Source organism: Thalassospira profundimaris, assembly GCF_003326755.1.
GTDB classification, from domain to species: domain Bacteria; phylum Pseudomonadota; class Alphaproteobacteria; order Rhodospirillales; family Thalassospiraceae; genus Thalassospira; species Thalassospira profundimaris_B.
The window spans coordinates 1-50,338 of sequence record NZ_JPWH01000031.1 but is presented as its reverse complement, the minus strand read 5'-3'; the positions used below and the strand labels follow the sequence as shown (position 1 = coordinate 50,338).

At 53.6% G+C, this 50,338-nt stretch carries 44 protein-coding genes and 1 pseudogene; 9 read left to right on the top strand and 36 right to left on the bottom strand.

The annotated features are described in order from the left end of the window. Positions 1-210: 210 nt before the first annotated feature. From TH25_RS22340 to TH25_RS22330, 3 genes are all read right to left on the bottom strand, one after another. Complete coding sequence (locus TH25_RS22340) at positions 211-867, bottom strand: HNH endonuclease (protein WP_181847783.1); 657 nt, start codon at positions 865-867, stop codon at positions 211-213. After that, positions 860-2,029, bottom strand: a complete 1,170-nt coding sequence (locus TH25_RS22335; protein WP_114090471.1) for an AAA family ATPase — start codon at positions 2,027-2,029, stop codon at positions 860-862. The genes TH25_RS22340 and TH25_RS22335 overlap by 8 nt, the downstream gene beginning before the upstream one ends. Positions 2,030-2,099: 70 nt before the next feature. Then, the gene (locus TH25_RS22330; RefSeq protein ID WP_114090470.1) at positions 2,100-4,733 is read right to left on the bottom strand and encodes an AAA family ATPase; all 2,634 of its coding nucleotides are present in this window, start codon (positions 4,731-4,733) and stop codon (positions 2,100-2,102) included. Between the two features lie 750 nt (positions 4,734-5,483). Between TH25_RS22330 and TH25_RS22320 the strand changes: the two are divergent. Further along, a pseudogene (locus TH25_RS22320) lies at positions 5,484-5,705 on the top strand (integrase core domain-containing protein); the annotation flags it as partial. Then, on the top strand, positions 5,706-6,002 hold the full coding sequence (locus tag TH25_RS22315; RefSeq protein WP_309471294.1) for a type II toxin-antitoxin system RelE/ParE family toxin: 297 nt from the start codon (positions 5,706-5,708) through the stop codon (positions 6,000-6,002). Between the two features lie 34 nt (positions 6,003-6,036). Here TH25_RS22315 and traI read toward each other — a convergent pair whose 3' ends face one another. The 14 genes from traI to TH25_RS22245 all read right to left on the bottom strand — a co-directional run bounded on the left by traI (position 6,037) and on the right by TH25_RS22245 (position 24,361). Further along, positions 6,037-9,204, bottom strand: coding sequence for a TraI/MobA(P) family conjugative relaxase (traI, locus tag TH25_RS22310; protein ID WP_114090468.1), 3,168 nt, complete (start codon positions 9,202-9,204; stop codon positions 6,037-6,039). After that, positions 9,201-9,560, bottom strand: a complete 360-nt coding sequence (locus TH25_RS22305; RefSeq protein ID WP_114090467.1) for a ribbon-helix-helix protein, CopG family — start codon at positions 9,558-9,560, stop codon at positions 9,201-9,203. The genes traI and TH25_RS22305 overlap by 4 nt, the downstream gene beginning before the upstream one ends. 79 nt (positions 9,561-9,639) lie before the next feature. Next, positions 9,640-12,705 (bottom strand): zincin-like metallopeptidase domain-containing protein, encoded by a 3,066-nt coding sequence (locus TH25_RS25160; RefSeq protein ID WP_181847781.1) that lies wholly within the window; start codon positions 12,703-12,705, stop codon positions 9,640-9,642. Next, positions 12,702-13,064: a hypothetical protein gene (locus tag TH25_RS25155; RefSeq protein ID WP_181847779.1), complete on the bottom strand. Its 363-nt coding sequence runs from the start codon at positions 13,062-13,064 to the stop codon at positions 12,702-12,704. Before TH25_RS25155 ends, TH25_RS25160 begins: the two co-directional genes overlap by 4 nt. Further along, a complete protein-coding gene (locus TH25_RS22290; protein WP_114090466.1) occupies positions 13,057-14,943 on the bottom strand; it encodes a type IV secretory system conjugative DNA transfer family protein in 1,887 nt (628 codons plus the stop codon). The genes TH25_RS25155 and TH25_RS22290 overlap by 8 nt, the downstream gene beginning before the upstream one ends. A gap of 5 nt (positions 14,944-14,948) precedes the next feature. Further along, entirely contained in the window at positions 14,949-15,317 is a 369-nt protein-coding gene (locus tag TH25_RS22285) for a hypothetical protein (protein WP_114090465.1), read from the bottom strand. After that, entirely contained in the window at positions 15,314-16,321 is a 1,008-nt protein-coding gene (locus tag TH25_RS22280) for an ATPase, T2SS/T4P/T4SS family (protein ID WP_114090464.1), read from the bottom strand. The genes TH25_RS22285 and TH25_RS22280 overlap by 4 nt, the downstream gene beginning before the upstream one ends. Then, positions 16,321-18,564 carry a DUF2059 domain-containing protein gene (locus TH25_RS22275; protein ID WP_114090463.1) on the bottom strand — a complete coding sequence of 748 codons (2,244 nt, stop codon included), beginning with the start codon at positions 18,562-18,564 and terminating at the stop codon, positions 16,321-16,323. The genes TH25_RS22280 and TH25_RS22275 overlap by 1 nt, the downstream gene beginning before the upstream one ends. 3 nt (positions 18,565-18,567) lie before the next feature. Continuing rightward, entirely contained in the window at positions 18,568-20,292 is a 1,725-nt protein-coding gene (locus tag TH25_RS25555; RefSeq protein ID WP_258549275.1) for a TraB/TrbI/VirB10 family type IV secretion system protein, read from the bottom strand. Next, positions 20,292-21,941 carry a TrbG/VirB9 family P-type conjugative transfer protein gene (locus tag TH25_RS22265; protein ID WP_114090462.1) on the bottom strand — a complete coding sequence of 550 codons (1,650 nt, stop codon included), beginning with the start codon at positions 21,939-21,941 and terminating at the stop codon, positions 20,292-20,294. The genes TH25_RS25555 and TH25_RS22265 overlap by 1 nt, the downstream gene beginning before the upstream one ends. A gap of 5 nt (positions 21,942-21,946) precedes the next feature. Further along, positions 21,947-22,684 carry a VirB8/TrbF family protein gene (locus TH25_RS22260; protein ID WP_114090461.1) on the bottom strand — a complete coding sequence of 246 codons (738 nt, stop codon included), beginning with the start codon at positions 22,682-22,684 and terminating at the stop codon, positions 21,947-21,949. Next, the gene (locus TH25_RS22255) at positions 22,672-22,854 is read right to left on the bottom strand and encodes a hypothetical protein (RefSeq protein WP_114090460.1); all 183 of its coding nucleotides are present in this window, start codon (positions 22,852-22,854) and stop codon (positions 22,672-22,674) included. Before TH25_RS22255 ends, TH25_RS22260 begins: the two co-directional genes overlap by 13 nt. Further along, positions 22,851-23,225, bottom strand: coding sequence for a hypothetical protein (locus tag TH25_RS22250; protein ID WP_114090459.1), 375 nt, complete (start codon positions 23,223-23,225; stop codon positions 22,851-22,853). The genes TH25_RS22255 and TH25_RS22250 overlap by 4 nt, the downstream gene beginning before the upstream one ends. Then, a complete protein-coding gene (locus TH25_RS22245; RefSeq protein WP_258549274.1) occupies positions 23,222-24,361 on the bottom strand; it encodes a hypothetical protein in 1,140 nt (379 codons plus the stop codon). The genes TH25_RS22250 and TH25_RS22245 overlap by 4 nt, the downstream gene beginning before the upstream one ends. Here TH25_RS22245 and TH25_RS22240 point away from each other — a divergent pair. Further along, positions 24,360-24,848 carry a hypothetical protein gene (locus tag TH25_RS22240; RefSeq protein WP_147253070.1) on the top strand — a complete coding sequence of 163 codons (489 nt, stop codon included), beginning with the start codon at positions 24,360-24,362 and terminating at the stop codon, positions 24,846-24,848. The genes TH25_RS22245 and TH25_RS22240 overlap by 2 nt on opposite strands. A 20-nt stretch (positions 24,849-24,868) precedes the next feature. Here TH25_RS22240 and TH25_RS22235 read toward each other — a convergent pair whose 3' ends face one another. The 16 genes from TH25_RS22235 to iolG form a co-directional block, all read right to left on the bottom strand. Beyond that, a complete protein-coding gene (locus tag TH25_RS22235) occupies positions 24,869-25,759 on the bottom strand; it encodes a hypothetical protein (RefSeq protein WP_114090457.1) in 891 nt (296 codons plus the stop codon). Beyond that, positions 25,756-26,019, bottom strand: coding sequence for a hypothetical protein (locus tag TH25_RS22230; protein ID WP_114090456.1), 264 nt, complete (start codon positions 26,017-26,019; stop codon positions 25,756-25,758). The genes TH25_RS22235 and TH25_RS22230 overlap by 4 nt, the downstream gene beginning before the upstream one ends. Next, complete coding sequence (locus TH25_RS22225; protein WP_114090455.1) at positions 26,001-28,385, bottom strand: VirB4 family type IV secretion system protein; 2,385 nt, start codon at positions 28,383-28,385, stop codon at positions 26,001-26,003. The genes TH25_RS22230 and TH25_RS22225 overlap by 19 nt, the downstream gene beginning before the upstream one ends. Next, entirely contained in the window at positions 28,382-28,684 is a 303-nt protein-coding gene (locus TH25_RS22220; protein WP_114090454.1) for a hypothetical protein, read from the bottom strand. Before TH25_RS22220 ends, TH25_RS22225 begins: the two co-directional genes overlap by 4 nt. A gap of 2 nt (positions 28,685-28,686) precedes the next feature. Beyond that, a complete protein-coding gene (locus TH25_RS22215; protein WP_114090453.1) occupies positions 28,687-29,004 on the bottom strand; it encodes a TrbC/VirB2 family protein in 318 nt (105 codons plus the stop codon). A 46-nt stretch (positions 29,005-29,050) separates the two neighbouring features. Further along, complete coding sequence (locus TH25_RS22210) at positions 29,051-29,491, bottom strand: hypothetical protein (protein ID WP_085586314.1); 441 nt, start codon at positions 29,489-29,491, stop codon at positions 29,051-29,053. Then, positions 29,491-30,234, bottom strand: a complete 744-nt coding sequence (locus TH25_RS22205; protein ID WP_114090451.1) for a P-loop NTPase family protein — start codon at positions 30,232-30,234, stop codon at positions 29,491-29,493. The genes TH25_RS22210 and TH25_RS22205 overlap by 1 nt, the downstream gene beginning before the upstream one ends. Before the next feature lie 13 nt (positions 30,235-30,247). Beyond that, entirely contained in the window at positions 30,248-30,454 is a 207-nt protein-coding gene (locus TH25_RS22200; RefSeq protein WP_114090450.1) for a helix-turn-helix domain-containing protein, read from the bottom strand. A 231-nt stretch (positions 30,455-30,685) separates the two neighbouring features. Beyond that, positions 30,686-30,970 (bottom strand): TraK family protein, encoded by a 285-nt coding sequence (locus tag TH25_RS22195; RefSeq protein WP_114090449.1) that lies wholly within the window; start codon positions 30,968-30,970, stop codon positions 30,686-30,688. Positions 30,971-31,215: 245 nt separating this feature from the next. Further along, positions 31,216-32,892: an ATP-binding protein gene (locus TH25_RS22190; RefSeq protein ID WP_258549272.1), complete on the bottom strand. Its 1,677-nt coding sequence runs from the start codon at positions 32,890-32,892 to the stop codon at positions 31,216-31,218. A gap of 333 nt (positions 32,893-33,225) precedes the next feature. Next, positions 33,226-34,110, bottom strand: a complete 885-nt coding sequence (locus TH25_RS22185; protein ID WP_246833100.1) for a MurR/RpiR family transcriptional regulator — start codon at positions 34,108-34,110, stop codon at positions 33,226-33,228. A gap of 174 nt (positions 34,111-34,284) precedes the next feature. Then, positions 34,285-35,409, bottom strand: a complete 1,125-nt coding sequence (locus TH25_RS22180; RefSeq protein ID WP_114090447.1) for a Gfo/Idh/MocA family protein — start codon at positions 35,407-35,409, stop codon at positions 34,285-34,287. Next, positions 35,402-36,376 (bottom strand): hydroxyacid dehydrogenase, encoded by a 975-nt coding sequence (locus tag TH25_RS22175; RefSeq protein WP_114090446.1) that lies wholly within the window; start codon positions 36,374-36,376, stop codon positions 35,402-35,404. The genes TH25_RS22180 and TH25_RS22175 overlap by 8 nt, the downstream gene beginning before the upstream one ends. Then, the gene (locus TH25_RS22170) at positions 36,376-37,182 is read right to left on the bottom strand and encodes an HpcH/HpaI aldolase family protein (protein ID WP_063094499.1); all 807 of its coding nucleotides are present in this window, start codon (positions 37,180-37,182) and stop codon (positions 36,376-36,378) included. The genes TH25_RS22175 and TH25_RS22170 overlap by 1 nt, the downstream gene beginning before the upstream one ends. Before the next feature lie 11 nt (positions 37,183-37,193). Next, positions 37,194-38,624 (bottom strand): NAD-dependent succinate-semialdehyde dehydrogenase, encoded by a 1,431-nt coding sequence (locus TH25_RS22165; protein ID WP_114090445.1) that lies wholly within the window; start codon positions 38,622-38,624, stop codon positions 37,194-37,196. Positions 38,625-38,627: 3 nt separating this feature from the next. Next, positions 38,628-39,635 (bottom strand): inositol 2-dehydrogenase, encoded by a 1,008-nt coding sequence (gene iolG, locus TH25_RS22160; RefSeq protein WP_063094503.1) that lies wholly within the window; start codon positions 39,633-39,635, stop codon positions 38,628-38,630. Between the two features lie 106 nt (positions 39,636-39,741). On the opposite strand from iolG, the gene iolD reads away from it, so the two are divergent. From iolD to TH25_RS22135, 5 genes are read left to right on the top strand one after another with little or no spacing between them, the layout of a single operon-like run. Beyond that, positions 39,742-41,610, top strand: a complete 1,869-nt coding sequence (gene iolD, locus TH25_RS22155; RefSeq protein WP_063094505.1) for a 3D-(3,5/4)-trihydroxycyclohexane-1,2-dione acylhydrolase (decyclizing) — start codon at positions 39,742-39,744, stop codon at positions 41,608-41,610. 3 nt (positions 41,611-41,613) lie between these two features. Next, a complete protein-coding gene (iolE, locus tag TH25_RS22150; protein ID WP_063094507.1) occupies positions 41,614-42,504 on the top strand; it encodes a myo-inosose-2 dehydratase in 891 nt (296 codons plus the stop codon). Between the two features lie 17 nt (positions 42,505-42,521). Then, on the top strand, positions 42,522-43,334 hold the full coding sequence (locus TH25_RS22145; protein ID WP_063094509.1) for an SDR family oxidoreductase: 813 nt from the start codon (positions 42,522-42,524) through the stop codon (positions 43,332-43,334). 2 nt (positions 43,335-43,336) lie between these two features. Continuing rightward, on the top strand, positions 43,337-44,398 hold the full coding sequence (locus TH25_RS22140; protein ID WP_063094511.1) for a sugar phosphate isomerase/epimerase family protein: 1,062 nt from the start codon (positions 43,337-43,339) through the stop codon (positions 44,396-44,398). Then, positions 44,395-45,558, top strand: a complete 1,164-nt coding sequence (locus tag TH25_RS22135; RefSeq protein WP_197464523.1) for a Gfo/Idh/MocA family protein — start codon at positions 44,395-44,397, stop codon at positions 45,556-45,558. The genes TH25_RS22140 and TH25_RS22135 overlap by 4 nt, the downstream gene beginning before the upstream one ends. Before the next feature lie 181 nt (positions 45,559-45,739). Here the strand turns inward: TH25_RS22135 and TH25_RS22130 are convergent, their stop codons facing one another. The 3 genes from TH25_RS22130 to TH25_RS22120 form a co-directional block, all read right to left on the bottom strand. Then, a complete protein-coding gene (locus TH25_RS22130; protein ID WP_063094513.1) occupies positions 45,740-46,756 on the bottom strand; it encodes an ABC transporter permease in 1,017 nt (338 codons plus the stop codon). A gap of 43 nt (positions 46,757-46,799) precedes the next feature. After that, positions 46,800-48,335: a sugar ABC transporter ATP-binding protein gene (locus tag TH25_RS22125; protein WP_063094515.1), complete on the bottom strand. Its 1,536-nt coding sequence runs from the start codon at positions 48,333-48,335 to the stop codon at positions 46,800-46,802. An 85-nt stretch (positions 48,336-48,420) separates the two neighbouring features. Further along, positions 48,421-49,347: a sugar ABC transporter substrate-binding protein gene (locus tag TH25_RS22120; protein ID WP_063094517.1), complete on the bottom strand. Its 927-nt coding sequence runs from the start codon at positions 49,345-49,347 to the stop codon at positions 48,421-48,423. A gap of 497 nt (positions 49,348-49,844) precedes the next feature. Here TH25_RS22120 and TH25_RS22115 point away from each other — a divergent pair. Then, positions 49,845-50,338: PEP/pyruvate-binding domain-containing protein (locus TH25_RS22115; RefSeq protein WP_309471293.1), on the top strand; the 494-nt coding region annotated here is incomplete at its 3' end.

Here is a 50,338-nt window from a genome sequence, read left to right as displayed (position 1 = left end):
TCCCGCAAGGTAGCCGTGAGGGGACGCTTACCTACCTTGCAAAAAAAAGCCTCTCTCAAAGCCAATTTAAGCAACCGCGAAGTAGACGTTCAGAAGCGCTTGTCGCTCTTGCTGATTAACAATGGATGTTACTCATTACGTGCCGTCTCAATGGCAGGCCGTTTTCCAAGCTGTACTAAACCCTCGAAAATGGACCTTTCATTCGTAGTCTCACTGTCCGAATTTCTGAACGAGCTTTCGCAACTCCATCACCGCTGCACTTTCCTCATTCCGGCCCCTGAGGCCTTGGGCCGCGTCGAAGCTCTCAATCTCAAGGTCTTTCATGTGAAAAAAACCATAGGTGTAAGCTGCCTTGTCGGTATCCCGGCATATGATTTTTACAATATTCTTGGCGTTCACCTGGACTGCTAGCCGTGTCAGATGATCGTCCCACAGGTCAAAGTTAGGGTGCACAAACCGGTAATTATCGCTCTGTGCCAGAGCCGTGGCATTATCGCAATCAATCACGAAATCATCACCACTTCGCTTGAATTGCATATTGCAGCGTTTGCACGCCGCAGCGAGATTCCAAAGCGTATAGCTCAGCGCCCTATATGCTGGATTACTCTTTGGTAGAATATGCTCGCGATCCGTCATAAATGGACCAGCGCCCTTCAGGTTGGTCCGGCAATAGCAACAGGTACAACCATGGCGCTGAAGGTGCAGGTTTAGTATCTTTGTCTTTGCGCTCTTCAGTGCGGTGATTTCAGCGGCGGTACCGGGTACATAATCCCAAGGTTTCTCGCTAGCTAAAGCTAGATTGATTACTGCGATTTCGTCTTCTTCATATGCAAAGTCGTCCAGCGGCGGCTGATAAGGATCAACCATCGCGGCCCTGCCTTTCGCGCTCTGCAACAACCTTCTTTATCAACGTGCGCACTGCTTCAAAGAATGCGCGCTGCCCATTATCAAAACTTTGTTGGTCCATAACGTTGACGCAAGCAAGTGCTGCTTCACTATCGATGCCACCCTCCTCAAGTTTTCTCAGAATACTGGATAATTCCTCGCTGACGTAGTGGCTGGCAGGGGTGATCACATCGAAGGCACGCCATAAAATCTCTTCGATGCTCTCAGTTGAGAGTGCCGAGTTTTCCAAATTGATCTTCTTAGGTTTATCACGATCAATCTGGAACACTGAAATTACATCACGTGCGTTGGCAAGTGCGCCAGTCACAATCAATGGTGCATGAGTGGCTATGACAATGGTGGCATTTCGATATTCGAGTGCGTTAAGAAGTTTGTCGACATATTCGCGCTGCCAGTTCGGATGAAGGCTGTTCTCTGGTTCATCAACCAGAACTAAAGGATCGGCGTCGCGATTGGCGATCAGAAAGAGTAAGGATGAGATCAGGGAGAGTTCACCAGAGCTGGCGGTCAAGAGTTCGATAGTCGGACCATCTCTCCGCTGCAGATACACCTTAATGTCGCTTAAATATCCAGCTTTGCGTAAGGTTTTTTCCAAACGCAATACGCTCGCAAACTCCCGCCCCTGCGAATAACTTAAGAGGCGCTCGCGATCACCCACCCAATGGATTTCATCTGACTCGAAACGCTCAAAATAGCTGGTTGCTAGAGCGATGTCGCGCGGAACTCCACCGTCATTCAACAGAACCTGCGGATCAAGGTGCTTGTGCTGGTTCTTCAGTTTGACTTTGAAACCTATCCGATCACGATAGCCGCAATAATCGAGAACCTTGGCAATTTGATAGAAGCGACTGTCATCGTCATCGAGAGTGTCTGCAACTGCGAACTTAACCACAGATTTAGGTGAACGCTCGGTACGACCAGCCGAGATGCGCTTTATGCCTCGCATCCCCAAAAAACGGTCATATGCGGTATTGCAGATTACTGCGAGATTCCTAGATTGACGAAGGTTTGAAGCTAATTCGCGCAGGAAATTGCTTTTGCCTGCGCCATTAGGCCCTACCAAGATGGCAACCTGTTCTCTGCCCAGCGAGCTAAAGCGGTCAAAGTCCAAAGATTCAATCATTCCCGATTACCCATCCTGAAAGCGCTAGCAAAGAATCCATTTCAATAACACCGACGAAAACGCGGAAATTTCAACGGATGGTGTTCATCTTGCTCCGTAAAACTTTTGACCAATCCTTCAATGCCTGAATATCGGCCATGACTTCGGCAGGCTCTGGTGGCTCAGGATCATGACCGCGGGACGGGTCGTGCGCATCGACGAAATCACAACATTTCTTGAATCCGCTCTCGAAGGTTCGCACATCGATTTCTTCGAGAGCAGTAACCTGCTTCAAGCGCTTGGTATCAATATAGTCGCGGTGACGTATCACGACGTTGGCAAATACGATATCTTCCAGCGCCCGTTCCCAAGTTGCTCGAAGGCGACTGTAGAGCGATGCCACTTCCGTTTTGTAGCCTTCGTCGTCATGCGCCTCGAATAAGCACTTTGCGGCACGCGCCGCTTTTTCAAGCTTGTCGATCCGGTCGCGAATGCTCGACGCCGTCCACGGCAAATCCTTGTTGACGATGCCGACGACATCCTGACCGCGCGTGAGATGCGCGAGCGCAATCGGCGTATTACGCTCCAAGGCCAACTGTGCTAAATCGTTTACGAAGATCATGTCATGCGTGAACACGATAACCTGCCGTACGCCGGCTTCCTTGGCCAGGCGCTTAGCGACATTTGATCGCCAGCGATGGTCCAGCGAGGAAACCGGATCATCGAACACAAGCGCTGATGTATGCGATGCGTTGGCCAGTTCGGTAAGATATGAGGCCAACGCTACACAGGTCTGCTCTCCCTCGCTGAGGACATCATGAACCTTGGCTTTCGGGTTGGCATAGAGCTTCACCTCGTATTGTGGTGAACCGAATTTCCCCCCCGAGCGCACGACCTCGACCCGCACGCGGTTACCGGCCAGCGCGACAATTTCTTGTTGAAACCGGTCGCGCATGCGCGGTGTAATCAGATTGTCGGCAATCTCGTTTCCAAGCCGCGTGATCGCCGTCGTCGCGGTATCGCGCAAGCAGTCTTCAATTCGCTTTAGCTCAACAAGCCGTGCGATTTCCGTTTTCGCGATATCCAGTAGATCGCGACTTTGTTTCCTATCCTGCAAGTCTGCCTGTTCATTGAGAACAGCTTCCCGTGCTTCACCGCCGGATGTGTCATAGAGAGAAGTAGCATAGGCGCGCGTGTTTGTGGCTTCGTTGCGTACGGCATCTGTAACGGATTCAGGCAGAGCCAGCGGATTCGGAACTTCTTCGCCCGAGATCTGCGCAAGGGTCTGGGCCTGGACGCGCCGTGCGAGGGCGATGAATCTCAGCACTTGCTTCGCGAGTGCGAAATTACTGGCCTTCAATCTCCGATAGGCCACAGAGATCTTGTTGACGTGGACGGGGGCAGCGCGGAACTTCTGCTCCGTTTCCTGAAAGACGCGCTCGACCGCGGCAGCTTTGGTTTCCGTGTCCTTCTTGATGAACTCTTCGAAGCCAAGCATCCGCGCGGCGGTAGGCTCGTCGATCTCCTGATGGCACAGAACGCAGATATCCCCTGACGATGGCGGAAACGCGGTACCGTCTTCTTTGGCTACTTGCGAATATGCCCTGGCGGACTCCCAAAGAGTCCGCCAGACGTTCTCACCGACGCCCTCAAGCGCCAATCTGGAAAATGCATCATGAGCTGCCGTATTGGCGGCCGAGCGCATGTCGTCGGCACTCTTCTTAGCAGCATGAAGCGCTTGAGTGGCGTCGGCATTAAGCGCTTGCTCGATACGCTTCAAATAGGTTTCCAGTTGATCGAGCTGGGTCGCGTAATCGCGCTGCGCTTTCGCCGCGACGGCGGGGTCTTGCGCGAGGTCGGCTTGCAGTTTTGTCAGACGTGCTTCGTCAGCATCCGAAAATGGTGACTTGGGCGTTATGGCCGAGATATCGGTATCATGTCGAAGCGCGGAGAGAGCTTTGCCGAGCGCTGACCGGCTAGACCAGACTGGATTCGCGAAAACGGAATTACGCTTTCCTTCCAATGTTTCCTTCTCGATCATCAGGCGCGCTTTGATTTCCTGGCAGACACCGGCGAGGTCATCCGGAATATCAAGACCGAAGGGGCGGAACCAAACCTCGTTCTTCTTTTGAACGTGAACCGAAGCCGCGTCACGGTCAAAAACCGTTATCGCTGCAAGCAATTCGGCAGACTTGCCATTATTCTCCCATGAGACGGTTTCCGTGGCGGCGCTGGTACGGGCGATTGTCAAATCGGCCCTTGCTGTTCGTGTAGGGGAAGCGCTGTAAACGTCGGACATGATCTCGCAGGCATGCCTTGAGCGGCAAGCGTTCTTGAGTATCCGCGTATAGCCGGATTTTCCGGTGCCGTTCTGCCCGTAGACAATGGTAATGCCAGCTTCTTCAAATGCAAGCGTCTGACCGGTCGCGAGTTGATTAACACCTGCGACATTTGTGATGCCGGTCAGTGAAATTGACTCGCCTGCGCCAGGATCAACTGGAAGATGGTCTTTTGACAGTGCCTCCGCCGTTAGTGTTACCGATTGATCGCCATGCTCTTTCTTGCAAAGCGCCAATACCTCCTCGAATGCGTTTTCGTCTGGATAGCCGTTCAAGACAATGCGGCGAAGCGCGTCGCGCTGCCAGAGCGGTCGGTTCTGCGACCAAACCAGAATCCTTTTTGGCACCGTATCATCAGTTTTTTCAGATAGATTGCTTGTCGACATAAGAGACTTCAATGTTCCTAGATTCAACGCTCTCGCGAACCTTACCGCGACATCGATGCGCGCTCAACTTTTTGTTGTATTCAACTGGATTTCGTAACTCAAAGCCTGCAAAAAACATTCGGTTTTGAAATGCGAACGAAACAAAGATAGGGTCGGGCAAACAACCGTTATCGGAGTTGCCAAGTCATTCGCCATGGATGAGCGGAACGTCATCTAAGGGCCGTTCTTGTAAGGGTAACCAAAGCTAAAAACATAACGGTATGATTAAAATTGCTATTCCACATAATCGTTTGATCGAGCTACGGCGCAGCCATCATTGTGGAAAGGACGATGACAGGACGGCCGCGTAGCGATGGACCGAATCGCCGGTGAGCCGGAAAAGAAGATTGCAGAAGGGTGCTCAATGAAATCGTTCAGATCGAATGATCGCCCGGAGTAGTCCTCGGCAGGCGAAGGAAACCCTGCTGGGACAGGACTGTCGGCCAGCGGACGGGGTAGGGTGGTTTTCACCAGAAAGGGGGCAATTAATGAAAATATAATAGGAATTTTGTCCCGGTTGATCCCAGAGTCAAGTTTTTTTAGTTTTTTAAGGTCTTCTGACGCCGCAGTGATCAGAGGGAGCACGAAAACTAATATGTAGCCATGCGCGATGATAAGATCTTGGTAACAGATTGGTTGCGAACAAGTTAGGAGAAAATATATCTGATTTTGTTATTATGATCGTCTTCATACCAGTAACTGTTGTGCTGAATTTCCCTGAACCACATCCTGCCTGGCAAGCCGCAGCAAAACGCCTATATCGAGGGATATAACCGGACTGTCCGGCATAAATGGCTGGACCAATACATCATTGAAAGCATTTCGCAGGCGCAAGAGTTCGCCACTAAATGGCTCTGGACGTACAACAACCAACGGCCCAATATGGGCATCGGCGGCATAACACTCACACAGAAACTAAAAACCGCCGCGTGAATTCTACCTGACAGCCCCGTTAAAAATGGGGGGATTACCGCACGTGCCGACCTTCTGGGGATTGTTGATTATATCTCTGATGATAATCCCGACGCTGCACAGCGTGTAAAAGACGACATACAGATGAAGGCAGAAAAGCTGATAACGTTTCCCGGAATTGGCCGTTCGGGCCGAGTTGAGAATACCAGGGAACTTGTTGTCGGAGAGAACTACATCATTGTGTATCAGGAAGACGGGCTAAGGATACGCATACTGCGTGTGTTACATGCTACGCAGCTTTGGCCTGTGGGTGTTTAACGCGTTTAGGGTGACGTTAAGCGAAACTTCCTAATCAATTTGGACCGGACGGGCTATGGATCGGGATTTGCGATTGTTTAGGGAGAGAACCAAATTGCAAACCAGTTTTATGCAATATTTCACTTACTTGTCTTGTGTCTTTATGTAGCAATAGTTCGCCGAACGATATGACATTTCGCTTCCTGTCGTTCTCCGAAAGTGGTGGAACAACCAGCGTGCCATTGACGGCCTTCGCCGCCTCTTTCGCCAACGCCATCGGTCGGTTTTCCTTGGTCATATGCGCATCCGTTGCCGCAACAACGATTTCGCGCTTGGGGTTAAATCGTCGCAATGTCTCAGCCACAGCCTTCAGGTTTTCTGCCTTTACCGCCCAGACCACCGCTTTTCCCGTCAGACGGTTCAGCTCAATCGCGCTGATAAAGTCATCGGCAATTAGAACTGGCTCTTTCGAATTTTTGGAGAGTCTGCCCCCGACGATATGATGCAGCCCTTTGTCATCACCTGGCCCGGTCAGCATTTCACCTGATCCGTCTTGATCCATTTGGTATATCGCACAGAGGCGATTTCCGCTGTCCTTGAGTGGCACAAGAACCTTGCCGTCTTGGTCTAGACGATACCCCGCCCAAGCTGTGGCTGATCCCATCTCTGGCCGTGCCGCGATGGTTTTCTTGTCGGGTGTGGATGCGTTTTGCCAGACAAGCCATGCATCATCCCCGACCGGCTGGGCCAGTTCGTTGCGCAGGGTGGTCATGGTAGGGGCCGCAGCAGGATCTGGCACAATGTCAGCTTTCCAGACATTGCGGTGCGTCTCGATGCTCCGGCTTTGCCAAAGACCCTTCTCGTCGCGATAACGTTCCTTTACCTGGACTTTCTTCTTTTCGGCAATTTCAAGCATGATCCAGTCGTCTTTGGCGGCACCGGATTGTCTGACACAATCAGCAATATCGACCCCCCAAAGAGTGCGTTCGGACCCGTCAGTGTTTTGTAGCTTCACAAAGCTCGATTGTGATTTCCCGGGATCAAAATTGTAAGGAGCGCGCCCCAGTTCCATTAGTTGGGCCGCATTCCGCGTAGATCTATTGCGTGCATAGTCCTTGAATGAGGACGCCTTTTCTGGCCGGACGATCTGCGCACCGAGTTTTGCCGCTTTCTCGCTGTCGTCGGGCTGTTCTGTTGCGCCGAGTGCCACGATGATTTCAGTGTCGTTATTTTTCTCGCGCATTTCGCGGGCCAGATCCGCCCAGTCCGCCGGTCTGGCGGGCACCATCACCGGGCAGTTTGTTGCCCGATGCAGGGCTGCCGCATCGGCGTAATCCCGGGCAATGATCAGTGTATCTTTGTCCCGGCGTCTTTGCGGATCAATCCTGTGCATCAGCATCTGATCGGACGGGGTATCCTGCACCAGGCTTTGGCGGCCCTGTTTGTCGATCAGCATGACATTTTCAATACGGCCGGAGCGGTCGCGCAGCGGTACGGAAATGTTGCCTTTGTCTGTCAGCTTGACACCATAGCCGCGCAGGCCGGTGGCTTCCAGCCAGGCTGAATTTTTTGGTTTGGCCCAGTCGGTGCAGGCATCCCAGACCATGAAGGCTTTGTCATTAGTCGCTTGAGCGAAGGCACGGCGAATGTCGGTGGCATCATCCTGATCGGGCAGCGACACAATCGGCACATTGGGTTGGCGGGGTATATCTGGATCGGCAATGATCGCCTTGCCGTCCGGGTATTTCCGTTGATGCTCTTTAAGCACCTGGCGCATGTCATCGGGATTGGCCAGAACAATTACGGGACGCCGTATCGCATCATGGATTTTAACGGCATCGGCGTAATCGGCGGTAAAGATCACTGGGCCTTTGTCGATCTGCTTTCGGGGATCAATAAGATGCACCAACCCACGTGCGCGTTCATTGCCAATGTCCAGGCTTTTGCCGTCGGGGGAATAGAGCCTCACGGCCTGCAAATGACCATTGCGGTCCCTGAACGGCACCAGAAGGTTGCCGTCTTCATCCATGCGACAGCCCCGACCGGTCGAGCGGGTCTCTGACAGCCAGGACAGCGATTTGGCCTTGGCCCAGTTCCCGGCTTCTTTCCAGGCTTTCAGTGCCGGGTTGGCCAGCTTTGTGACCGGTGTGGGCCTGTCATTACCAAACACCAGGTGAAGCAGTTCCTGCTGAGCAATCAGGAACACCATGGCCAGCGGATCGCGATAAGCCTCACTGATCAGAAACAGTTTCCAGTTCGAGAGGGATCGACCGAGTAAGGTGCTGTGGGTCGGGACCAGCTTGCGGGTGCCAAGATATTTGCGCCAGAGCGGCGGCATGGCAGGATGGCGCAAGGTGGGCCGGTTTTTATAACGGCGTTTGGGCCGCGCCTGTTTTTCCTTATTAGGTCCCTGTTCCTCGACCGGTGGCTTGAACTGCCCGAGCTTCTTTTCAAGAGCGGCTTTGCTCATGGAACGATCCAGCGCCGACGCTTTCATGCCCTGACTATCCGGCCCCATCAGAACAAAACCATTACCGCGCTTTTTGATCCTGATGTCGTATTCAGCAAGAACGTCATGTAGTTCCGGCCAGTTCTTTGCTTCTGCCGTTTCTTTCAAAATATCGTCACGATGGCCAAGCACGTGGTTTTGGAAACTTTCCTGCCAGGTTTGGGATTCATAATCGCGGGCGGAAGGGGAGAGTTTGGCACTATTGTCTTTGCGTTGTGCCATGCCGTTATCAACAAACAGGCCATATTTCTTTTCAAGCTGGCGTGAGATCAGATCCAGAACTTTGTAATCGCGAAAGGGGGTAACGAGCCGGAGCGTTTCTGGATGCACCCGGTTAAAGGCAATGTGCATATGGAAATTGTCGGTATTGATATGGGTGCCGGCGACATATTGATGCTCGGCAAAGCCAAGTCCCTTGGCATAGGCCGTTGCAATGTCCTTGAGGTCCTGTTCAGACAGTCTTTCTTTCTCCCCGGGGCGGAAAGAAACAATCATGTGGTAGGACTTGTCCTTGACGTCAGGCTTCAAACGCCGAACCGCGTCAATTTCGACGAGCGCGAGATCAAGATCCTCGCGCTTTTCGCCAGCGCCGCAATTGGCAATCCAGAATCTGTCGAGCTTCTCCCCGGGTTCCTTGGCCGCTGCGATATAATGCGCCAGTTCCTTGTAATTATCGGCGACATTCGGGTCTTTGGGGATCTTCTTGGCGATCATGAGGTTTTGTGCCGGATAGAGTGGTCAATCTGTCGCACCAGGTCTTTTAACGCATTTTGCGTCCCCTCGATCTCGATGATCAGCTGATCAAACCTGGCCAAGAGATCGGCACTGAGCGGTTCATCGAGTGCCAGCTTGAACAGATTGCCAAGGCGCGCCTGATCGGCATTGATTTTGAGCAGATCGAGAATGGCCTCGGAGGCGGCAAAGTCGCGGGCATTGGGCAAGCGTGTACCGACGATCAGACGGCGGAGCAGTTCCGACCGGCTGAGACGGAGTTGGCCGGTCAGGGTGTCGAGACGGGCCAGTTCGGCGGGGTCGAGATAGGTTTTAACCAGGTTGCGGGTGGTGGCCATGAGGTCGTTCTTTGTCGTGAGAGAAACGAAGCGAGATGACCGGCAACGTCCCTGCGCTGCCGGTCATGCCAATTGACGATCACATCGCCACTTGCTGACGCTGCTGCTGTTTGGGCGCGGGCAGGGACCGGGTTTTTTGCACCTTCTGCGCAAGGCCCAGTTCCTTGATCTGCTGTTTGACGGTTTTGGCGAAGCTCTCCATGCCGCGCGTCCCATGCAGATCGTTAAAGTCGGTCAGCCCGGCCTGTTTCTCGACCGGGGAGAGGTTGGGTCGGATGATGGCCGCATCGACCAGTGCTGCCGCCCGTTCGGCCCCCTTGAGGCCGGGATTAACGCCCTGTTTGGCTTCCACCCCATGATCATCATCGGCGGCAAGGATCAAAGGCCGGTCGGGGAAAGCCTTTTGCAGGGCTTCGGCGACCGGGGCGAGGTTGCCGCTATCCATGGCAATGGCGGTTTGATGGCCGGTGGCCATGTTCAGGCTTTTGCCGGTGGCATAGCCTTCGGCAATCAGGATCGGGCCTGTGCTGTTTTTGTTGGTGCCCGGGATCATGTGCATCAACCCGGTTTTGCGCCCATCCTTGAGGAACCGTTTGCTGCCATCGGGCGTGATGACCTGGACATTCTCGATGAAGCCTTTGGCATTTGTCATCGGCATCAACAGATTGTTGTGAATGTCTTCTTTTAGCGTTTCGCCGCTTACCTGTTTGCGTTGCAGATAAACGTGATCACTGCTGGCCGTATCCGCGCCCTGCACCATGGCATAGGCGCGTTTGGCCACCTGCTTGTATTGCGCCTTGAGGTTTTCTTCCATCTGCGCCTTGCGCGCAGCGGCTTCGGCCTTGCTGCGTTCAATCTCGGCGGGGTTGCGCTCGGCGGCTGAGCTGACCCATTTAAGTGCCTCGTTGCCGGATTTGTAATTGACGATATTGCCCGCCGGAATGCCCTCGATAAAGCCGCGATAGGAGCCGCTTTTCTGGCCCTTGCGGTCGCCTTCAACCGCGACCCGGTGCCATTTGCCATCCATGGTCGGCGGGCCATCAATCACCAGCCCGTTTTCCCGACAGGCGAGAGCAAACTCTTCTTCTGGCCGCATCCGCGATTGTGGCTGTTTGGTTGTTGCTTCGTTCCAGCGCGCAAAGGGCTTGAGATCGGCATCGTCGCGCACATACCAGGACTTGGCGCGGCGATCCCACTTGGCCCCGAGCGCCTTGGCATCGTTCTTCTCGCTGTAAGGCACGTTGAGATAATGACGTTTCTTCGAGGTATTTGGTTCTGTCCCCGGGGCGAGATCATTTGCCTCAGCTTCTTTGAGACGGGGGGCAGGTGCCGCTATACCTTCCAGCACCGCCGCCCGGCTTTCCTGCCGGGCCTGTTTTTGCTCGGCGATGAACCGCTCCGCCATCGTCTGTCCCGGATCAGCCCCAAGACTTTTGACCAGATCACTGGTGCGGTTTTCTTCCGGCACGAACCATTGCGGGCGGAGCGGCTTAAAATAGTCCTGATCGCGATGGGCGTCATACATGGCCGAGAGCAGTTCGGCATGTTTGGCTGAGCGGCCTGCAAGGTCGGCCATCGTCGAGAAGGTTTCCCGTTCCTGGTTAAAAGACCGTTCTTTCTTGTCGGGATCATCAGAATATTGCCACCAGACATCGATGCGTTGGAAAGACCCCTTTGCGTCATTCAAGGCCCGGGCCTCGGCATCGGGCAGACCGTCAAGACGGGCGGCATGCAGCATCCAGTCCGATTTGATCTTGACCGCCGTGTTTTCCGCCTGCCGCTCAAAGACCCGATCCGCAACCCCCTGTGCCGGATCCGTGCCAAGGCTTTTGGCCAGATCGTTTGTGCGTTGTTCGGCAGGAATGAACCAGTCAGGACGACGCGGTTTAAAATGATCCTGATCAGGATGGGCGTCATACATCACCGAAAGCAGTTCGGCGCACCGCGAGGAGGACTCTGCCGGTTTGGCCATGAGGGCAAAGGCTTTTTGTTCGTACCGTGTTGCGCGTTCGCGAAGGGCCGGATCGTCAGAGCCTTGTCCGACGATATCGATCTGATCAAAGGCGTTTTTGGCCTCGATCATTCTTTCGATATCCATGTTGATCATGTTTTCAAGCCGGCCAGCATGCAGCATCCAGTTCTGTTTGACCTCTTTTTCATTCCAGCCGGGGATGTCTTCGTTGTGTTCGGGTACAATCCTGTTTTTCGTGACCATGTTGGCGGCCTCCTTGCGCTTGTCTTGCGCCAGAACCGGTTTGAGCTGCTCGCGCCGTCCCGGTTCCATGATCCAGCTTTTGATGTTTTCGGCATCGCGCGCGGCGGTGAAGAGAACGTTGCGATCTTCTTTGATCGCCTTCATCCAGCTGCCAACATAGGCGGCATGGCGCTCTGGATAATGGCCGAGCCCCAGTTCGGTGCTCAGCATGTAGCTGCCAATCTCGGCGCGCAGTTCTTCTTTGGCATAGGTTTCCGAGCCAAACGGGCCAAACTCGCGGGCCATGCGGTTTTGATGGCCGGTGGCATGGCCAAGCTCATGAAGCGCGGTTGCGTAATAGTCATATGGGCTGCCAAAGGCATCTTGCGGCGGCAGATGAATTTCATCGCTCATCGGACGGTAAAAGGCCCGGTCCCGCTGATCATGAAAGATTGGCACTTCGCCCTGGCGCAATAATTCCTCGGCCCGTTCCACCGGCTCGAAGGTCGGTTCCGGGGCAATCCACGGGGCCAGCCCGTCGATCTGTTCGGCGTTAAAGACCACAGCATGAAAGACCTGGGGACGATCAAGACGGACTTCGCGGTTTTTGACCTTGCCGTTGTCATCAAGGACCGGCTTGCCGTCCTCATCAAGCACGGGGCGTTTGTCGGTCCATTTCCAGTATTCGATTTTGGTGCCTTTTTCGCCCTTGCGCACCTGGGCATTGTGTTGGGTGGCCTGGCGATAGGTCATCCAGCGCGGGTCTTCATGGCCGCGCAGCTCCAGCCACAACGCATTGATGCCGCGATAATTGGCCCCCGAGACCGGATTGAACGGCCCAAGGCGGACTTTGCCCGGGTCCCAGGGCTTTTGCCAGGGGGCGGTGCCGGCTTCGATGTGGGTGAGCAATTCTTCGACCACCTGGTCGCGATAGGATTTTTTCTCGCTCATTTGCCGCGCCCTCCATCGAGAGCGTCATTCCGGCGTGCATTGTCATTCCCGCCGGGATCATTATCGCCGTTGGGATCGCCATCCCCGGTCGGATCAAGCCCGTCAAAATGACTGTCGAGCGCGTCCTGATCGGACAGGCCGGTTTCCCAAAATGCCCCCATGTCCTCGGCAACGTCGGGATCCACACTGAGCGGGCCGTTTTCGCCCGCGCGGGTGACACTTTCGGTCGCGAGCTTGAGATAGTCGGCCTCGGAGAGGTGAGCATTGGCGCTCGCGGTGACGTTGGCATTGGCATCAGTGTCGATGTTGGGGCCGGTCTCTCCGGTTTTAACCAGGTAGATTTTGGGTGTGTCAGACATGGGAAGTCTCCTTTTGAGGGCTGGACGGGGGAGGGGTTTGCGCCATTTTGGGCGGACGGACCTTGCTTCGGGTGCGCAAAACCGGATCGAGAAAATAGAGCTTCTGTCGTCCCAGAATGGGCGGGCGACCGCCAACAAAGATCAGGGCATCGCCAGGGTGCGGTTTCTTTTTGCCGTCGGGGTCCACATCGATCATGCGCAGCCGCATGATTTCATCGGCGGTCAGAAGATCGCGCGAGACTTCCTGAAGGTTTTCCGAGTGGGATCCTTGCGATCCGGGCTTGCCCGAGCGCGAATGTTTGCGCTGAACAATGGTCTGTTTACCGGCCAGCTTTGACAGCAACTCGGCGGTTGGCAGTTTGTTGGGCGTAAAGGCAATGCGGACATGGCAGTTGGCAAAGATCGATTCATCCTTGCCGTATTTTTTATAAAGCTGCTCGATATTCTGAATGATGATGTAGGCCTTGATGCCATAGCCCGCCATGAAGGCCAGGGCCTCTTCAAAGATCTCGAGCTTGCCAAGCGACGGGAACTCGTCGAGCATCAGCAACAGGCGGTGTTTGTACCCTTGCTTTTGCTCGCCATCGCCAAACTCCATCTTTTCCGTCAGGCGGCGCATGAACAGGTTCATCATGATGCGGATCAGCGGGATCAGCCGGTCCTTGTCGGCGGGCGAGAACACCAGGTAAAGCATGGTGGGCTTTTCGCCATTCATCAGATCATCAAGGCGAAAATCACTGATCGCGGTGTTTTCGGCAATGATGGGATCGGCATACAGGGTCAGCTGGGTTTTGGCATTGGAATGAACCCCGGAGCGTTCCTGCGGGGCCTTGATCGCCATGCTGTTGGCCCCGCGTTTGACCTCCTTGTTGACATGGGCAAAGCCATGGTCATAGGCGGCCATGGATTGCAAAATGGCGACGAAGTTGTCTTCGGCATCCATGTCTTCGCCGTTCGAGGAGGATGGGGAGGAGGGTGTTGGATCGTCCTCGTCACTCTCAACCGCTCCGTCGGGCGGGGCGACGGTGCTAATACCTGAGAGAAAGATATTCACATCATCAAAATTGGCGGTGCGATGCTGTTCCTTTTGCACCTTGTAGCAAACATGGAGCAGTACGACGGAAAGCCAGCCCCAGCCTTCCTCGCGCCAGTAATTGCCGGCAATGCCCTTGCCGTCGGGGTCGACCACCATATTGGCAATGTTCTGGCAATCGGCGATGTCACGTCGGCTGTTGATGCGGATTTCGGCGAGTGGATTAAAGCGCACCGTTTCATCACGGTTGGGATTGCTGGGATCAAAGCGCAGCACGGTTTTGCCCTGATCGCGGTTCCAGCCGGCGGTCTTGGCATAGTTCTCGCCCTTGATGTCGAGAACCAAAGCACTTTCGGGCCATGACAGCAGGGTGGGGAGAATAATGCTGACCCCTTTACCGCTGCGCGTCGGGGCAAAGGCCAGCACATGTTCGGGACCGTGATGGCGCAGTTCACGTACCTTGCCAAAAAAACGCGGAAAGCCGCCAATCACCACCCCTTTGGCGGTGAGCAAGCGGGCCTTTTTAACATCGCGCCAGGTCGCCCAGCGGGCCGAGCCATGCAGCTCCTTGCCCTTGCGTGTCCCCGAGACGGTATCGTTGCGCGCCCGGGCCGAGAAGATGGCCAGCACAATTAAGACCAGCATGCCGGAGCCGAGAATGACCAGGGCCGGGTTTTGCATATTGTCGGGTAGACCGGCGGGATGAATGAGGGTGGCATAAAGCCATTGCCACCAGTCGAGATGGCGCGGATCAAAGCCGACCACAACATGCCAGTCGGCAATGACGCCGGCCAGCATGCCAAGGACGACGACGAACATGGCAAAATGATAAAGTTTTGCGGTCATGATTGTTACCCTCCCTCGTTATGGGGCAGAGACGCGGCAACAACATCGCCAGATGCTGTCATCAGGGCACAGCAGGCTGCGCTGAACAGGGCTGCGATATGGATCATGCGTGAAAGGTGAAGCAGTTCGGGCATATCGCGGGCAATGCCAAGCGCGAGAACGCCAAGAAGCATGGCGACAAGTGCCATCGCCACCCGGGAGGCAATGAATTCATCGAGAAGGCCCGGATGGTCTTTAAGCAGGGTATGGCCGGGCCGGAAAAGCCATCTTGCTGCCATCCAAAGCAGGACATAAACTGACAGAAAGACAAGCAGCGCCCACATTCCGGCAAACAGGCACATCAGGGCGCAATAGACGGAATATATCTTCTTCATGCCGCCCTCCCGTCTTTGAGGATGTAATGGTCATTGGCGGGCTGCCAGAGATCGGTAATGCGGCGAAAGCCATCCGGCCCGCGTTTGATCTGAACGACAAGATCAATCATCTCGGTGAGGAACTCCGGGATGCGGTCCATCTTCATGCCTGCCCAGGCAATGTTCTGATCGAACTTGCGATGAATGGCCTGTCTGGGGCTGGTGGCATGAATGGTGAAGGTGACACCGGTGGTGCCGGCATTGAGCGTGCCCAGGGCGGCAAAGGCGTTTTTGGTGGAAATCTCGCCAAACAGCACCCGGTCGGGCGTGATGCGATTGACGTGATCAAACAGAATCCGCCAATCGACCATGCCGGTGGTGGCGGAACTTTCACGCGCCGCCAAAAGCCCGTTGCCATCCCAGAAGGGATCAAGGGCCAGCTCCATGGTGTCTTCCAGGGCAATGACACGAATGTCATCGGCCAGCGTTGAGAGCAGCAGGTTAAGCAGGGTGGTTTTGCCGGTATTGGTGCCGCCCGAGATCATGATGTTCTTGGCACTCAACATCGCCTCGGTCAGAACATCGCGCACTTCGGTTTCGCAGGCGATGCGATGAAGGGGCAGGGTTTCTTCGAGCGGTGCGCCGGCATTCTTGCTGGCCGGCGGGACAATCTGATCCCAGCCCGGGGTGAAGGGATGTTTGCAGCGAATGGCGAGGCTGAGCCCGCTTCGCACAGATGGGCCGACCAGACATTCAAAACGATGGCCTTCTTCAAGGGCGGTCGAGAGAATGGGATGGGTATCACCATCAAAGGGCAGGCCACGCTGGTTGCCCAGACTGCGACAGATCCGTTCGATTTCGGCGAGACTAAGGGCGGCATCATAAATGCGGGTTTTGCCTTCACCGCGCCGGTCCACAATGATCTCGCCGGGGCGGTTCAGCCGTACCTCGACGGTTTGCGGATCGTCGTAATAGCGCGCCAGCGGGGCCATGATGTTTTTATAGAGCGGGTTGATGGCGTTCATTACTGCCACCCCCATGTCAGGGCGCAGTTGTTTTTGGCAACCGCCGTCAGGGCCGGGTAACTCCATCCGCCATACCAGCTGATACCGCGCACAAAGGGCGGGTTATGGGGTTCGCGGCGAATGAACTGTTTGGGATCGCTGCGACAGGCTCTGGTTTCAGGCACGCCGACGATCTCGCCGTCATCCCGGACAATGGTTTTGGTGCCGTTCGAGAGCGTCCAGGAGCAGTGATAATAATCGGTGTAATGTTCGGTACGTTCGTCACCCTGCCAGTCGAATGAATAGCTGCCGCATTTATTCACAGGGTTTGAGTAAACAGAGTTTTCCCACTGGTCGTGATAATCCGGTCCCCAGGTGATCTGTACCGAACAGACATCGCCCAGACTGACAGGGTCGGCTTCCCCGACGACCAGGCTATATTTGGTGCCATCCGGGCGGGTATAATTCTTGACCCGGTTCTGCCCCTGATATTTGGTGCAGTCCTCGTAAGTAATCTCGTTGGTCGAGGCCGTGGTTTCACCGTCATAGGTGTAGGGGGTTTGTGCGGTGCCGGGCAGCACTTCGCTGGTCTTGATGTTATAGCGCCCTTGCGGCGTACCATCGATATAGACGGTGGACAGGGCATAGGCAAAAAGCTGGTCGTCATGGGGCTGCCAGCCGGTAATCTCGACCTGGTGGGTATAGACCTGATCGCTTTTCTGGCAGTCGCTGATGAATTCCTGCTTGTCGTCATAGAAATAATAATAGCGTTCGCTGCCATAACTCTGCCCGGCACTGAGGCTATGGGTCCAATAGGCCGGATCCTCGCAGCCTTCGGTGGTGGCGACCACGTCCATGCTGGTGGTGTCGGGCGTACAGGCGGTGCGAAACTGTTCGAGGCCATTGACCAGAATACGCACCCGGCTTTGCAGGGTGACGGTCTTGCTGTTGGCATTGATCAGCGGGGTGCAGACATAATCACCGCCATCGGTTTTATAGACGGTTTCATGGGCAAACTCGGTGCCGCTATCGGTGCAGGCGGTGCTGTAGGAAACGCCGCCCAGCTCATAGACATATTTGTGGCGCTGATAGGAAACACCGGCATCAAAATCATCGCGAATGTCACAGCCTTCGCTGGTCGCCGACATCACAGCCGGGGCAACATCTTCGGACGGGCTGCAATCACGCACTTCGATCTTGCGGCCATTCTGGTTGGTATAAACCAGCTTGGCATTGGTGATCACGGTGCCGGCGTCATAATCAAGGCTGACCCGGCAGGCCGAACTGTCTTCGACAATGTCAAAGCGGGCTTCGGGATCGGGCTGGCATTCGCCATGCTCAACCCGGTTGCCCGAGCCATCGGTGTAATAATAAAGGAACGAGGCCGTGGCGGTGCGGGCATCGAGATCTTCGATATAGGCGCACGCACTATAGCTTTTATTGATCTTGTAGCGTTCGTCGCCATCAGCACAGGTGCCGTAAGAGGTCTCGCCATCGGTGGTGGTGGCCATGCGGGTTTGCTGGATCGCCTGGAGCTGATCGAGATCGATGCGCATCTTGCAACCCTCTGCCGTGATGCGGGTTGAGGTTTGTGGCGTATCATCCAGTTCCAGCGCACCCGGGGTGGTGTAGGACCCGGCATCGGGATTGCTGGCGGCATTGGAGGCAACGGCACCATCCGAGGCCCCGACGCCAGCCTCTTCGACTTCTTTTTTACTGGCCGTTTCCTCATCCCCGGCCACAGCCAGACGCTTGAGCGCAGCAATCAGTTCGCTCTGATCGCCTTCAATCGTGATCGGGGCGGTCGGATCCAGTGTGGGATCGTTTTCAAGGGAGAACTGGGCAACAAAATCATCGGAGTTCAGCGCTTCGGCCCGGCCATCCTTTTCAACACCGGAAAGCACAAGCTGGCCGACCTTTTGTTCTTCTACCTTCACATAGCGGGCATAGGCTTTGGCCGTGACACCCTCGGTCAGCTTGCTATCGGCCCCGGGCACATCGACCAGCCCCAGATCAAGGGCAATCGGGGTGTTTTCGGGAAGCTCGGTGGCACTTTTGCTGCGCGTGATGATTTTGACCTTTTTGACCATGGCGGCCATGTCGGGATCATCACTCGATACATTCCCGTTTGACCCTGAAGGGGTTTGCGTGACGGCAGCCCGGGCAGCAGCAAGATCTTCATCGGGGCTTTGGGCATGGGCGGGCAGGCTGGTTGCGGCCAGCCCGGCGCAGAGAAACAACAAGACAGGCAAAATGGGTTTCATGACTTACTCCACCTTGGCGATATACCAGTCCATCGAGGGGCGGATTTGAAACCGCGTCCCCTGGGGAATGGTGATGATGGGTTTGAGCGAGAGGGTTTCTTCGAGGATGTTGGCGGTGATCTCGCCAAACTTGTTGGAGAGTTCCTCGGCGGCTTTTTCAGAGGCCGCCGTGGCGACCTGGCCGTCATTGCTTTCCGACTTGGTCGAGGCAGCGGCATAACGCACCGCTGTCGAAATCCCGGTCAGCAAGAACGCATTGCCGTAGCGTTCCATAAAGCGCCGGTCGACCTCGCCAGAGGCCCCCAACTGGCCTTGGGCATTGGCGACAAGTGATTTGATGTTGCGGATTTCGGCCCGGTGCCCGGCAATCAGGACGCGCTCGCACTGCATGGCCAGACGTGAACTGCCCATGTCTTCGGGCGGCATATAGTTGCAGATCAGGCGCGAGCCTTTGGGCAGCAGCGCCAGGCGACTGTGATAACCAAAGACATCGCGGGTGGTTTGCACCACCACCGTACCGGTATCTTCGCCGCCCACCTGGCTGTTGATCCCGGTTTCAAGCTGGACCGGGATATAGCGGTCGGCGGTTAGAATACGGGAGTTATCGACCGGCAGGCTTGAGGTGCGGCGCGGTCCTTCATAATCACCCTCGATCTCCATCTTTTTGGCATCGAGGATATGTTCCGGGCGGGCGGCTTCATCCATTTTGGAAAGATCGGGCACGGCAAGGTTGCTGGCAGCGGCAGAACCGTTTGCACTGTCTGGACCGGAAGAAGCACCGTTCGTGTTGGTCGCAGTTGCTGGTGAATGGCTAGAACCGTTGTTAGTCGGTTGGATCGCGGTACCGTTTGGTTGACCGTTGGCAGTTGCCGCTTTTGTGCCGTTTACCGTTGCAGCGTCCCCATTTGCAGGGTTGATCTGGGTCTGAGTCTGGGTCTGGCCAGCTTGCTCGGGCTTGCCGGGAATGCCGCCCGGTTGATCCGGCGACATCGGAATGTCACCAGCTTGTACATTGGGAGCCTGTTCTTCTGTCGTCCCCATCCCCGGCTCCAGCCGGACGGCTGTGCCAGATGCATCGGGCGTAGCTGGTGTGTTGGGGATAGCGCCATTGCTGCCGACCCGCACCATTCCGTCCGTGCTAAGCGGCTGACCTGAAGGTGATGACGGCAGGGAAGAAGGACCCGTGAGTGTGGCGTTTCCACCTGTTGTCGTGTGACCAGCGGGGGCGTGTGCGTTACCGGCACCGTTCCCGGTTTTCGACAGTTCCATGTCTGGGACAAACACCGCCAATGTATCGTCTTGCTGCGGTGTAACGCCCAGCCCGGGTGTGAGCGAGACCCGCTGTGCCGGGCTGCCCGGGGCAGCCGGGGGCTGGCTGTAACCCGCAACCTGCCAGTTGGCAGGCACGGCTTGCGCCCAGGCGGCTTCAAGAGCCAGCCGGTAAGGATCGGGCTGTGGCGGCGGTGCGGGGTGCACGGCCGGAGCTGGCGCAGGCGGGGGAGGTGGTGCCGGACGCTCGATATAGACCTTTTTTGTCACCACCACCGGCGGAAAGCTCGGAGCCGGTTCGGGCGCTTTGGGCGGGGCCGGTGGGGCGCTTGGCACGCCCCACACGGTTTTGTCATCCGCCGGAAGTTGCGGCGGGGTTTTGAGTGCGCCCGGATCCGCACAGGTGCCCCCAAAGGTCAGGCCGAGTACCAGGGCAATGTCACAAAATGCCGTGCTCATCAGTCCCCCTCATATTCAATGCAGAGGAACTTCATGCCGCTTTTAAGCGAGATCAGGCGCTGGGTGCTTTCGATGATATAGGTGTGGCCCTGAATGCGGGTATTGACCAGCTCGTCCACCCCATCGACGACGACATAGGCCGTCGGCAGTTCCAGATCCTTCCAGCGGTCGCCAAAGCGGATATAGGTAAAATAGTCATCGCGAAACACCGTGACCGGGCGCAGTTCGTCGTCACCCCACAGGTCATAATCCCCCCAGCCGCGCAGCTTGTTGGGATCAAACCCGGCATCGGCAATAAAGTCATCTTTCGGCGTGCCGGGGTCGGTATCGCCAAGATCATGAACCGCAGCGGCAAGTTCCTGATTGTCGGCGCTATCGTTTTTGGCCGTCATGTCAGAAGATCCGCCGTCGATTGTTGTGGAAGTCCCTGGCGACATGCCAGTTCCGGTTGATGCGGACGTGACGGGTTTGTTGCTATATGTCCGGCCTGTACTGGTAATTGTGCCGTTTTGAGTTCTGGTAATGGTCGCGCCCGGGCCAGAGACATTTTTGCCAGCCGGCGTGCCAGCATCTGTTTGCCCGGCGTTGTCGGCATAAACCGGCAGGGTGCCATCATAGGACAGCGGTGCAATCAGATTGCCCTCGCTGTCAAACCGTCCCGCCACCAGATCGGGCCGGGAAGTGCCAGGCGTACCGGTCGGGGATGTCTCGATAATCGGACGGCCCTGGTAATAGCCGGTAACACGCGATTGGTAGGCATTGCCGGTGTCATCAAGAGAGATGCCATCGGGACCGGTCAGTCGTACCGGATTGCCTTGCGCATCAAGCGGGATTTCCTGAATGTCGTGATATTGACCGGTAACCGGATCGGGCAGGATAATCCCGGCCTCGTTTTGCAAGGCGGTGCGCTGCATCCCGCTGCCATAACGCATCCGCTGTTGCGGGCGGATCATCGCCACGGTCATGTCGTCCTTGGTGGTAACCGAGCCTTTAAGCCGCACCAGCAGATCGGGCATATTGATGGAATTGACCCCTTCGGCGCGCAGATAGAAGGGATAGACATGGCCCGACCCGCCATAAACAATCATGGAGGTATCGTAGCCATAGCTGGCCGGGCGAATGGCAATACGCCGTTCATCGCGTTTATTGACCGACCAGCTGCGCGGATCGCCGACATCAATGCGGGTGATTTCTTCGCCAGCGGGAAGCTCGATCAGGGTGACGAGATATTCCCGTGTGCGCACCCGATAGGTGCAGGTTTCACAAACGTCGGTGACATAAACCCCGTCGCTTTTCTCGGCATAATCCCAGGCATCCTGAATTTGCCCGCTGGTGCGCGGGCGCACCATAGGACCAAAGCGGCCCTCGGCCTGATCCTTGGCCTGTTTGACGACGGAATCAGGAACCGGCATGGTGGGCGCTTTCGGGGCCGGGCTGGCACTCACAGCAGCATCAGTCTGTTGGCCATTTGAGTTTGCCGTGTTTGCCTGATTATTGGCATTCTGGCGCTGCCCCGGCATGGGCGGGCGCGACGAGGTAAAAGCCGCAGTCTGGGCGCGGGCCGTGTGAATGACAAAGACGGCAGCCAGCGCCACCAGCAGCGTGGCGACTGCGAAAGTCCAGGCGAATTTGCGAAGACGGTTTTTCATGAAATCTATTCTCCTGCACCGGACGGATTGCGTTTGCGCAAGACCAGGCCGGTCACGGTAAGGCCGAAGGGATTGGTGTATTTTTCAGAAACCGGCACATCTTTTTGCGGGCGCGTGATCAGCGAGAGGTAGGCGCGCAGGCGTTGCGGGCGGCTCAGCGGGCGACCGTTGATGCTGTCGGTCTGGATAAAATCGATGGCGAACTTGTAATCATCGGTCAGGCTGGCAACCCGGTTGATGGTTTCCACATCAATCGATCTGACCACGCCGCGATCCAGCGCATCGCGGATTTCGCCGCTGCTAATGCGTTCCTTGCGAAACTGCTCCCAATAAGCCGATGACGACAGTTTGGAGGCTTCGCGCAGCCGTTCTTCCTGGGTGACCGGATCAATCGCCAGCAGGATGCGAATAAAGCGCCGCGCGGTTGCTTCCAAAAACAGATCAAAGCCTTCGACCTGTTTGGAGATCGGCTCGATCTGGTAGGTGCGATCATCCGCGCCGTAGGTGCGGACAAAGACAAATTCCTTTTCCTTGAGCGGCACCAAAGCCGAGATGGTTTGCAGGGAGACCACCTGACCGGCACCGAGCACAATCACCGCTGCGGTCAATAACCGGCACATCCAGGCAAGACGGCGATGGCTGGCCTGAAAGCTGTAGGGATCATTGGCTGCAATGCTGGCATGGGGACCAGCTTGGGCAACCGGATCGCCCTTTCTGTGTCGCCGGGGCTTTAGCCACGCCATGTAAAGCCCTCGCTATTGAACTCGACCGGGTCACAGACGCACGGGCTTTCCTTGAGTTTGTCGACACCGCTGCCATCCTTGGGGAGTTCGATGTCATCGAAGGCACAACCGGCCAGCAAGGTGAACAGAGTGACGACAGAGACAAAACGGATTGGGCGAAGGTGTTTCATTGCGGGGCTCCTGTGGCATTTGGGGCGTTATCGGAAAGGGATTTTTTGGGGTGGTTGGTGGTGCGGGATTGCCAGAACGGCAGCACGCCGAGCAGCAGCAAAAAGAAGAAGCCAAGGGCAAAAAGCTGTGACCAGATCACCAGAGCGGTTTGCATGATCCCGGAAAGCTGTTGGGGCGTGATCACCTGAAGCGCCTTGATGGTTTTGATCAGGGCGTCGGGTTCAAACAGGGCCAGCCAGATCAACACGATGTGCAGGCTGAGAAGCCCGAGCAGGCAGTAGGATTTAATCAGGCCACCGATAAACAGCAGGGTTTGACGGGCACGCTGGCCGCATTGGGCGCAGACATGTTTGAAGGCTTGCATGGTCATTTACCGGACCCTTTGCTTGATGTTGGATTTTTGAGACGGTCAGCCACACGCTGGCGATGGGCGTTGAAGCGCTCGGCAAAAGAGCCGGCTGATCCTTTGGGATCGGCAAAAAACGACTGGCCCGCGCCAAAGGCCCCGGCAGCCGCCCCACTTGCGCCTTTTGCGGCATTCAGCAGGCGACCGGACTTGACGCTGTTAACGACAGACATCCCGGTGGCCAGCGCCCCACCCGTCATGGCGGCAACGGCGGAATTGGTGAATTGCGACTGGGTGATGGAATTGGCCATGCCGGTGGCCTCGGTGACAAAGGCAAAGCCCATCCAGCCGAGCACGACCGGGACAATGACCTTCATGTCCTGAAGATCACCCGAGGCATCGACATAACCGTCAAGTTGCAGGGCGGCGACCGCATAAAGCACCAGCCCAATGGCAAGGGTGGCTCCAAACAGCACCATATAGGCGGCCAGCAGGGATTTAAGGGCCTGGACGGCCATGCCCCGGCTCCAGCCAAAACCGATGCCCATCATCAGATAGGGCGACAGCGCGGCCAGCATCATGACGCGGAAAATACTGACTGCAATCTGGCTGAAATAGATCACCATCAGAAGCAGCCAGGGAATGGCGATCAGCACGCCGTAAACGCCCGCCATCAGATTGCCGAGCGAGAATTCGGACCACACTTCAAACGCCATCCGAATGACAGCGCGAAAGCCGATTTCGGCGACATAAACCAGTTGCGTCATGCCCTTGTAGTTTGTCGCGGCATCGCTAATCAGTTTGTTAGTTTCACCGCCAGCGGTTGCAGCGGCATTAAGCACGACACTGGCCGCCCCGCCCATTGTGGCAAGCGAGGTGTTGTAGATCAGATTGACAAGAATGGCGCCCTGGCCTGATAAAAGACCGGCACCTATTGTGATGAAGAACAACTCATGCGAGAATCCGATCAGATCGGACTTTGCCATCACCATCTTGATACCGTGGACGATAAACCAAATGGCGACGACAGACCCAAAGATGACCACCATCGGCGTGGTTAGTACCTTGCTTAAAGCATCGGTATATCCGGCAGCAGCATCGAGATACCGCTGCATCGGTTCGCACATGAAGCAATTGACGGTTGGTGGGTTAATTGCCATGGCCGTTTACCTTTTTGTACTTGCTGTACCAGCGCAGGCCGGATGCAACACATGTGCAAAGCAGAGTGATTTCTTTGATTTCGCCTATGCCAAGCGGATGTGGACCGAATTGCGCACACGCGACCAACTGGAAGCGGAATGGGAAAGAGTGGGCACGCAGTATGAAGCGGCTCAGAAGCAGGGCGTGTTTGTGGGCTCTGGCAACGAAATTCGCGCCCGCCTTAAAGAGTTGCCCAATGCCAAAGAAATCATGCAGGGACATGATCTGGACGTGACCTACAACCGCGTCTGGGTGAAGGTCGCGAGCGATCAATATGCTGCCGGATCTATCGCGGGGATCAATCAGGCTGACGAGGACCGTCAAATGTGCGAGTGGGCGCGTCGGGATGATATTTTTAACCATCAATGCAACGCTCTGCCCGATTGGCGCACCAAAGAGCAGGTGGCGGCGGATGCTGCTCTTCAGATAAAAATCGCAAATCAATAGGCTGTTCGATGAGGCAATCTTCATTCATCGCCTCCTTCCTGCTCACCGCCATCGCCAGTGGGACGGAACTGCATGAGCATGTTGGCCTGAATGCGAATGAGCTGCGCCATTTGCTGCTGTTGCTGCACCTGGATGCGGCTTTGATGCAGTTCCGCCTTAAGCAGGGTGGCGATGAAGGTTTTAAGATCGCCCGCCTGTTCGCCTTGTGATTCCAGCTCTTCGATAATGTCCTGATTGATCTCGGCCAGTTCGGTCGAGGTGCGATCCGCTTGCGCCAGTCCGGTATTAACCGCCTCACGCGCCATTTTCGCCCGACGTTCCTCGGTCGCCTTGCGGGCTGCCGCCCGGGCAGCAAAATAAAGCCGTTGTTCTGCCGGGCTGTCGGGGTTTTTCCAGTTCGGCGCATTGCCGTCTCCGCCCGAACTGCCGCCCCAGCTCCCACCTTCCGGCATCGCCCAGTCATCGGGGCTGCCTTCCTCGCCAAACTTCCAGCTTTCCGGGTCTTTGGGATCAAACCACAGGGTGGAGTTATAAAAGAACCTGCGCGCACAGATGCTTTTCCAGTCGACATCATCAAGATTGATGCCGGGCATTAGCTTGGAGAAATCGGGCAGCAAACACGAGATGTCGCGATTGATCTGCTGGCCGAGTTTGGCAAGGTTGAGAATGGGGACGGCGACCTGGCCGAGCTTGCCAATGGCATTGATCTGGTCCTGGGCCGTCTTGCTGATCTTGCCGAGAATCTCGGTTTGCTTCATCAGCTCGTCAAACTGCTGTTGCAGCTTGTTGAACTGTTCGGTGATTTTAACAAACGAGGTGGCGTCAAATACCGGATAGGTGGCCAAGGCGGGCAGGCTGGCACAGCTTAACAGTCCGGCAATGGCAAGGATGCGCAGATGCTTTCTGTTCATTTCATCCCCCGTTTCAAACGGCAGACAAGAACAGCGCGCAGAACCATGAGCAGGCTTGCGAGACATTGCAGGCTTACCAGGATCAGCCCGGCAAGCGGTGCCACGACCAGAAGCCCGGCGGTCAGGACCAACCCGGCCAGTGTGACGATCAGAAAGACCAGGTCATCCCGGGATGCTGTGATTGAGGATGCGATCAGGGTTTTGTTCTGCCGTGGGGCTGTGAACCGCCCCGGGGCAGAGCTCAAAGGTGGTTGCGCCATGCGTCCCCCCATTTGCTTTGCAAGGTTTCCATCAGTTTGTTTTCGTCAGGACCGGAGCGGTAAAAGCGCAGCGGATCGCCGAGCGGCGAAAGATCGACATTGAGAATGGCGCTTTCTTCATAGCCGCTGACTTCATCGCGCTTGATGATCAGCACCCGGCGATCATTGAACTCTTCCGAGCGCGTGCGGCCCTTCACAAAGGCCTTTTGTTCGTCATTGAGATTGAAGGGTTCCAGGCTTTCATCATCGATCTTGGAATTGGGAAAGAAGATGAACACGGCGGTGTTTTCGATAAAGGCTTCCGCCTTGCCGCTCTTGACCAGTGCTGCCGGGTCCTGAAAAATCATGCCGACAATGCCGTTGAGCTTGCGATATTCCCGGTACATCTCGGCAGCCAGATCGCAAAAACCGGGATTGCGCAGCAAATTGGCCGCTTCCTCGATCAATATGATGAAACCGCGCAAGTTCGGCGCGACCGACTTGGCAATGGTCTCGGCGATGTGGCCAACAATCGGCGCGCCCAGCGACGGGTCTTTCAACGCCTCGTTCATATTGATGCCCACCATATGCGACTGGTTGAGCATGCCGCCGAGACTGTCATGGGGCGCATTCATGATGTGGCTGCGCAGCCCGGCATTGCCCTTGTCATCAATCACCCATTGCGAAAACGCCCGGCGCAGTTCGGAGCGTTTGGCAAAGGCATAGGGAAACAGGGCATTAAGCGTGCGATTGGGCGGATCGATCTGAAAGGCCAGATCAATTGCATGCGACAGGGCCTCGCGATCATCCGGGGCCAGTTCAATCCCGGCCATGGCCTTGAGAATGAAATTGATGCGTTCGCGATTGGCCGGATTGTCTTCCCCGACATCCAGCGGGTTTAAGGCCAGCTTCTCATAGGGCTGATACAGCCCGCCCAGCGCCTCGACCATGAAGCGCGAACCTTCCTTGGAATCAAAGATAAAGGAGCGAATGCGATCAAACTTTGACGCCCCGCTCAGAAGATGCATCGGCAGTGTTGATTTACCGCTGCCCGCCGGGGCAAAGACGAGAAAGTTGGCCAGTGTCTTGGGCTTGTTGGTGACATGGAAGTTCGCCGCATAGGCCTGACCACTCGTCGTGGTAAACCAGCGCAACGGGGCTGGACCGAGCGGGCTTTCCGTCAGGCCGGTGGCGGAATGCTGCATCGCCCACAGGGCGGCAATATTCTCGCTGCGCAGTTCGAGCGAGGACATGAAGCGCCCGCCCGGGATCAGCCTGGCCCGGGATCGGGCCGGAATGCGGTTAAACCAGCAGACCGGCGCGCCGCGTACCTGGACATGATAAAGGATCTGGCGATTTGACAGTCGCCGGGTGATCTTGCGGATCAGGGTATCAAGTTTGACGGATGTATCTGCCCGGGCAATGATCTGGAATTGCGTCGCAAACAGGGTGGCATCCCCCTGATTGATCATGGCGATCAGGGCATCGGTTTCGGCGGCGGCCTCGGCATTGCCAAACAGGGCACTTTGTTCACCACTGAGACGACGGGTGAGATAAAGCAGGGCCTTGTGCTGATCAAAGGGATCGCAGATCTGGCAAATCTCGATCTCGCCATCGAGCGTCATGATGTCGTTAATGATCTGGCCCGTCACCGTGCCCGGCCATTTGGCGACTGTAATCACCTTTTGCAATTTCTCGGTCGGGGTGAAACTGCGGATCACCCCGTTATCCTTGTGAAAGTTCAGATCTGACGCGGGCAGGCCGCCCGAGATGTCTTGCGGGATCGGGCCGAGATCGTGGCGATATTCGCCGCAGACAATGCCGTTTAAAAACCCGGTCAGATCACAGCTTTGGCCCTCGGGCGCTTTGGCCAGCAGATCAACCCCGTATTTTGCCCCATCGGCATCAATGATGTCGGTGGCTTCATGCAGGGCGGGCATCGAAGTGCCGGTAATCACCAGGTACCAGTCGATAAAATAGCTGGAGCGAAACTGTTTGGCTTCGGCGTCGCCGACTTCCTGCAAGGGCGCATTGGGCCATGTCGCCCGGGCATTGATGGCGCGTTTGCGCTTGATGCCAAACCAGCGCAGGCTCAGGCCCAACTGGCCCAGCTTGTGAACCAGGATCGAGCGGGCTTGCAGCAGGTTGTCCTGCTCGGCTTCTATCTTGGCGTCATAGGACGTGCCGAGAAAGCGAAAGACACGCGACAGGCTGTTATCCTTGCCGCGGATGGTGGTGGCATCACTTTCGATACAGTCAAGTTCAAGCTGGTCCTGCAACCAGTCATATTTGACATCACCGAGCAGCAGGCGGCGGCTGGCGGGGACGACAAGGCCCCCGGCCATGGTGGCGACAAGGGAGGTGGCAAGGACGGAAGGCCAGATCATGGTTTCTTCCTCCCGGCATTGAGCAACCGGTTGCCGCGGCCTGCCCGCCAGAAGCGGGGCGGCAGCGACAGTTCCCGGTCAAAGTGCATGTTGTCCTTGGTCTTGCGGATGAAGAACATCCAGGCCCCGGCAATGCCCAGAACCATTGTCGGGAGCATCAGCCAAAAGATCTCCAGAAGCACCATGAGCACGAGGCCAATCGAGCCAATGGCGACACTGAGTATCATCAGCGGCATGGGCAGACCAAACATGGTCATCTGGTTTTGAATGCGGGTGAGAACGGCGCTGCCGGCTTTCATGATCAGGACCCGCCAAACAGGCCAGCCGAGATCGCCGGGCCGGAGGTGACCAGCACCCCGCCAATGACGATCATGCCCGCCCGGATCCAGTCCATGCGTCCGGTCAACCCGGCCCAGATGCCAAGCGCCATCACGCCAAGGCCAACGACGATGGTGCCGATCTTGCCAACACCGGTCTGAACACTTTCAAACAGGCTAATGATCGGTTCGTACCATTCGCCGGAGGCAGAGGTGGAGGCCGCCTGGGCAAAGGCGGGCTCGGTGAGAATGACGGTTGCCACGGCAACCAGCAGGCACAGGGACAATTTGTTTTTGGTCATGGTTTCCTCGGAATGAAGTCGGGTTCAAATCGGAATAAATGCGGGTTCAAAGGGTCAGGGCGCTGAGCACACCGACGACGAAGACGACGGCGATGATGTTGAGCGTGGTCAGGATCTTCTGGGTGCGCAGCAGGCGGGAGAACTGGCGGATGGCGTCTTCCGCCATCTCTGCCGTTTCATTCATGGTTTTGATGCGTTCGCGCACCACATCGCCCAGCGCCTCGGCCTTGAAGGCTTCAATGGCGGCCAGTACATCTTTCGTGAAATCCTGCGAGGCATCGCGGACGGTCTGGGAAAGGGCGCGGTTATACTGGTCATTGATCCGGCGTTGCTCATCAAGCGACAGGCGCAGGATGGTATGGACCAGCAGTACCGGATCATCGGCATCGACCGTGATCTGATGTTGCTGCCACAAATAAGTGCGCAGCTCCTCGACACTGTCCATTGTGACGGGTGGCGGCGGGGTATCGTCGAGCAGGCCTGCCATCACAGCACCGCCTGTTCCATGGTGGCGTGCAAAGTCCGCCATGTCATTTTGAGGCGCTGGCGGGCCATCACGGCAAACTCGGGCGACTGGACCGCTTCATCAAAGGTCAGACGGGCGCGCATCATCTGCTCGATGTCATGGCCGAAAGTTTCCTTGCGGACTTCGGGCAGGCGCACCAGCGCGTGAATGCGCTCCTTGTTCTTTTTATAAAGGCCGGATTGCTCGAAGCCTTCGATCTCGCCATTTGCGGCGCGCCGCTCCACACGCCCGAAATATTCATTGAGCCAGACGACAATGGTCAGCTCGGGCAGGTGGGTCAGGATCTGACCCAGCCCTTGAACGGTATCGGTTGAGGCTTGCCCACCGGTGACGATGGTATGCAGGCGGATTTCGTGTCCGAGTTCATGCAGAACGTCAAAAGCCTGGGCTTCCACCAGGTAACCCAGAAGCGGCAAAAACGTTGATGCTCCGTTATCAATGACCACCACGGACTCTTCTGGCAGGTCGATGATCTTTTCAATCAGGGCATCGAAATAGCGGGCATTGATTTCGTCCTGTCGTTCGCCCAGGCGGATGGTCTCGACGGGGAAGGCCTTGTAACCGGCAAAGGTCTGATTGACCGGATCGGTGTCAAAACATTGCAGATTATCGGCACGGGGCAGGTAATATTGCGCCAGCAGGCTGGAGATAAAGGATTTGCCGACACCGCCCTTGCCCTGCAATGTCATGTTGATAAGTGCCATTCTGGAATGCTCCCTAAGAAATAAGAATCTGGATGCCCAATGCCTGGGCGAGTTTGAACAGCCGGCTTGACGAGAGATCGCTTTTGCCAGCTTCAAAATCCCGGTAGCTGCGTTCGCACACGCCAATCAGGTTGGCGGCCTCGATCTGGCTTAAGCCTTTGTTGAGGCGCTGTTTGCGAATGCGGTAAGTCAGCAGAACAAAGTCTGCCTGCCAGCTCATCCGGCGCACCTTGCGGCAGGCATGAGGCGGTGTGGTTGGCCTGTGCAAATCGTCATGAAATGGTTCCCCAATGGTTCTGTCCTTTGATGCCGGTGGCCCGACCCGGTCTTCAAACCGGGTAACGGGCCGGATGGGGCAAATCCTTTAGACATCACCAGACCAGGTCCGAACCCTGGCGGTAATGAAAGGGCAGGTCAGGCGGATCGTTGCCGCTCAACGGCACTTCTGCGCTCATTGCTCGTCTTCCTGATTGTCGAGAGGGGAAGGGGTGTTCTGGGGGAGGGGATGGTGTTGCGTGCGCTTCGTGCGCATTGAGGCAATATCCGCCGCGACCATGAGAGGACCGGATAGACGTTCATGGCGCAGCCAGCCGTAAAAAGACCGTTGCGACATTTTGATGCGATTTTGGGATTTTAAGTCGGCGTGAATGCGCTTGGCTGTTTTGCCACAGGCAAGGGCTTTGTGTATTTCTTCGCGCAGGGCGAGAAATTCAAATTTGGCCTGTCCCCATTCCATCACGGTATCTCTCTTGTCAATTTTAACGGCTTGACAAGAAAGAGAGGGTTATGATTTCAATTCGTTGCGGGTTAGGAGTTTGTCTTCTTGGGGTTTAATAACCCGGACCCGCAAATTTGAATCGAAATTCGGCGATTGCCCCCGCAACCACTTCTGTTATAAATCGCTCCTTTGTGAGATATAACAAAGCCCCAAAGTAAAACACCCCGCTTAGCGAAAGCCAAGCGGGGTGTTTTATATGCTTTTCAATCTTCCTTATCGGCTTCGGAAAAGTTGTCGGGCGATATGATTGGCAACCGGATAACAAACTCGGCTCCTTCACCTTCATTGCCGATGACATCAATTGTGCCACCGTGCTTTTGCACGACGATATCCTGACAGATCGCCAAGCCTTGTCCGGTTCCCTGTCCTGGTTCTTTGGTTGTAAAGAACGGATCAAAGATGCGTTCGCACAGCGCTTCGTCTATCCCGGTGCCTGTGTCTGATATCCGTACTTCAATAGAGTCTTGGTTTTGTGTTGTCGTAACAAAAATCTTGCCTGGATAAGGTTTTCCCGATTTTTCGATAGCGTGGGCAGCATTAACAATCAGATTGAGAAAGACCTGATTTAATTTTCCAATGTCACACAGAAGAGGGCGCAAATTGGGATCGAAATTTTGCTCAAGCGTCGCGACATGCTTCCACTGGTTTTGCGATACCGTTAACGCATTTTCCAAAGCCCGGTTTATGTCAGCTTCAATTCTGTCAGTAATCCCGGGATGGGAGAACTCTTTCATGGACGTAACAATTCCGGAAATATGTTTTATGCCTTCGCGAGAATCTGAGATGGCAGATGCAACTTCTGTCAAATCATCCTGCCAGGATGAGCATGCCGGATCTTTTGCCATGTTTTCGGCAATGGTACGAATGAACTGCAGATTGTCGCCGATATACTGAGCAGGCGTATTGATTTCATGAGCGATGCCCGCAGCCAATTGGCCAACAGCTATGAAGCGGGCTGTATGGGCTGCTTCCTGCTGAACCTTTGCCAGTTGTTGACGCTCTTTCATATATTGCTCTACAGCGCGAGCCATTTCGCCAATTTCGTCATCACCGGTCACAGGTACGCCAGCATCTTTTGATGGAGCTTCTCCGGCTCTGCGTAAATAATGGCTCACCTTCTGAAGGCGGGATATGACAACCTTTCCCAGAAAGCGGGTCGATATAAACCAGGCTACGACCAGAGAGATAGCCAGCAGCCCCAGAACCTGAAAACGCCGGTTTTCCGCTTTTTGAGTTAGCTGCTGCACAGATTGCCGGTAGTCAGAGGTAAAGTCATTTGAAAGAGCTTCTGAAGCAACCAGAAGTTCCTGCCCTTGCTGAGCCAGATTCCGATTGAAAAGGTCCAGTCTGGTAGCCAGAATCCCGTTCTGGCTCTCCTCAATCTCGGTGTTCAATGCCTGATCATGCAGCTTGGCAAGTATATGAATGGAGCCTCTAAACAGCTGTGCAGTATGCTGGAACGCCAGAACAGAGATATTAATGCCAGCCCGCCCCAAATTGCTGACGAGATTGTCCATCTCATCAAGATGAGCAAGGATCCGGTTGTAGTGGCTCTGCATTTCTGCAGGTTCGGAAGCCATTTGCATCATCCGGGCTTCTCTCTCAAGCAGGAGTGCCGTGCGTACCAATGTTTGTGCGTCCTCCATATGCGTGAGACGATCTTCACTTAATCGATAGGAACCATTGCGCTGAAGGCGCCGGAGACACTGGGTTAACGCCTTTTGGGAAATGCCCTCTAGTTGGCGTTTGATCTCATTAAAACGCAGAGGGCCGTCTTCCAGTACAGTCAGCGTCATCATTGACCATTTGTCCGCGATCTGGTCGAAGAGAACACGGCTAGGACAGGCTGACGAGAAGTATTTAGGTTCGAGGTTGGGCACTATGTTTGTTGCCAATCTGGTTCCAAGAAGACAAACGCGAAATTTGCGTTGATTATATCACATTCGCCTTCACTTTGGTCAACCCCAATGAATATATCATTTGGCAATAGTGTACCGGCGACGTCTTGAAAGGTAAGGGAAGGTGTTTCAGTTTATTGTCTTTTTTTTGAGATTGATTGTCTATAGGTAATTTTTATCTCTGTTTTTCGAAGTGCAGGTCTTTGTACTTCATGTCTTTAACTATGTCGACATTGTTTTCTGTTTTCTCGAATGAAATGAACTTAGATTTAGTGTTTAGAAATGTTAATTGAGGCTCGTTTTCTAAAGATAATTTTACGTTCCCGTAACAGTTGGTATTCTTGGTTCAGCAACATCATGTTGGACGCGTGCTGCAACGGCAACAGTCAGGGCCTGCGCTAGACACATTGGTGCAGCTAACGAACGAGAAAATGTGTAGTCATGTTCCGGAACAGAAAAAAGAACTTTGGCCGATTTGGCTAGAGGAGATAGGGTGCTATCCGAAATTGCTACGACTGGGACGTTGGACTTCTCTGCTTCTTCTACAATATTCACGACTTCATTAGCATAAAATCGAAAAGAGACGGCAATCAGTACATCTTCAGGTTTCATGGTTTTTGCCATATGGGTGGCAAGCCCTCCGCCAGCATCAAGCAAGATGCATCGCTTTCCCAACATCGTCAGAATATATCGAAGCAATTCTACTACGGGAGCAGAACGCAGTTGACCGATAAGATAAACGTTTTCCGCATCTTCGATGAGGTCTGCTGCTAGTGCAAGTTCCTCGGGGATAGTCTTTTCGAGCATATCTTGTAGTGAGGCAATGTCACGGACAATGAGATCGCGTAAAAAGCTATATTCAGATTGGTCTTGCCGATCTTGTAGTTCGCTTTCCAAGGCCTTTCTGCGCGCTTCAAAACCTGGTGCCGCAGTTGCAAGCCGCTTTTGGAAAAGAGTTTGAAGCTCTTTAAATCCTTTATAGCCTAACGCTTGAGCAAACCGGACAAAACTCGAAGCATGAATGTCGCAACGTTCTGCAATGGCGTTGACTGACTGAACGGCAACGTCGTTTGGGTTCTGCGTCAAAAATACAGAAATCCGTTGATAGGTTTTGCTCATTTCATCATGGCGTTCGTGAATGAGGCGGATCAATTCTTCATAATTTTCTGGAGCAGTTTGTTCGGTTGCGTCTTTCCGCACGCTAATAGCCCTTGATTTTTTTGTGAACATTAAAATTGCAACTATTAACGGCATAGTGCAGGATCGCAATATTCATTGCAAGTTGCCCGGATTAGTTTTGTGGGAGCAACGGTCCTATTAGCTAGTCTCCTTTCAGAATTTAGTGATCTGGCGCCGTGTCAAGTTTGGTAATTTCTATGGCAAAGTGCTGTGCCAACGTGACTGCCTGGATGATGCTTGGATTGCATCAACGAGCTGCTGGATTCGCAGGCCTTTCCGAAAGTTGAAAGGCTCTACCCCGTTATTGGCTATTGCGCTGACATAGCCTGCTACTTCAATTGCCTTGAGATCGTTAAAGCCAAGTTGATGTCCAGGTGCTACGCAGAAGTTAGCATAGGGTGGGTGTTCAACTGCTGCTTCAATGCGGCGAAATCCCTGACGTCCGCTGGGGTCGTTTGTGGAATAAAAGTGAAGCTCGTTGAAATGCTCTTGACTGAAGACTAAGGCACCTTGGGTTCCATATATCTCGAAGTCATGCTGCATTTTGCGACCTGTTGCAATCCAGTTCCCCTCTATTGAACCGGTTGCTCCGCTAGCAAAACGTACAAATGCTCGTCCGATGTCATCCACTTCGACCTTGCGTGTTCCACCGAAACCATTGGGGCGTTCATTGATCATGGTTACACAATCCCCCAAGACGTCAGTGATAGGGCCGAGCAAGTACTCCGCAGTGGCTAAAGCATGACTTCCTAGGTCAGCGAGTGCCCCGCCGCCGGCGAGCGAATGACGAAAGCTGAAGGGAGTGCTGTCCGATGCCATATAGTCTTCGCAATGAAGACCGCGATAACCACGAATGTGTCCCAACTCACCGGCTGCGATCATCTCTTTGGCAAGCTGAAGCATCGGGTTGCAGATATAATTGAAGCCTACCTGTGTTTTTGCCCCGAATTTCTCGGCGGCAAGGGTCATTTCGAGAGCATCTTCTGCGGTACAGGCAAGCGGTTTTTCGCAATAGACATGCTTGCCTGCCGCAATTGCTACGAGCGCCATCTCTTTATGGAGACTGTTGGGTGCAGTAATATCGATAACATCTATTTCTGGATCATCGATCATTTCGTGCCAATTGGAGGTCCAATTGGCAAAGCCCAATTCATCTGCGGCACGACTTGCTGTTTCGTCAGTGACATCGGCAACTGTGTGTAAGTTGATCTGCATTGGCAGGTCAAAAACTCTTTGTGCGGCAGAAAAACCAACTGCGTGGGCTTTCCCCATAAAGCCGGTACCAATGAGACCGATACTAAGTTTTGGTTTGTCACACATCTATCGTTCCCGCATTTACAATCAGGGAGCGATCAATTCTCCCTGAGAGGTAATTGACAGCGTTGTGAATAGAGGCAAGAGCCATTCGCTCGCTGCATTCCCTGGTTAATCCGGCTGTGTGTGGAGATAGCACCGCATTATCGTAAGTAAATAAGGGAGAGCCTTTTAGAGGGGGTTCCTGTTCGAAAACGTCTACACCAGCAGCGCCAACCTGACCGGAAGCAAGAGCGTCGGCGAGAGCTTTTTCGCAAATGACGCCCCCCCTTGCCGTATTGGCAATTATAACGCCGGCTTTCATTCGAGCAATCTCGTCTGCTCCTATTGCCGGTTTGTCGCCCTTCGGGATGTGGACAGAAATGCAATCGGCCCAGGCAAGGCCTTCATTCAGATTGGATATTGGTTCAACTGTACCTTCGGGCCACCCCTTTTTTTCCAGGAAAGGATCGTATGCCTTGACCTCCATCTCGAAGCCAGATGCCATACGTGCAAGATGTCTACCTATTCTTCCATAACCCAGAATGAGCAGACGTTTTCCCGAAATTTCCTGTTGTTCAAGGTTGTTGCGCCATTCCCAATTGTCTGGTTTTCGAACGGCCAAGTCTGAGCGTAAAACGCGTTTGGCTGCAGCCAGAAGCTGCATCATCGAATGTTCGGCAACGGAGACGGAATTAACATCACCCACGATGGTTAGTGCGATTTTCCTTGCGTTAAGTGCGTTGAGATCGACGGAATCGTAGCCAACACCATGCCTGGACACGACCTTCAGTTTTGTCGCCATTGCGATCGTATCTGCGGAAAGCGGTTGTGTTCTGATAACAAGAGCGTCGGCTTTATGAATGAGAGGTGCGTAAGAGGCTTCCGAGACTTCCTGGATGTAGTCGACGTGAACAATACCATCGGTCTCCAGTCTCTCCAGCAGCTTCTCGCCAGCGGGATGGAGTTTCCCGGCAACAAGCAGGTTCGGCATCAGTATCCCCTGTTCTTTGACGACTTGCCAGATAGCCCAGTGAGTTCGCGCCACGAATTGACGGAGGCCGAAGCCGCAGCAGCCAGAAGACGGGAATCTCCGGAAACGGTGGTCAGATCGAAACCCCATTCTATCGCGCGCGCGGCATATTCAGGTGTACCGCAATGCAGACAAGCTTTTATACCGTTCTCTTTGCACGCATTCAGAATACGCTTGATCGTCGCAATCATTTCGTCTTCCTCACGATCAAAACCTGGAGCAAGACGGCCATTTTGTGTCCCTAACGTAAGATCCGCAGGTCCGACATAGATTCCGTCAAGGCCTGGTGTTGCAGCAATCTTGTCGAGATTGTCCATGCCCGCCTGTGTTTCAATCATTGCCAGTGCGAGCAGTTCGTTGTTGGCTGTCAGGTCATATCCACCATAAGCGACGTTTGCACGCGTCGGCCCAAAACTGCGTTGCCCTTGAGGGGGGTAGCGCATAAAACTGACAAACTCCGCTGCTTCTTCGGGGGTGTTGATCATAGGACAAATGATCCCCATGGCACCGGCATCAAGTGCTTTCATGATTATGCCAGGTTCTCGCCATGGCACGCGTGCCATTGGTACAACACCGGAGCCACGCATGGCTTGAAACATTGGCAGACAGGATGAATAATCCAGGGCGCCATGCTGTATGTCGATGGTGATGGAATCGTAGCCTTGCTCCGCCATAATTTCAGCAGTAAAGGGGTTTCCTATCGACAGCCAGCCATTTAGAACAGGGTGTTGTTCTGCCCAAATAGATTTGAGTTTATTACTAATCATAAGTCAGCCTTTCAAAAGACTATCTGTGCGAGCTTGGTATCAAGGTAATCTTCAATACCCTCGCAACCGCCCTCACGCCCCATGCCGGAGTGGTTCGTTCCACCAAAAGGTACCTCAGATGCCGCAAGGGCAAAGCTGTTGATACCAACCATGCCGGACTTTAATGCTGCGACAGTGCGACGTGCGCGGTCCGGAGATCTGGTAAAGGCATAGGCCGCAAGCCCCATGTCAGAAGAGTTGGCGCGTTCAAGGACTTCCTCTTCTTCTGAAAAGCGGGAAATGGCGGCAATTGGGCCGAAGTTTTCTTCGATGGACACTTTCATATCATCAGATACGTTCGTGAGTACGGTCGGTTCGAAGAAATAGCCGGCATTGAATTGCGTTGGACGATTGCCGCCAAAAGCCAAGGTGGCTCCCTCTTTGAGGGCTCCTTCAACAATGTTTTCGATCTCCTCGAGCCGTGCTCTATTGATGAGTGGCCCCATTGCTGTTGCAGGATTTAGTCCATCGCCGACCTTGATTTTTGCTGTTCGTTCTACAAATCCCTCGACAAAGGTGTCATGAAGGCTGTCATGAATGAAAAAGCGATCCGGCGTAACGCAAACCTGTCCGCAGTTTGCGTATTTCGTTGGTACGATAGCGTCCAGCGCCGGTTCAATATCTGCATCCTCGTAGACGATGAGCGGCGCGTTTCCTCCTAATTCCATTGATACTTTTTTAACAGTGTCGGCCGCATCTCGGATCATTTGCTGACCGACCCGAGTGGAGCCGGTTAGGGAAACTTTGCGCACACGCTTGTCTGCCATGATTGTGGCATAGGTATCACTCGTTGACCCGACGACAAGGTTGATTGCTCCGTTGGGAAGTCCTGCATCCTTTAGGCAATCGACCATGACCATGGCGACGCCTGGTGTTTGCGATGATGGCCGTAATACGACGGAGCAGCCTGCAGCTAAAGCTGGAGCAAGCTTACGAGCTGGTAGTGCTGCTGGGAAATTCCATGCAGTGAATGCTCCTACAATACCAACAGGTTCGGCGGTAATTTCGAAACGTCCACCGGGGACACGGCTTTCCACAACCCTGCCGTAGATTCTGCGTGCTTCTTCTGCGTACCAGCGGAACTGATCGCAAGCCAGACTCCATTCCCGTTCAGCCTGAGCGATTGGTTTGCCCGTTTCAGAGGAGATCATATGTGCTGCTTCGCTTTTGCGTGAGATCATCGCATCAGCAGCGCGATGCAACGCATCTGCACGTTCGAAGCCGCCCATTTTGCGTAAGTCGGTCATAGCCCTTTCAGCAGCATCAATCGCAGATACAGTATCTCTGGGGGATGCCATTGATACTGTTCCAAGTACCCCTTCAGTGACCGGCGAACGGACTTCTCCATTTTGAAAACTCTTAATCCAGTCACCGTTGATGAACAGTCCGAATTTCTCGTACATTTTTTATCCGATTTCGCTAATGTTTACCGTGCGCGATTCTTTAGCAGAGCGGATTGCCGCCTCTGCGAGTATCAGCGCTTGGCGTCCGTCTTCGAAGCCGACTTCCGGGGCTATTCCACGCTCAATCGAATCAACGAACGCGTCGATTTCAGCTGCAAAAGCTGTGTCGTATCGATCAATGAAGAAATTGAGCAGCGGTGCTGCCTGGTCCGTGAAACCGGCGTTGTAAAGCCGTGTATGGTTCATCGGGCGATTTTCGGAAATCGCCATGCCCAGACTTCCCAGAGCTTCAACACGTTGGTCGTAACCGTAAACGGCACGGCGCGAATTGTTAATGATGCACTGTTTGCCGCTTGCCGTGGTAAGCACGGCAGAAACGGTGTCATAGTCGTCGCAGCGTTCCATTAATGCAGGAGACACGAGTCTTGAACCAGTCGCGCTGACAGTTGTTATATCTTCGCCCAAGATGAAGCGTGCCATATCGAAGTCGTGGATCGTCATATCGCGGAAGATTCCACCCGACACTTCAATGTAACTATCTGGTGCAATGTCGGGATCACGAGATGTGATGACTACCTGATGGAGGTCTCCGATCTTGCCTTCTTCGATGGCTTTTCGAACACCGCGATGTCCGATATCGAAGCGTCGTACAAAACCCAGCATGATCGGCACATTGGAATCGGCGATTTTTGAAGCGCAGGCATTAACCCGTTCTAGTGAAAGATCAATAGGTTTCTCGCAAAGCACTGGCTTTCCGCCGGCGATTGCCATCTCAATATAGTCTGCATGCGTGGGAGTTGAGGTTGCAATAAGGACGGCGTCAACCTCAGCTGACGAGAATACAGCCTCTGATGACTCAAAATTTGTTACGTTAAGAAGCTCTGAGACAGAGTGTGCTGCCGGCGGGTGGGCATCATATATGCCTGCAAGTGTTGCCCGAGGGTGTTGTGCGATATTTTCAGCGTGCATACGACCAATACGGCCAACGCCGAGTACTGCGATTCTTAGCATTCAAGATCCTCCCGAGTGTTATTTTGCAATATTCATTGCAAATGTATTGATTTGTCAATACTCATTCCTTACTGTTTCGGAAAGCCAGTTATCAGGAGGAAAAGCAATGCAGAAAAAAATACGCCTGACGATGTCTCAGGCACTGGTCAAATATCTTTGCAATCAGTTCACTGAGATTGACGGTGAGCAAGTTCCGCTCTTTGCCGGATTGTTCGGGATTTTCGGTCACGGGAACGTGACGTGTCTGTCTGAGGCGTTAGAACAGGTTCAAGATCAACTACCGACCTATCGCGGACAGAATGAGCAGTCTATGGCTCTTGCTGCTATAGGATTTGCAAAGGCAAAACGTCGTCGCCAAATTATGATTGCAGCGACTTCAATAGGACCGGGTGCCGCCAATATGGTAACTGCGGCCGGAACTGCGATGGCGAACCGTCTGCCTGTACTGCTTCTGGCAGGGGATACTTTCGCAAACCGTCTTCCTGATCCGGTATTGCAGCAGGTTGAGCATTTTGACGATCCAACCGTAACGGTCAATGACGCATTCAAGCCTGTCGTGCGCTACTGGGACAGGATTACCCAGCCCGAGCAGATCATCACATCGCTGCCTCAGGCTATCGCGACCATGCTTGATCCAGCCGATTGCGGTCCAGCATTTGTAGGTCTTGCACAGGATACCCAGGAAAAGGTTTTTGATTATCCTGAAGCCTTTTTTGAGCCGAAGGTATGGAAGATCCCACGCCCGCGTCCAGATCGCGGTGCACTAAGTGCGGCTGTTAAGCTTCTGATGACTGCGAAGAGGCCTCTAATCATCTCGGGAGGTGGGGTTCGCTATTCGTTAGCAGAGGAACAGCTGGCCGAGTTTGCTGCAAAGAGAGGTATTCCGGTTGTAGAAACGATCGCGGGAAAAGGTGCTCTTACACATGATCATCCTGTTCATGCCGGGCCAATAGGAATTGTCGGTTCAACATCTGCAAATGCGCTTGCGAAGGATGCAGATGTTATTCTTGCGATTGGAACACGACTTCAGGATTTCACAACGGGATCATGGACAGCCTTCTCACAAGAGGCGGAGTTTATTTCAATCAACACGTCCCGCTTTGATGCAACCAAGCATCGCGCGCTCTCGGTTGTCGGAGACGCTTTGGAAACATTGATCGACATTGACGCTGAACTGGATAACTGGATAGCGCCACCGGAGCGGATGGCACATGCAAAGGATCTGTTCGCTAAATGGAATGAAATTCTTGATGAGCACCAAAAACCTACTAATGCCTTGGTGCCTTCTTATGCACAAGTCATCGGTGTGATGAACAAAGTCGCCAGGCCGGAAGATACACTGATCGGTGCAGCCGGGGGAACACCAGGCGAGATCACCAAAGGATGGCGCGTAAAGAATCCCAACACATTTGATTGTGAGTTCGGATTCAGTTGCATGGGGTATGAAATTGCTGCTGGCTGGGGATGTGCGATAGCGCAGCAAGGGCCGGGGACAGCTGGAGGTACGCCGATCGTCATGCTTGGGGACGGCACTTATATGATGATGAACTCCGACATTTATTCTGCAGTTCTGACCGGCCACAAGATGATTGTCGTTGTATGCGATAACGGTGGCTACGCAGTGATAAACCGATTGCAACAATCGAAAGGGGTACCTGGCTTTAATAATCTGCTCACGGATTGTAACATTCAGTACCCAGAAAATCCTCCTCATGTGGACTTCGCGAAACATGCCGAAGCAATGGGCGCTGCAACCCGGAATGTTGAAAGTCTGGCAGAATTAGAGACAGCTCTTCAGTGGGCACAAGAAAATGATCGTACTACGGTAATTTCGATCGTGTCCGATGCCTGGAAGTGGGTTCCGGGGGATGCTGATTGGGATGTAGGTGTCCCGGAGAGCTCCAATTTTGAAAAAGTCAGAGAAGCTCGCCGAGCACAGGACGAGATCCGCGCTAGACAGCGTGTCGGAGTGTGAGAGGTGAAAGCAAAACTGGGAATTGCACCAATAGCTTGGTGGAATGATGATCTTGAGGAGCTTTCTGATGACGTGAGCCTTCAAGAATGTCTTCGGCAAGCTTCCGTTGCCGGTTTCACCGGGATGGAAACAGGCCGCCGCTTTCCTATGGATATGGACGAACTGGGACTGCTTCTAACGAAGCACAGTATGTCGGTTTGCGGTGGTTGGTTCTCCGGTCAGCTTCTTGATGGAGATATGGACATGGAGAAAGACCGGATTGCAGAACAGTTAGACTTTTTCAAAGCAGCGGGGGCCCCATGCTTGGTTTATGGGGAAACAGCCCGATCAATACAGGGGATAAAATCGGCTCCGCTCGCAACCAAGCCTAAGCTGACAGAGGCTGAAATTGCAGCTTACGGTCGCAAGGTTAGTGATTTCGCAGATTGGTGTGTCCATAACGGGATGCCACTTGCGTATCATCATCACATGGCGGCGGTGATTGAAACTGAAGACGAGCTCGACCTCTTGATGAAACATTCCTCTGTTCCCTTGTTGTTTGACACTGGGCACATGGCTTTCGCCGGAGGAGAAGTGCTGCGTGTTATCGAGAAGCATCATAACCGGATCAGCCATGTGCACGTGAAAGACGTTCGCCGGAACGTCGTTGACGAGATCAACCGTGAACAAGAAAGCTTCCTTGATGCGGTAGTTAAGGGGGCATTTACGGTGCCGGGAGATGGATCGCTTGATTTCGAGGAAATTGTGAAAGCACTTGCGGCGAATGGTTACGAAGGTTGGTTCGTCGTTGAGGCGGAGCAAAATCCGAAAATATCTCCGCCGCTGGAAATGGCAAAAAAGGGTCACAAAGAACTTATTCGCGTGATGGCGCTGTCCGGTTACGCAGTTGAGTAGTCGTAGGAGGAAATACAGTGAATAGAATAGATGGAAAGGTAGCCGTCATAACCGGCGGCACACAAGGGCTCGGCGCGGCTATCGCTCGGCTTTTCTCCGAAGCCGGTGCGGCGGGTATTGCGATTGTGGGGCGAGGTGAGGAAAAGGGACAGAAAGTCGCAAACGACATAGAATCCACCACTGGTGTCCCAACGAAAATGATTACAGCTGATCTCGGAAATATCGCCGATGTGCGTCGGGTCATTTCGGAAGCCGATGAACGTTTCGGACGGATTGACATTCTTGTGAATGCGGCTGGTCTCACCGATCGTGGCAATTTTCTCAACACCTCGCCGGAACTGTTTGACCAAATCTTTGCTGTTAACACTCGAGCTCCATTCTTCCTGATGCAAGATGCGGCAAAGGTTATGGTCCGCGAAAGACTTGAAGGGCGAATCATCAATATCGGTTCAATGTCACAATTGGCTGGCCAACCATTCCTTGCGCCATATTCTGCGTCAAAAGGTGCACTAGCAACTTTGACCCGTAATGGAGCATTCGCTCTGATGCGGCATCGTATTCACATCAATCAACTCGATATCGGGTGGATGTCATCGGATCATGAGCGTGCTCTTGTGCTTGAAGAAACCGGAGACCCCGAGTTTTTGGATCGTGCGGCTGCCAGTAAGCCCTTCGGTCGAATATTGGACCCGGCAGAAGTGGCCCGGGCCGTGCTTTGGATGGCCTCGGACGATAGCGGCATGATTACAGGGGCAGTGATTCCGTTCGATCAATCGGTCTATGGCGGATATGACGATGCACCAGTTCCTGCGACAAAACTGGGGGCATAAAAATGCGAACGATCAAAGGACCTGGTGTTTTTCTTGCGCAATTCGCCTCTGATGAGGCACCTTACAATTCTTTGCCTAGCCTTGCAAAATGGGCGGCGCAGAAAGGGTTCAAGGGAGTACAGATCCCGACATGGGACACTCGGCTGATTGATATGCGATTGGCGGCCGAGAGCGCTGTCTATTGTGATGAGTTGAAGGGGATGCTTGCTGATGAGGGTTTGGAGATTACAGAACTCTCCTCGCATATTACGGGGCAACTGGTAGCTGTCCATCCGGCGCACGATCAGATTATGGATGGATTTGCTCCAGAGCATGTACGAGGAAATCCAAAGAAACGGCGCGCTTGGGCGGAAGAGCAGATGCAATTTGCTGCGCATGCTTCGAAACGTCTTGGGATTGATCGACATGTGACGTTCTCTGGCGCGCTGTTGTGGCCCTATCTGTATCCCTATCCACAGTGGCCCGAGGGCTTAGTGGAAGAGGGGTTTGATGAACTTGCTCAACGCTGGATGCCAATACTCAACGAGTTCGATGCTCATGGTGTGGATGTTTGTTACGAGATACATCCGTGTGAAGATTTGCATGATGGGCATAGTTGGGAGATGTTTCTTGAGCGCGTAGGAGGACATCCTCGTGCAAACCTTATGTATGATCCTAGCCATTTTGTACTTCAGGCACTCGATTATCTGGCGTTCATCGACCACTATCACGACAGGATCAAAACCTTCCATGTGAAAGATGCCGAGTTCCGGCCTGATGGAAAATCGGGTGCTTATGGGGGGTATCAACCTTGGGCAAAGCGTGCAGGACGTTTCCGCAGTCCCGGTGACGGGCAGATCGACTTCGGGGCAATTTTTTCCAAACTATCCACTTACGACTTCGATGGTTGGGCTGTTCTCGAATGGGAATGTTTCCTGAAAAACCCGGAAGATGGGGCGGCAGAAGGTGCCCGCTTTATTGAAGATCACATCATACGTGTTTCAGATCGTGCTTTTGATGACTTCGTCAAATCAGGTGCAGATCGTAACGCAAATAGAGCCATGCTTGGATTGGAGGAAAAATGAGTATCGCAAAACCGCTACGCCTAGGAATGATTGGAGGCGGGCAAGGTGCATATATTGGTAATATCCACCGGATTGCGGCTCGGTTGGATGGCGAATGGCAACTGGTCGCGGGAGCCTTTGATGTTAATCCTGAATTTGGGCGTGAATTCGCACGGTCTCAGGGCATTGATGACGATCGAAGCTACGGGACTTATGACGAATTTATTGCTGGGGAGGTGGCGCGCGAAGATCGTGTTGATGCTGTTGCAATTTGTACTCCTAACTTCACGCACTATCCGATTGCAAAGGCATTGATTGAAGCTGGATTTGACGTCATCTGTGAAAAGCCATTAACGGCTACTCTTGAAGATGCGGTTCAGCTTGAGAATTTGGCAACGGAAACTGGTCGGTTTGTTGGTGTTACCTACACTTACTCCGGTTATCCAATGGTTCATGAAGCCCGCGTGCGTGTTGCGCGCGGTGACATCGGAAATATCAGAACCGTTCAGGTTGAGTATCCACTCGAATGGATGGCGACTGCCATTGAGCAAAAAGGAAATGCACAGGCAGCGTGGCGTACAGATCCGAAAAAGAACGGTCGCGGCGGCTCTATTGGCGATATTGGTACGCATGCATATCATCTGGCGGGCTTTGTTACAGGCTTGAAGCTCCAATTCTTGACGGCTGACCTTGCAACTTTTGTAGAAGGGCGAGCGCTTGACGATAACGCACATGTCATGATGCGTTACGAAGGGGGTGCGCGTGGCCTTTTGTGGTCCTCACAGGTTGCGCTGGGTAATTCTAACGGTGTGCGGCTGCGTGTCTTTGGCGAAACAGGATCTTTATCCTGGTATCAAGAGCAGCCAAATGAACTCATTTACGCTCCTCTGGACGGATGTGTTCAGGTGGTCAAACGTGGTGCTGAGAATTTGTCTGAGGATGCAAAAGTACGTACACGTACACCGCCGGGGCATCCAGAAGGATATCTTGAGGCCTTTGCAAATCTTTATGCGGGGTTTGCCGAGGCAATTGTTGCTCGTCGCGAAGGGCGTGCCCCAGAAGCGCTCGGGCAGAATTTGCCTTTAGCTTATGATGGGCTTAAAGGAGTGGCATTCGTCGAAGCTGTTGTAGATAGTAGCGAAGCGACCGAGCCTGTCTGGCTAAGGCCAATCGCCGTATAAAGCTAAAGACAAACGCTTAAATCAAAACACCCCGCCTTGCTTCATTGAAAGGCGGGGTGTTTTGTAATTTAACCATTCTGTTTGATGGTCATTGTCGCTACGAATTTACTTCGCCTGGATAGAAAAAACCCGTCCCGAATGGGTTCGGAACGGGCAGGGAGGCATTAGGCTCAAGGACCGCTCAGGAGGCTTTTGCTCGTTTTTTCTGACGGTAAACGTCGGTTACAACGGCAGCAACGATAATCCCGCCCTTGACGATTTCTTGATAATAGGCATCAACACGAAGAAATGTGAAACCCGACATCATCAGGCCCAAGATTATCGTTCCAATTACAGTTCCAAAGATACGACCACGGCCACCGGCCAATGATGTACCGCCGATAACAGCTGCTGCAATTGCATCGAGTTCATACATCATGCCCATGCCAGCTTGGGCTGTTTCGGCTCTGGCGGCGGTTACCAATCCTGCCAGCCCTGCAAGTAAGCCGGCAACGGCGTAAACTTTGATAATATGTGATTGAACATTAATGCCGGAAACGCGCGCAGCTTGAGGGTTTGCTCCGATTGCATAAGTAAATTTGCCATACCGGGTGTATTTCAAGCCAAAATGAAAAATCAGTGCAACACCGAGGAAAATAACAACAGGCCATACGCCGTCACCGATAGCAGCGAAGTCATCAGAAGGAAACGAAACTGGCTGTCCTTCAGTATACCATTTCGCGATTCCGCGTGCGGTCACCATCATTCCCAATGTTGCAATGAAAGGAGGAATGCCAGTTTTTGCGATAAGGAAACCGTTAATCATACCGGCAAAGAGACCCACGCCCAAACCGACGGCGACCGGCACAATAACAGGGAGGTCGGTTAGCTCAGGATAAACAGCGCGCGCGTAAGTCCCCACTTGAGCAAAACTCATTGCAATCATTGCTGTCATCGCGACAACAGACCCAGAGGACAAATCAATGCCTCCGGTAATGATCACTTGAGTAACTCCGACGGCAATGATCCCGATGACAGAGACTTGCAAAATCATAATGGTTAGTCGTTGAGGATTAATCAGGAAACTTTGCCCTTTAATAACCCATCCGAGTATCTCGAAGATGATCGCAACCCCAATCAAGACCGAGAGTATGTTAAGCTCTTGCGGAAGTTTGGGCCTCTGATTTGCTGCTGGTTTTGTTTTATCCAATGGTGTCATGTTTCCTCTCCAGGAGTGCGGAAATTTGCGCCTTTCGGGCGTTTCAACGCGCCGCCAGTTCCATAATTTTCACTTGATTTGCATCTTTACGGTCAAGAATGCCTGTCATGTGCCCTTCATGCATGACCATTATCCGGTCCGACATCCCTAGAACCTCAGGCAGTTCGGATGAGATCATGATGATTGCGACACCCTCGCTGGCCAGTTGTGAAACCAACCGGTGAATCTCAGCTTTCGCCCCTACATCAATCCCGCGTGTCGGTTCATCAAGGATCAGGATACGTGGCTTGGTCAGGAGCCATCGAGCAATCAAGGCTTTTTGCTGATTGCCGCCTGACAAGTTCTCGATACGTTCATCAAGGTCAGGTGTTTTAATTCGAAGAGCAGTTTCCATTTCGACACATAGCTTGTTGATGGACTGCTGATCGACGATCCCATAACGAGAATAGCTTTCTTTGAGCGCGGCAATTTGCATGTTTTCCCGCACTGAAAGAGGCAGAAAACAGCCGGTTTCTTTTCTGTCTTCGGTGAGAAAAGCCATTCCCTGTGCCATTGCTTTTCCTGGGCTGTCGATGACGATTTCCTGGTCTGATATTTTGATCTTCCCGCTTGTGGCAGGAGTCACACCAAAAAGAGTTTCAGCGACATTTGAGCGCCCTGACCCAACCAGACCAGCCATTCCAATGATTTCGCCTTCCCGCAGTTGGAAGGAGATATCCTTGAAAACACCATCGAGTGTCAGTCCTTCGACTTCCATGATTGGCGCACCAATGTTCGCTTCTATTTTGGGGAACATGTCGGTAACTTCCCGTCCGACCATCATTCGGATGATGTCATCTCGGGAAACTTCTGAACTGGCATGAGTGCCTACATATGTTCCGTCGCGGAAGACAGAGAACTCATCTGCTATTTCGAACAGTTCGTTCATTTTATGAGTGATATAGACAATACCGATCCCGTGTGCTTTGAGTTCGCGGATGATCTCGAAGAGGTGTTCAACTTCAGTTTCGGTGAGTGCCGATGTGGGTTCGTCCATAATAAGGACATCTGACTCGTAGCTTACAGCCTTTGCTATTTCGACCATTTGGCGTTGAGCGACCGTGAGAAAACGCACCTCAGTCAAAGGGTCGATCAAAATGCGAAGTCGATCGAAAAGTTCCTGAGTTTGTGCCGCCATCTTTTTGTGATCTATGATCCCCAATGCATTTTGAGGTTCTCGTCTGATCCAGATATTCTCTGCTACGGTCATAAACGGCATCAACGCAAGTTCCTGGTGGATCATTGCGATGCCGTGTTCTAGCGCGTCTAATGGACTCAGAAATCTGATTTCGTCTCCCCGCAGGCGGATCGTGCCTTTGTCTGGGGTATAGATACCGGCGATGATTTTCATCAATGTCGATTTTCCGGCTCCATTCTCCCCCATGAGAGCGTGAACTGTACCTTTTTGCAATCGGAACTGAACATCATCAAGGGCAACGACGCCCGGAAATTCTTTGCGAATTCCTGTGATCTCTAAGACGGTCTCGGTGAGGTTCTCTTTGTATGCTTTAACAGCCTTGGATGTTTTTGACGAAAGCATGGTTTCTCCCTGTCGGGTTTGGCCGAGGGAAACCCTCGGCCACTAACTCATGAGTGCAGTCTTGATTTTCGGACCGACAGGTCGGTTAATTCTTGGTTTTGTACTGCTCTAGATTTTCAGGAGTGACTAGTTCGAACGGGACGACAACTTTTTGTTCAAAGTTTTCATCTTTTGCAATTTTCAGCACTGTATCGAGCGAGCCGTATCCTTGGCCCTTTGCTGACTGATAGACTGTAACGTCCAAGTCTCCCGCTTGCATCGCGGCGAGTGCATCCTGGGTAGCGTCAACACCTGCAACAACTACATCATCCATCGAGAAACCAGCGGATTTCAGTGCCTGAATAGCCCCTAACGCCATTTCGTCATTATTGGCGATGATTGCGTCTGGGATAATGCCGGAAGTAAGCCAGTTTGTCGTCAAGTCCAGTGCAGGAGTGCGCATCCAGTTAGCAGTTTGTTCGTCAAGAATCTTGATTTCACTGCATTCATCTGAAGCGAGCACTTCTTTTGTGGCTTTGGTGCGTCCGCGTTGCCCTGTCGTGCCAAGTTGCCCCATTAGGATAACGGCTTCGCCTTCCCCACCCATGAGTTTACAGACTTCTGTTGCTTCAAGACGCCCAGCCTGTTCTTCGTCAGAACCTACCCAAGCTTGCTTTGCCGGGAAGTTCTCAATATTCGAAGGCAGCATGTTGACGAATACTAGGGGGATGTCTGCATTTGCGGCAATTTTAGACATTGCCTGACCGGAATCAGCATCCACTAACATGACAATGATGCCATCGACCCCGGATGCGACGAAGTTTTCAATTTGTGATTGCTGACGTGCGATATCGCCCTGAGCGTCTTCCATCTGAACCGTGACGCCAAGCTCGTCCGCATGCTTCTGGATGTTGTGTCTCAATACTGTCAGAAAGTTGTCATCGAAGAGTGACATGGCTACGCCGATTGTTTCAGCGTGCGCTGATGTTCCAAGCAACATTGCAGTAGTAGCAATTGACAAAAAGCGTTTCATTTTGGGTCTCCTCCATTTAGGCCATTTGGCCACCCTGTGTAGCGAGGCAAACTCAAGATTGATGGTCGATCAACATGGTGTTTGATAGATGACGAAAGACTGACACACTAGCTAATCCAAAACGTGAGGATGCTTATTTGAATGCCTCTTCCTGAGCCGGATGCGTCATCCCTGTTTTTGCCTCTGAATTTATTGATGTGCTTCTGTTTGGTCGTTTCAGACACTTAAAGTAACCCGGCTCCAATTTCGTGTTGTAGCGCCATTGCAACGTGATTGCAATTAAAATTGCTATTGCAAAAAATGTCAATTTTTGTTGAATTGAGGTGAGGGTGTTGAGGAGCGTCAAGTAACTCTTCAAAAGCGTGGGGTATTCCAGTGGACTGAGTTTTCATTGGTTGTAACCAGCTACCTAATTAGAAAAGCGCTCGAGATATCTGTGACATTGTTAATGAGAGGGCTCGTGTTGAGATGACTGATTGGCTTGAGGAAAAGGCAAGATGACCAAATGGGTGTACGGTTTCGGTGGCGGTAGCGCCGAAGGCCGTTCGGATATGCGTGAACTTCTGGGCGGCAAGGGCGCGAACCTTGCCGAGATGAGCAATCTCGGCCTTCCGGTCCCGCCCGGCTTTACCATCACGACCGAAGTCTGCACGGCGTTTTATGATAATGACCGCGCCTATCCCGACGGTCTTGAAGCCGAAGTCGAAAAGTCGCTCGCTGCTGTCGAAGCCCTGGTCGGTCGTAAATTCGGCAATCCCAAGGACCCGTTGCTGGTGTCGGTCCGTTCCGGCGCACGTGCCTCGATGCCGGGCATGATGGACACGGTTCTCAATCTGGGCCTGAATGACGAAACGGTTGAAGGTTTGGCGGCGGTCTCTGGGGATCGCCGTTTTGCGTATGACAGCTATCGCCGTTTCATTCAGATGTATGGCGATGTCGTTCTTGGCGTCGATCACTACCATTTCGAGGAAATCCTTGAAATCCACAAGGA

What these genes read in the sequence shown, in the direction of transcription:
- TH25_RS22340 (WP_181847783.1), bottom strand. Translation starts at nt 867, where the DNA reads ATGGTTGATCCTTATCAGCCGCCGCTGGACGACTTTGCATATGAAGAA.
- TH25_RS22335 (WP_114090471.1), bottom strand. Translation starts at nt 2,029, where the DNA reads ATGATTGAATCTTTGGACTTTGACCGCTTTAGCTCGCTGGGCAGAGAA.
- TH25_RS22330 (WP_114090470.1), bottom strand. Translation starts at nt 4,733, where the DNA reads ATGTCGACAAGCAATCTATCTGAAAAAACTGATGATACGGTGCCAAAA.
- traI (WP_114090468.1), bottom strand. Translation starts at nt 9,204, where the DNA reads ATGATCGCCAAGAAGATCCCCAAAGACCCGAATGTCGCCGATAATTAC.
- TH25_RS22305 (WP_114090467.1), bottom strand. Translation starts at nt 9,560, where the DNA reads ATGGCCACCACCCGCAACCTGGTTAAAACCTATCTCGACCCCGCCGAA.
- TH25_RS25160 (WP_181847781.1), bottom strand. Translation starts at nt 12,705, where the DNA reads ATGAGCGAGAAAAAATCCTATCGCGACCAGGTGGTCGAAGAATTGCTC.
- TH25_RS25155 (WP_181847779.1), bottom strand. Translation starts at nt 13,064, where the DNA reads ATGTCTGACACACCCAAAATCTACCTGGTTAAAACCGGAGAGACCGGC.
- TH25_RS22290 (WP_114090466.1), bottom strand. Translation starts at nt 14,943, where the DNA reads ATGACCGCAAAACTTTATCATTTTGCCATGTTCGTCGTCGTCCTTGGC.
- TH25_RS22285 (WP_114090465.1), bottom strand. Translation starts at nt 15,317, where the DNA reads ATGAAGAAGATATATTCCGTCTATTGCGCCCTGATGTGCCTGTTTGCC.
- TH25_RS22280 (WP_114090464.1), bottom strand. Translation starts at nt 16,321, where the DNA reads ATGAACGCCATCAACCCGCTCTATAAAAACATCATGGCCCCGCTGGCG.
- TH25_RS22275 (WP_114090463.1), bottom strand. Translation starts at nt 18,564, where the DNA reads ATGAAACCCATTTTGCCTGTCTTGTTGTTTCTCTGCGCCGGGCTGGCC.
- TH25_RS25555 (WP_258549275.1), bottom strand. Translation starts at nt 20,292, where the DNA reads ATGAGCACGGCATTTTGTGACATTGCCCTGGTACTCGGCCTGACCTTT.
- TH25_RS22265 (WP_114090462.1), bottom strand. Translation starts at nt 21,941, where the DNA reads ATGAAAAACCGTCTTCGCAAATTCGCCTGGACTTTCGCAGTCGCCACG.
- TH25_RS22260 (WP_114090461.1), bottom strand. Translation starts at nt 22,684, where the DNA reads ATGGCGTGGCTAAAGCCCCGGCGACACAGAAAGGGCGATCCGGTTGCC.
- TH25_RS22255 (WP_114090460.1), bottom strand. Translation starts at nt 22,854, where the DNA reads ATGAAACACCTTCGCCCAATCCGTTTTGTCTCTGTCGTCACTCTGTTC.
- TH25_RS22250 (WP_114090459.1), bottom strand. Translation starts at nt 23,225, where the DNA reads ATGACCATGCAAGCCTTCAAACATGTCTGCGCCCAATGCGGCCAGCGT.
- TH25_RS22240 (WP_147253070.1), top strand. Translation starts at nt 24,360, where the DNA reads ATGGCCGTTTACCTTTTTGTACTTGCTGTACCAGCGCAGGCCGGATGC.
- TH25_RS22245 (WP_258549274.1), bottom strand. Translation starts at nt 24,361, where the DNA reads ATGGCAATTAACCCACCAACCGTCAATTGCTTCATGTGCGAACCGATG.
- TH25_RS22235 (WP_114090457.1), bottom strand. Translation starts at nt 25,759, where the DNA reads ATGAACAGAAAGCATCTGCGCATCCTTGCCATTGCCGGACTGTTAAGC.
- TH25_RS22230 (WP_114090456.1), bottom strand. Translation starts at nt 26,019, where the DNA reads ATGGCGCAACCACCTTTGAGCTCTGCCCCGGGGCGGTTCACAGCCCCA.
- TH25_RS22225 (WP_114090455.1), bottom strand. Translation starts at nt 28,385, where the DNA reads ATGATCTGGCCTTCCGTCCTTGCCACCTCCCTTGTCGCCACCATGGCC.
- TH25_RS22220 (WP_114090454.1), bottom strand. Translation starts at nt 28,684, where the DNA reads ATGAAAGCCGGCAGCGCCGTTCTCACCCGCATTCAAAACCAGATGACC.
- TH25_RS22215 (WP_114090453.1), bottom strand. Translation starts at nt 29,004, where the DNA reads ATGACCAAAAACAAATTGTCCCTGTGCCTGCTGGTTGCCGTGGCAACC.
- TH25_RS22210 (WP_085586314.1), bottom strand. Translation starts at nt 29,491, where the DNA reads ATGGCAGGCCTGCTCGACGATACCCCGCCGCCACCCGTCACAATGGAC.
- TH25_RS22205 (WP_114090451.1), bottom strand. Translation starts at nt 30,234, where the DNA reads ATGGCACTTATCAACATGACATTGCAGGGCAAGGGCGGTGTCGGCAAA.
- TH25_RS22200 (WP_114090450.1), bottom strand. Translation starts at nt 30,454, where the DNA reads ATGAGCTGGCAGGCAGACTTTGTTCTGCTGACTTACCGCATTCGCAAA.
- TH25_RS22195 (WP_114090449.1), bottom strand. Translation starts at nt 30,970, where the DNA reads ATGGAATGGGGACAGGCCAAATTTGAATTTCTCGCCCTGCGCGAAGAA.
- TH25_RS22180 (WP_114090447.1), bottom strand. Translation starts at nt 35,409, where the DNA reads ATGTGTGACAAACCAAAACTTAGTATCGGTCTCATTGGTACCGGCTTT.
- TH25_RS22175 (WP_114090446.1), bottom strand. Translation starts at nt 36,376, where the DNA reads ATGCCGAACCTGCTTGTTGCCGGGAAACTCCATCCCGCTGGCGAGAAG.
- TH25_RS22170 (WP_063094499.1), bottom strand. Translation starts at nt 37,182, where the DNA reads ATGATTAGTAATAAACTCAAATCTATTTGGGCAGAACAACACCCTGTT.
- TH25_RS22165 (WP_114090445.1), bottom strand. Translation starts at nt 38,624, where the DNA reads ATGTACGAGAAATTCGGACTGTTCATCAACGGTGACTGGATTAAGAGT.
- iolG (WP_063094503.1), bottom strand. Translation starts at nt 39,635, where the DNA reads ATGCTAAGAATCGCAGTACTCGGCGTTGGCCGTATTGGTCGTATGCAC.
- iolD (WP_063094505.1), top strand. Translation starts at nt 39,742, where the DNA reads ATGCAGAAAAAAATACGCCTGACGATGTCTCAGGCACTGGTCAAATAT.
- TH25_RS22140 (WP_063094511.1), top strand. Translation starts at nt 43,337, where the DNA reads ATGCGAACGATCAAAGGACCTGGTGTTTTTCTTGCGCAATTCGCCTCT.
- TH25_RS22135 (WP_197464523.1), top strand. Translation starts at nt 44,395, where the DNA reads ATGAGTATCGCAAAACCGCTACGCCTAGGAATGATTGGAGGCGGGCAA.
- TH25_RS22130 (WP_063094513.1), bottom strand. Translation starts at nt 46,756, where the DNA reads ATGACACCATTGGATAAAACAAAACCAGCAGCAAATCAGAGGCCCAAA.
- TH25_RS22125 (WP_063094515.1), bottom strand. Translation starts at nt 48,335, where the DNA reads ATGCTTTCGTCAAAAACATCCAAGGCTGTTAAAGCATACAAAGAGAAC.
- TH25_RS22120 (WP_063094517.1), bottom strand. Translation starts at nt 49,347, where the DNA reads ATGAAACGCTTTTTGTCAATTGCTACTACTGCAATGTTGCTTGGAACA.